56 protein-coding genes (2 of these 56 only partly in view) are annotated in these 56107 nt (G+C 69.6%); 26 read left to right on the forward strand and 30 right to left on the reverse strand.

Features of this window, described 5'->3' with window-relative positions:
* Window positions 1–263, forward strand: the final stretch of a protein-coding gene (locus ACRWNM_RS22015) for a serine-threonine protein kinase (RefSeq protein ID WP_431969943.1). Its footprint begins 1075 nt before the window's first position; only the last 263 of its 1338 coding nucleotides appear in the window; the start codon falls outside the window, past its left edge; it ends in the stop codon at window positions 261–263.
* A 7-nt stretch (window positions 264–270) separates the two neighbouring features.
* Here ACRWNM_RS22015 and ACRWNM_RS22020 read toward each other — a convergent pair whose 3' ends face one another.
* Window positions 271–1092 carry an SDR family NAD(P)-dependent oxidoreductase gene (locus tag ACRWNM_RS22020; protein WP_431969944.1) on the reverse strand — a complete coding sequence of 274 codons (822 nt, stop codon included), beginning with the start codon at window positions 1090–1092 and terminating at the stop codon, window positions 271–273.
* A gap of 116 nt (window positions 1093–1208) precedes the next feature.
* On the opposite strand from ACRWNM_RS22020, the gene ACRWNM_RS22025 reads away from it, so the two are divergent.
* The gene (locus ACRWNM_RS22025; RefSeq protein ID WP_431969945.1) at window positions 1209–1808 is read left to right on the forward strand and encodes a TetR/AcrR family transcriptional regulator; all 600 of its coding nucleotides are present in this window, start codon (window positions 1209–1211) and stop codon (window positions 1806–1808) included.
* Between the two features lie 9 nt (window positions 1809–1817).
* Here ACRWNM_RS22025 and ACRWNM_RS22030 read toward each other — a convergent pair whose 3' ends face one another.
* Window positions 1818–2456: a TetR/AcrR family transcriptional regulator gene (locus ACRWNM_RS22030; protein ID WP_431969946.1), complete on the reverse strand. Its 639-nt coding sequence runs from the start codon at window positions 2454–2456 to the stop codon at window positions 1818–1820.
* A 204-nt stretch (window positions 2457–2660) separates the two neighbouring features.
* Here ACRWNM_RS22030 and ACRWNM_RS22035 point away from each other — a divergent pair, with 204 nt between their 5' ends.
* Genes ACRWNM_RS22035 through ACRWNM_RS22065 form a run of 7 tightly spaced genes read left to right on the forward strand, consistent with a single transcriptional unit; the run spans window position 2661 to window position 10181 of the window.
* On the forward strand, window positions 2661–3530 hold the full coding sequence (locus ACRWNM_RS22035) for an alpha/beta fold hydrolase (RefSeq protein ID WP_431969947.1): 870 nt from the start codon (window positions 2661–2663) through the stop codon (window positions 3528–3530).
* Window positions 3527–4555, forward strand: a complete 1029-nt coding sequence (locus ACRWNM_RS22040) for a VOC family protein (RefSeq protein ID WP_431969948.1) — start codon at window positions 3527–3529, stop codon at window positions 4553–4555. The genes ACRWNM_RS22035 and ACRWNM_RS22040 overlap by 4 nt, the downstream gene beginning before the upstream one ends.
* Window positions 4552–6303 carry a bifunctional 3-(3-hydroxy-phenyl)propionate/3-hydroxycinnamic acid hydroxylase gene (locus ACRWNM_RS22045; protein WP_431969949.1) on the forward strand — a complete coding sequence of 584 codons (1752 nt, stop codon included), beginning with the start codon at window positions 4552–4554 and terminating at the stop codon, window positions 6301–6303. Before ACRWNM_RS22040 ends, ACRWNM_RS22045 begins: the two co-directional genes overlap by 4 nt.
* Window positions 6300–7115, forward strand: coding sequence for a 2-keto-4-pentenoate hydratase (locus ACRWNM_RS22050; RefSeq protein WP_431969950.1), 816 nt, complete (start codon window positions 6300–6302; stop codon window positions 7113–7115). The genes ACRWNM_RS22045 and ACRWNM_RS22050 overlap by 4 nt, the downstream gene beginning before the upstream one ends.
* On the forward strand, window positions 7112–8053 hold the full coding sequence (locus ACRWNM_RS22055; RefSeq protein ID WP_431969951.1) for an acetaldehyde dehydrogenase (acetylating): 942 nt from the start codon (window positions 7112–7114) through the stop codon (window positions 8051–8053). Before ACRWNM_RS22050 ends, ACRWNM_RS22055 begins: the two co-directional genes overlap by 4 nt.
* Window positions 8050–9054: a 4-hydroxy-2-oxovalerate aldolase gene (dmpG, locus tag ACRWNM_RS22060; protein WP_431969952.1), complete on the forward strand. Its 1005-nt coding sequence runs from the start codon at window positions 8050–8052 to the stop codon at window positions 9052–9054. The genes ACRWNM_RS22055 and dmpG overlap by 4 nt, the downstream gene beginning before the upstream one ends.
* A 5-nt stretch (window positions 9055–9059) precedes the next feature.
* Window positions 9060–10181 carry an amidohydrolase family protein gene (locus tag ACRWNM_RS22065; protein ID WP_431969953.1) on the forward strand — a complete coding sequence of 374 codons (1122 nt, stop codon included), beginning with the start codon at window positions 9060–9062 and terminating at the stop codon, window positions 10179–10181.
* 78 nt (window positions 10182–10259) lie between these two features.
* Here the strand turns inward: ACRWNM_RS22065 and ACRWNM_RS22070 are convergent, their stop codons facing one another.
* Window positions 10260–11807, reverse strand: a complete 1548-nt coding sequence (locus ACRWNM_RS22070; protein WP_431969954.1) for a bifunctional phosphatase PAP2/diacylglycerol kinase family protein — start codon at window positions 11805–11807, stop codon at window positions 10260–10262.
* 198 nt (window positions 11808–12005) lie between these two features.
* Between ACRWNM_RS22070 and ACRWNM_RS22075 the strand changes: the two genes are divergently transcribed.
* Window positions 12006–12428 (forward strand): YciI family protein, encoded by a 423-nt coding sequence (locus ACRWNM_RS22075; protein WP_431969955.1) that lies wholly within the window; start codon window positions 12006–12008, stop codon window positions 12426–12428.
* A 3-nt stretch (window positions 12429–12431) separates the two neighbouring features.
* Window positions 12432–13724, forward strand: a complete 1293-nt coding sequence (locus ACRWNM_RS22080) for an RNA polymerase sigma factor (protein WP_431969956.1) — start codon at window positions 12432–12434, stop codon at window positions 13722–13724.
* Window positions 13725–13806: 82 nt separating this feature from the next.
* Here the strand turns inward: ACRWNM_RS22080 and ACRWNM_RS22085 are convergent, their stop codons facing one another.
* Entirely contained in the window at window positions 13807–14199 is a 393-nt protein-coding gene (locus ACRWNM_RS22085) for a hypothetical protein (protein ID WP_431969957.1), read from the reverse strand.
* A gap of 26 nt (window positions 14200–14225) precedes the next feature.
* On the reverse strand, window positions 14226–14903 hold the full coding sequence (locus tag ACRWNM_RS22090) for a phosphodiesterase (RefSeq protein WP_431969958.1): 678 nt from the start codon (window positions 14901–14903) through the stop codon (window positions 14226–14228).
* A gap of 269 nt (window positions 14904–15172) precedes the next feature.
* Between ACRWNM_RS22090 and ACRWNM_RS22095 the strand changes: the two genes are divergently transcribed.
* On the forward strand, window positions 15173–15520 hold the full coding sequence (locus tag ACRWNM_RS22095) for a hypothetical protein (RefSeq protein ID WP_431969959.1): 348 nt from the start codon (window positions 15173–15175) through the stop codon (window positions 15518–15520).
* A gap of 28 nt (window positions 15521–15548) precedes the next feature.
* On the opposite strand, the gene ACRWNM_RS22100 is transcribed toward ACRWNM_RS22095, so the two are convergent.
* Both ACRWNM_RS22100 and ACRWNM_RS22105 read right to left on the reverse strand, forming a co-directional pair.
* Complete coding sequence (locus ACRWNM_RS22100; RefSeq protein ID WP_431969960.1) at window positions 15549–16196, reverse strand: response regulator; 648 nt, start codon at window positions 16194–16196, stop codon at window positions 15549–15551.
* A 5-nt stretch (window positions 16197–16201) separates the two neighbouring features.
* On the reverse strand, window positions 16202–17365 hold the full coding sequence (locus ACRWNM_RS22105) for a sensor histidine kinase (RefSeq protein ID WP_431969961.1): 1164 nt from the start codon (window positions 17363–17365) through the stop codon (window positions 16202–16204).
* 108 nt (window positions 17366–17473) lie between these two features.
* On the opposite strand from ACRWNM_RS22105, the gene ACRWNM_RS22110 reads away from it, so the two are divergent.
* A complete protein-coding gene (locus ACRWNM_RS22110; protein WP_431969962.1) occupies window positions 17474–18400 on the forward strand; it encodes an ABC transporter ATP-binding protein in 927 nt (308 codons plus the stop codon).
* Entirely contained in the window at window positions 18397–19146 is a 750-nt protein-coding gene (locus ACRWNM_RS22115; RefSeq protein ID WP_431969963.1) for a hypothetical protein, read from the forward strand. Before ACRWNM_RS22110 ends, ACRWNM_RS22115 begins: the two co-directional genes overlap by 4 nt.
* A 73-nt stretch (window positions 19147–19219) precedes the next feature.
* Here ACRWNM_RS22115 and ACRWNM_RS22120 read toward each other — a convergent pair whose 3' ends face one another.
* Window positions 19220–21127 carry a cutinase family protein gene (locus ACRWNM_RS22120; RefSeq protein ID WP_431969964.1) on the reverse strand — a complete coding sequence of 636 codons (1908 nt, stop codon included), beginning with the start codon at window positions 21125–21127 and terminating at the stop codon, window positions 19220–19222.
* Between the two features lie 209 nt (window positions 21128–21336).
* Between ACRWNM_RS22120 and ACRWNM_RS22125 the strand changes: the two genes are divergently transcribed.
* Window positions 21337–21894: an RskA family anti-sigma factor gene (locus tag ACRWNM_RS22125; protein ID WP_431969965.1), complete on the forward strand. Its 558-nt coding sequence runs from the start codon at window positions 21337–21339 to the stop codon at window positions 21892–21894.
* Between the two features lie 12 nt (window positions 21895–21906).
* Here ACRWNM_RS22125 and ACRWNM_RS22130 read toward each other — a convergent pair whose 3' ends face one another.
* Window positions 21907–22347 (reverse strand): hypothetical protein, encoded by a 441-nt coding sequence (locus tag ACRWNM_RS22130; protein ID WP_431969966.1) that lies wholly within the window; start codon window positions 22345–22347, stop codon window positions 21907–21909.
* 128 nt (window positions 22348–22475) lie between these two features.
* Entirely contained in the window at window positions 22476–23702 is a 1227-nt protein-coding gene (locus ACRWNM_RS22135) for a lipase family protein (protein WP_431969967.1), read from the reverse strand.
* Between the two features lie 311 nt (window positions 23703–24013).
* Here ACRWNM_RS22135 and ACRWNM_RS22140 point away from each other — a divergent pair, with 311 nt between their 5' ends.
* Complete coding sequence (locus tag ACRWNM_RS22140) at window positions 24014–24175, forward strand: hypothetical protein (protein ID WP_431969968.1); 162 nt, start codon at window positions 24014–24016, stop codon at window positions 24173–24175.
* Between the two features lie 42 nt (window positions 24176–24217).
* On the opposite strand, the gene ACRWNM_RS22145 is transcribed toward ACRWNM_RS22140, so the two are convergent.
* A complete protein-coding gene (locus tag ACRWNM_RS22145; RefSeq protein ID WP_431969969.1) occupies window positions 24218–24937 on the reverse strand; it encodes a hypothetical protein in 720 nt (239 codons plus the stop codon).
* A gap of 459 nt (window positions 24938–25396) precedes the next feature.
* Between ACRWNM_RS22145 and ACRWNM_RS22150 the strand changes: the two genes are divergently transcribed.
* Window positions 25397–26263 carry an aminoglycoside 6-adenylyltransferase gene (locus ACRWNM_RS22150; protein WP_431969970.1) on the forward strand — a complete coding sequence of 289 codons (867 nt, stop codon included), beginning with the start codon at window positions 25397–25399 and terminating at the stop codon, window positions 26261–26263.
* 22 nt (window positions 26264–26285) lie between these two features.
* Here ACRWNM_RS22150 and ACRWNM_RS22155 read toward each other — a convergent pair whose 3' ends face one another.
* Window positions 26286–27296, reverse strand: a complete 1011-nt coding sequence (locus ACRWNM_RS22155) for a polysaccharide deacetylase family protein (protein ID WP_431969971.1) — start codon at window positions 27294–27296, stop codon at window positions 26286–26288.
* A 115-nt stretch (window positions 27297–27411) separates the two neighbouring features.
* On the opposite strand from ACRWNM_RS22155, the gene ACRWNM_RS22160 reads away from it, so the two are divergent.
* The 6 genes from ACRWNM_RS22160 (at window position 27412) to ACRWNM_RS22185 (ending at window position 34554) form a co-directional block, all read left to right on the forward strand.
* Window positions 27412–28992 (forward strand): putative glycoside hydrolase, encoded by a 1581-nt coding sequence (locus ACRWNM_RS22160; protein WP_431969972.1) that lies wholly within the window; start codon window positions 27412–27414, stop codon window positions 28990–28992.
* Window positions 28993–29318: 326 nt separating this feature from the next.
* Window positions 29319–30401 (forward strand): ABC transporter substrate-binding protein, encoded by a 1083-nt coding sequence (locus ACRWNM_RS22165; RefSeq protein WP_431969973.1) that lies wholly within the window; start codon window positions 29319–29321, stop codon window positions 30399–30401.
* Window positions 30398–31243 (forward strand): ABC transporter ATP-binding protein, encoded by an 846-nt coding sequence (locus tag ACRWNM_RS22170; RefSeq protein ID WP_431969974.1) that lies wholly within the window; start codon window positions 30398–30400, stop codon window positions 31241–31243. The genes ACRWNM_RS22165 and ACRWNM_RS22170 overlap by 4 nt, the downstream gene beginning before the upstream one ends.
* Complete coding sequence (locus ACRWNM_RS22175; RefSeq protein ID WP_431969975.1) at window positions 31236–32117, forward strand: ABC transporter permease; 882 nt, start codon at window positions 31236–31238, stop codon at window positions 32115–32117. Before ACRWNM_RS22170 ends, ACRWNM_RS22175 begins: the two co-directional genes overlap by 8 nt.
* A gap of 33 nt (window positions 32118–32150) precedes the next feature.
* The gene (locus ACRWNM_RS22180; protein ID WP_431969976.1) at window positions 32151–33497 is read left to right on the forward strand and encodes an LLM class flavin-dependent oxidoreductase; all 1347 of its coding nucleotides are present in this window, start codon (window positions 32151–32153) and stop codon (window positions 33495–33497) included.
* 127 nt (window positions 33498–33624) lie between these two features.
* Window positions 33625–34554 carry a TauD/TfdA dioxygenase family protein gene (locus ACRWNM_RS22185; protein WP_431969977.1) on the forward strand — a complete coding sequence of 310 codons (930 nt, stop codon included), beginning with the start codon at window positions 33625–33627 and terminating at the stop codon, window positions 34552–34554.
* A gap of 64 nt (window positions 34555–34618) precedes the next feature.
* On the opposite strand, the gene car is transcribed toward ACRWNM_RS22185, so the two are convergent.
* The 5 genes from car to ACRWNM_RS22210 form a co-directional block, all read right to left on the reverse strand.
* Window positions 34619–38107, reverse strand: coding sequence for a carboxylic acid reductase (gene car, locus ACRWNM_RS22190; RefSeq protein ID WP_431969978.1), 3489 nt, complete (start codon window positions 38105–38107; stop codon window positions 34619–34621).
* A 106-nt stretch (window positions 38108–38213) separates the two neighbouring features.
* Complete coding sequence (locus ACRWNM_RS22195; RefSeq protein ID WP_431969979.1) at window positions 38214–38972, reverse strand: acyl-[acyl-carrier-protein] thioesterase; 759 nt, start codon at window positions 38970–38972, stop codon at window positions 38214–38216.
* Between the two features lie 147 nt (window positions 38973–39119).
* A complete protein-coding gene (locus tag ACRWNM_RS22200) occupies window positions 39120–39665 on the reverse strand; it encodes a carboxymuconolactone decarboxylase family protein (RefSeq protein WP_431969980.1) in 546 nt (181 codons plus the stop codon).
* 87 nt (window positions 39666–39752) lie between these two features.
* Window positions 39753–40118, reverse strand: coding sequence for a DUF3703 domain-containing protein (locus tag ACRWNM_RS22205; protein WP_431969981.1), 366 nt, complete (start codon window positions 40116–40118; stop codon window positions 39753–39755).
* Window positions 40119–40227: 109 nt separating this feature from the next.
* Entirely contained in the window at window positions 40228–41154 is a 927-nt protein-coding gene (locus ACRWNM_RS22210) for a MerR family transcriptional regulator (RefSeq protein ID WP_431969982.1), read from the reverse strand.
* 135 nt (window positions 41155–41289) lie between these two features.
* On the opposite strand from ACRWNM_RS22210, the gene acpM reads away from it, so the two are divergent.
* Window positions 41290–41595: a meromycolate extension acyl carrier protein AcpM gene (gene acpM / locus ACRWNM_RS22215; protein WP_431969983.1), complete on the forward strand. Its 306-nt coding sequence runs from the start codon at window positions 41290–41292 to the stop codon at window positions 41593–41595.
* Window positions 41596–41638: 43 nt separating this feature from the next.
* Window positions 41639–42082: an SRPBCC family protein gene (locus ACRWNM_RS22220; RefSeq protein ID WP_431969984.1), complete on the forward strand. Its 444-nt coding sequence runs from the start codon at window positions 41639–41641 to the stop codon at window positions 42080–42082.
* Between the two features lie 103 nt (window positions 42083–42185).
* Here the strand turns inward: ACRWNM_RS22220 and ACRWNM_RS22225 are convergent, their stop codons facing one another.
* The 3 genes from ACRWNM_RS22225 to ACRWNM_RS22235 form a co-directional block, all read right to left on the reverse strand.
* Complete coding sequence (locus ACRWNM_RS22225; protein ID WP_431969985.1) at window positions 42186–42644, reverse strand: hypothetical protein; 459 nt, start codon at window positions 42642–42644, stop codon at window positions 42186–42188.
* Window positions 42645–42990: 346 nt separating this feature from the next.
* Window positions 42991–43797: a phosphotransferase family protein gene (locus tag ACRWNM_RS22230; protein ID WP_431969986.1), complete on the reverse strand. Its 807-nt coding sequence runs from the start codon at window positions 43795–43797 to the stop codon at window positions 42991–42993.
* Between the two features lie 100 nt (window positions 43798–43897).
* Window positions 43898–44794, reverse strand: coding sequence for a helix-turn-helix transcriptional regulator (locus ACRWNM_RS22235; RefSeq protein ID WP_431969987.1), 897 nt, complete (start codon window positions 44792–44794; stop codon window positions 43898–43900).
* Between the two features lie 149 nt (window positions 44795–44943).
* Here ACRWNM_RS22235 and ACRWNM_RS22240 point away from each other — a divergent pair, with 149 nt between their 5' ends.
* The gene (locus tag ACRWNM_RS22240; RefSeq protein WP_431969988.1) at window positions 44944–45366 is read left to right on the forward strand and encodes an SRPBCC family protein; all 423 of its coding nucleotides are present in this window, start codon (window positions 44944–44946) and stop codon (window positions 45364–45366) included.
* Between the two features lie 97 nt (window positions 45367–45463).
* Here ACRWNM_RS22240 and der read toward each other — a convergent pair whose 3' ends face one another.
* The 10 genes from der to ACRWNM_RS22290 form a co-directional block, all read right to left on the reverse strand.
* On the reverse strand, window positions 45464–46879 hold the full coding sequence (gene der, locus ACRWNM_RS22245; RefSeq protein ID WP_431969989.1) for a ribosome biogenesis GTPase Der: 1416 nt from the start codon (window positions 46877–46879) through the stop codon (window positions 45464–45466).
* On the reverse strand, window positions 46876–47547 hold the full coding sequence (gene cmk, locus ACRWNM_RS22250) for a (d)CMP kinase (protein WP_431970019.1): 672 nt from the start codon (window positions 47545–47547) through the stop codon (window positions 46876–46878). Before cmk ends, der begins: the two co-directional genes overlap by 4 nt.
* A gap of 65 nt (window positions 47548–47612) precedes the next feature.
* On the reverse strand, window positions 47613–48851 hold the full coding sequence (locus ACRWNM_RS22255) for a pseudouridine synthase (RefSeq protein ID WP_431969990.1): 1239 nt from the start codon (window positions 48849–48851) through the stop codon (window positions 47613–47615).
* An 8-nt stretch (window positions 48852–48859) separates the two neighbouring features.
* Window positions 48860–49543 carry an SMC-Scp complex subunit ScpB gene (gene scpB / locus ACRWNM_RS22260; RefSeq protein WP_431970020.1) on the reverse strand — a complete coding sequence of 228 codons (684 nt, stop codon included), beginning with the start codon at window positions 49541–49543 and terminating at the stop codon, window positions 48860–48862.
* 56 nt (window positions 49544–49599) lie between these two features.
* Complete coding sequence (locus ACRWNM_RS22265) at window positions 49600–50460, reverse strand: segregation and condensation protein A (protein ID WP_431970021.1); 861 nt, start codon at window positions 50458–50460, stop codon at window positions 49600–49602.
* A gap of 116 nt (window positions 50461–50576) precedes the next feature.
* The gene (locus tag ACRWNM_RS22270; RefSeq protein ID WP_431969991.1) at window positions 50577–51551 is read right to left on the reverse strand and encodes a ParA family protein; all 975 of its coding nucleotides are present in this window, start codon (window positions 51549–51551) and stop codon (window positions 50577–50579) included.
* 281 nt (window positions 51552–51832) lie between these two features.
* On the reverse strand, window positions 51833–52777 hold the full coding sequence (gene xerD / locus ACRWNM_RS22275) for a site-specific tyrosine recombinase XerD (protein WP_431969992.1): 945 nt from the start codon (window positions 52775–52777) through the stop codon (window positions 51833–51835).
* 12 nt (window positions 52778–52789) lie between these two features.
* Complete coding sequence (locus ACRWNM_RS22280; protein WP_431969993.1) at window positions 52790–53449, reverse strand: NUDIX domain-containing protein; 660 nt, start codon at window positions 53447–53449, stop codon at window positions 52790–52792.
* Complete coding sequence (locus ACRWNM_RS22285; protein ID WP_431969994.1) at window positions 53449–55170, reverse strand: CTP synthase; 1722 nt, start codon at window positions 55168–55170, stop codon at window positions 53449–53451. The genes ACRWNM_RS22280 and ACRWNM_RS22285 overlap by 1 nt, the downstream gene beginning before the upstream one ends.
* Window positions 55171–55338: 168 nt before the next feature.
* Window positions 55339–56107, reverse strand: partial view of a copper transporter gene (locus tag ACRWNM_RS22290; protein WP_431969995.1) — the 3' portion only. Its footprint extends 176 nt past the window's final position; only the last 769 of its 945 coding nucleotides appear in the window; the start codon falls outside the window, past its right edge; the stop codon is at window positions 55339–55341.

Consider the following 56107-nt stretch of genomic DNA (forward strand, 5'->3'; position numbering starts at 1 on the left):
CCTCGCTCGCCGCACGTGACGACGCGGCCGAGGCCGAGGACAAGCTCTTCCGGTACCGGGCCATGGGTTCGCACGGCGCCTTCGACTCCGACCGGATGGTGCTCGAGGGCCCGGGCACCGCCTATCCGTTCCAGACGCACCACATCCTGAACCTGGACGCTTCCAATGTGGTCACCGCGGGCGGCCCACCCTCCGGCGCCCACAGCGACATCTTCAAGACCGAACTCGCCTGGGTCGTCGCGGCCGCGGGCGGACTGACGTAGCCGAAACTCAGCCCGCCGCCATCCGGCTGAGCTGCTCCCACTCCCGGTACAGCTCGCCGCGCACCCGGTCGAGGTCTTGGACCATGTCGTAGGACTGGCCGCCGACGATGAGGCGGCGGGGCGGGTCGGGCAGGTCGGCCAGCTCCATGATCACGGGGGCGGCGGTGCTCGGATCGGGACCCGCGTCGTCGCCCCACATCTCGGCGAGTTCGGCCCGCAGTCCCTCGTAGTGCGGAAGGGATTCGGTCGCGGTGATGCCCGCGGTGAACAGCTCCGTGGCGTAGCCGCCCATCTGCACGATGGTCACCTTGATGCCGAATCGCTCGACCTCCCGCGCGAGCGCCTCGCTGACCGAGTCCAGCGCCGCCTTGCCCGCGCCGTAGAGGCCGACGGATGCCATGCCTCCGCTGGTGCCCATCGAGGTGACCTGCAGGATGCGACCGGATCCCTGCGCGCGCAGGTGCGGGAGCACGGCCTGCACCACCCACACCGCGCCGAGGAAATTCACGTCCAGGTGGGCGCGGATCTGCTCCTCGGTGGCCTCCTCGACCATGCCGTACAGCAGCCCGCCCGCGTTGTTGACCACGATGTCGAGCCTGCCGAAGACCGCCATCGCGCGCTCGACCCCGGCGAACACGGCTTTGCGATCGGAAACGTCCAGCGACAGCGGGAACAGCTCGTCCGGATAGTCGGCGGCCAGCGCGGCGAGCGGCTCGATATTGCGGGCGGCGGCCACCACGTGGTCTCCGGCGGCGAGCGCCGCCTCGGTGAACGCCTTGCCCAGGCCCCGCGAAGCGCCGGTGATGAACCACACTCTTGCGGTCGTCATGGAAAGTCACCCTTCTCTCTGCGAGACGAACCGTCTCGTTTCGCTAAAGAGTGCACCGGCGACGGCCGATTGTCAATACGAACCGTTCCGTCTCGTTGTCCTGCTAGTCTCGGGTCATGTCCAACGCGGAGAAGCCGGATCGCTCACGGCGCAGCGAACGTTCACGGCAGGCGATCCTCGCGGCGACCCGTGCGCTGATCTCCGAAGTCGGGTACGCCAAGGTCTCGATCGAGGCCATCGCGGCGCGGGCGGGCGTCGGCAAACAGACGATCTACCGGTGGTGGCCGTCGAAGGGCGCGGTCATCTTCGACTCGTTCCTCGCGCTCGGCGAGGACGCCGACGGGCAAGGCATGGCCCTACCCGACACCGGCGATATCGCGGCCGATCTCAAGCTCGTCCTGCGCGCGACGGTCGCCGAGTTCGCCGACCCCGACTTCGAGCGGCCGATCCGCGCGCTGAACACCGAGATCGCCAACGATCCCGAGCTCGCCGCCCAGTATCGCGAGAAGCTGGCGGGCCCCATGGACGACGTCAAGAAGGCCCGTTTACGCAGCGCCCAGCAGGCCGGCCAGCTCGCCGCGGACGCCGATCTCGACTTGGTGCTGGAGGTGCTCTACGGCCCGCTCTTCCAGCGCTGGCTGCACCGTTCGGGCCCGCTCACCCCCGAGTACGCCGACTCGCTCGTCGACCTCACCCTCCGAGCCTTCCGGCCCTGACCGCGCCCCTCAGATCTGCGGCAGCGGAGGCAACTCGGTCGAGGTGAGCTTCTGCGCCGCTCGCTTGTTCATGCCGAACATGCGCAGCACATGGAAGGCCATGTCGTCCGAGAGTGCGTCGCCGTCGGCGTCCGGCTGGGCGTCCAGCAGTTGCAGCAGGCCGAGCAACGACCCACCCGCGGCCATCACGGCCAGGTCGGGGTCCATCGGCTCGAAGCGGCCCGCCTCCTGAGCCGCGATGATGTCGCGGCGGGCGCGCGGCGCGAGACCCTCGTCCCGCAACATGATCGACATGCCGGAGTTCAGCACGACCCGGACGATCTCGGGGACCTGCCGCTGCAACCGCCCGGTCATCCGGAAGCTGACGGCGAACACCTCGGCCGGATCGTCGTACAGCGCCACGATCGCGTCGCGCATCTCGCTGTAGACCTGGAGCGCCGAGCGCACCGCCTCGTCGAACAGCTGCTCCTTGGACTCGAAATGGTTGTAGAAGGAACCGAATCCGACGTCGGCGGCGTCGGTGATCTCCTGGATGCTGACCGCGGAACGACCCTCCGCGAGGAACTTCTGCGCCGCGCCGAGCAGAGCGTTGCGGGTGCGCTCACGGCGCCGGTCGATGCGGTTGCGCGCTACGGGTTCGGCGGTCATCGGTCCTTCTCCCACTCGGAATCGACCTGAGAATCGTATCTGACGAAACAATCAGAGACGATCCGGTATCGCACCGCCGCCGTGCCGCAGCGTGTCCAACCTCCCATTGAGGTCATCATCTTTTCTGATGTTCTCATCATTTTCTCTTGACAAAACATTTCCTCGTAACTGATGATTTCATCATATGAACTGCTGGAGGTAGCTGTGACAAGCATCGACAAGGGGGTCGGCGCCGAGCGGACGGTTCGGGTCGGCGGCCGCGACATCTTCTTCACCGAGTTCGGGGCGGGCCCCGCCGTCGTGCTGCTGCACGGCGGCGGCCCCGGCGCGTCCGGACTCTCGAACTACTCGCGCAACATCGAGACGCTGGCGCGTCGTTTCCGGGTCGTCGTCCCCGACATGCCCGGGTACGGACGGTCGAGCAAGCGGCTCGACCAGTCCGATCCGTTCGGCGATCTCGCGTCCGCGCTCGGCGGATTGCTCGACACGCTCGACCTGCCGAGCGCGCACCTGGTCGGCAACTCCTACGGCGGCGCCGCCGCGCTGCGGCTGGCGATGGACCGGCCGGAGAAGGTCGGCAAGCTGATCCTGATGGGCCCCGGCGGCGTCGGCACCACGCGGGCGCTGCCGACGAAGGGCTTGCAGTCGCTGCTCGCCTACTACGGCGGCGACGGCCCGAGCCGGGAGAAGCTGGCCACCTTCGTGCGCGAGCACCTGGTCTACGACGCCAGCGCGATCACCGAGGAGCTGATCGACCAGCGGTACCGGGACAGCCTGGATCCCGAGGTCGTCGCGAATCCGCCGCTGCGCAGGCCGTCCGGCCCCACCGCGCTGCGGACGCTGTGGCGGATGGATTTCACCCGGGACGCCCGGCTCGGCGGCGTGACCAACCCGACGCTGGTGATCTGGGGCGCCGAAGACCAGGTCAACCGGCCCGAGGGCGGGCGCATGCTGGCCGATCGCATGCCCAACTGCGATCTGTTCCTGGCCGCGCGGACCGGCCACTGGGTGCAGTGGGAGCGCGCCGACCTGTTCAACGGGCTGGCGACCGCGTTTCTGGAGGCGACGCCGTGACCGGCTTCCCGCGGCCGAACACCGACGGTTCGGTCTTCGGCGCGGTGCACCTGGGCTACATCGTGGTCCAGTCGCAGCGCCTCACCGACTGGGATCGCTTCGGCGCCTTGGCGATCGGGATGCACGTCGACCGACTGGACACCGATTCGCTGCGCTTCCGGCTCGACGACCGGTCCTGTCGCTTTCTCATCGAGCGCGGCCCTGCCGAGGACGTGACGGCGCTGGGCTGGCAGGTCGACGATCACGAGACGTTCGACCGGATCGTCGCCCGGATCGCCGACCGCGGCGTCCCGATCGAGGAGGGCACGCCCGAGCAGGCGGCTCTGCGCGGCGTCGAGCGGCTCTGGCGCTTCCCCGGGCCGAAAGGCATTGTCACCGAGATCTTCACCACCGCGGTGACCACGCCGGAGCCGCTGCGCATGCTGAGTTCCGGGTGGATCACCGGCGAGGCGGGCATGGGGCACGTCGCGATCGTCTCCAGGGAGCCGGAGGCGATGCGCGGCTACTACCACACCGTCTTCGATTCGCGCCTGTCCGATTACATCGACGAGAACATCTCCGGACTGACGATGAAGATCCGCTTCCTGCGGGTCAACGAGCGCCACCATTCGATCGCGATCGCCAACATTCGCGGCGTGAAGATCGATCCGATCCGAACGCGAGTGCAGCACATCAACATTCAGTCCGCGACCTTGGACGACATGCTCGCCTCCTTCCAGCGCGTCACCGATCTCGGGTTCCGCATGGCGTGGTCGGTCGGCCAGCATACCAACGACCGTGAGCTGTCCTACTACTCGGTGACACCGTCCGGTTTCGAACTCGAGGTCGGCTGGAATCCGATCGTCATCACGCCCGAACTCGAGTCGACCTGGGAACCGAGCACCTATCAGGGCATCAGCCTCTGGGGCCACAGCACGGTCGGGCAGACAGTGGTGGACAAGCTCGCCCAGTTCCGCTGCGCCGTCGAGACGGTGCGCACGCCGGAGATCACCGTGCCGCAACTCTCGGAAGGACTGCCGCGATGAACGAATTCGACTACGACGTCGTGGTCGTCGGACTCGGGCCGACCGGACTGACCCTGGCCAACCTGCTCGGCCGCCGCGGCGTGCGCGTGCTGGTGCTGGAGCGGGAACCGGAGTACTACGGCCTCGCCCGCGCGGTCTACACCGACGACGAGGGCATGCGCATCTTCCAGACCGCCGGTGCGGCAGACGAATTGGCCGCCGACATGAACCTCGATTCCACGGTCCAATGGGTGCGCTCCGATGGGAAGCTGCTCGCGCAGTTCAACCAGGTCGAGCGGCCCCTCGGCTGGCCGGTGGTGAACTTCCTCTACCAGCCTTACCTGGAGAACAGCCTCGAACGCGCGCTCGCGCGCTACCCGCACGTCACCGTGCGACGCGGCCGCGAGGTCGTCGACTTCGACCAGGACGCCTCGGGTGTCGGCGTCGAGCACGCCGCCAGCGCGGGCACCGGCTACGGCAAAAAGCAGACCGAGCCCGACCCCACGACTTCCGAGCAGGTGCGTGCGCGGTACCTCGTCGGCTGCGACGGCGGCCGCAGCGTGGTGCGCACACGCTTGGGCATCGAGATGACCGGCACCAGCTTCCCGGAGCGCTGGCTGGTGGTGGATCTGAAAGCCAAGGACGGTGTGGACGCGTTCCGGCACCTGCCGTACTTCAACTTCGTCTGCGAGCCCGAACTGCCGATCGTGTCCTGTCCGCAGCCCGGCGGGCACCACCGTTTCGAGTTCATGCTCCGCGAGACCCAGACCAAGGAGGAGATGGAGGACCCCGGCAACGTCCGGGCGCACATCTCGCGTTTCGTGAACCCCGATGAGGTCGAGGTCCTGCGCAAACTCGTGTACACCTTCAACGCGGTCGTCGCGGACCGCTGGCGCGACGGACGCATCCTGCTGGCCGGCGACGCCGCGCACATGACGCCCCAATTCATCGGTCAGGGCATGAATTCCGGTGTGCGCGACGCGGACAACCTGTCCTGGAAGCTGACCGCGATCCTGCGCCACGGCGCCGACCCGGCGATCCTGGACAGCTACGAATCCGAGCGCCGCCCGCATGCCACAGCGATGATCACCATGTCGGTGTGGATGAAGAACCTCGTCTCCGTGAACAATCCGGTGGCGGCCCGCGTCCGTGACATCGCGCTCACCGCCGCGTTGCGGGTGCCGGGGCTCGGCGGCTGGATCCGCGGGGCGAAGATGAAGCCGGAACCCCGGTTCCGCCGCGACGCCTATCTGGGTCTGCCTCGGCGCGGTCTTCGCGGGGTCGAAGGCACCCTCGCTCCGCAACCGGAGGTGCGCACCTACGACGGCAGGCACCGCCGCCTCGACGACGTCCTCGGACTCGGCTTCGCGGTGCTCGGCCACGGCGTCGACCCCCGTGCGGCGTGCACCGCCGACGACCTGGTCGTGCTCGACGGTCTCGACAGCCATTTCGTCACCGTCTATCCCCTCGGCGGCCGTCCCCAGGGCAGCCCCGGTGACGGGCGGGGCGACAACGACCAGGTGGCCGATATCGAAGACCACACCGGCGAACTGTCGCGCTGGTTCGGGAAGGCCGGTGTCCGCCACGGCGACGTGCTGGTACTGCGGCCCGACCGCTTCGTCTTCGGAACCGCCCGGCGCGGCCACACCACCGCGCTGGTCGCGGAACTGGTGCGCAGGCTGGACCTGCGCACCGGCCCAGGCCGGACGCCCGAACCCGAGCTCACCGTGGAGCACGTGACCACCCCCGACTACGAGGAGTCCCGATGACCTCGACCGTGACCGAGAGCCCCGCGGTCCTGGCCGCCGCCGAACGGCTCGCCGAGGCCGCGCGCACCGGAGCGCCCGCCGCGCCCGTGCGCGACCTCATCGGCAGCGACGACATCGACGCGGCGTACGCGGTCCAGCGGCTCGGCGTCCGCCGGCGCGTCGAATCCGGCGCGCGCGTGGTGGGCCGCAAGATCGGTCTCACCGCGCCCGCCGTGCAGCGGCAGCTGGGCGTCGATCAGCCGGACTTCGGAGTGTTGTTCGCCGACATGGACGTTCGCACTCCGGCGGCCGACCGCCCGCGCCTGCTGCAACCCAAGATCGAGGCGGAACTGGCCTTCGTGCTGGCCGCCGATCTCGACGCCGACGACCTCGACGCCGTCAGCGTGCGCGACGCGGTGGACTACGCCGTCGCCGCGCTGGAGATCGTCGACAGCCGAATCGCGCGGTGGGACATCACCTTCGGCGATACCGTCGCCGACAACGCGTCCAGCGGATGGTTCGTGCTCGGCGAGCGACAGCTCTCCGTTGCCGATTTCGAGCCGTGGGAAGTCGACATGAGCATGCGTGTAGACGGTGAGATCGTCTCCACCGGAACCGGTTCCGCGTGTCTGGGCGACCCGCTGAACGCGTTGGCGTGGCTGGCCCAGACCGCGCGCGCCCTGGGGGATCCGCTGCGCGCGGGCGAGATCGTGCTCTCCGGCGCGCTCGGACCGATGGCGCCCTTACGTCCCGGCGCGCACGTCCACTCCGAAATCAGCTGCGGCACCAGAACCCTCGGCACCGTCGACTTCATCAGAGAGGAAACCGCATGACCCGCACCAAGGTAGCCGTCATCGGCTCGGGCAATATCGGCACCGATCTGATGATCAAGGTGCTGCGCCTCTCGGACACCCTGGAGATGGCCGCGATGGTCGGCATCGATCCCGCCTCCGACGGTCTGGCTCGGGCGGCGCGTCTCGGGGTGCCCACCACCGCCGACGGTGTGCATGGCCTCATCGCCATGCCCGATTTCGCCGAGATCGACATCGTCTTCGACGCCACCTCGGCGCGCGCGCATCTCGCCAACGCCGAAGCCCTCGCCCCGCACGGCAAACGGCTGATCGACCTCACCCCCGCCGCGATCGGGCCGTTCGTCGTCCCCGCCGTCAATCTCGACGCCCACCTCGACGCGGGCAACGTCAACATGGTCACCTGCGGTGGGCAGGCCACCATTCCGATCGTCGCCGCCATCTCCCGCGTCACGCCGGTCCCCTACGCCGAGATCGTCGCGTCCATCGCCTCGAAGTCGGCGGGGCCGGGAACCCGCGCGAACATCGACGAATTCACCGAGACCACCAGCGCGGCGATCGCCGCGGTCGGCGGCGCCGAACGGGGCAGGGCCATCATCGTGCTCAACCCGGCCGAACCGCCGCTGATCATGCGCGACACGGTGCTCGCGCTCATCGACGATCCGGACCGGAACGCCGAAGACGCGGTGCGGCAATCGATCCGGGACATGGTCGCGTCCGTCGCGGCGTACGTCCCCGGCTACCGGCTGAAGCAGGACATCCAGATCACGCCGCTGCCGCCGGACGCGCCCGTGCGCACGCTGGTCGGCGACCGTCCGGTGACGCACCAGGTGTCGGTGTTCCTCGAAGTCGAGGGCGCCGCCCACTATCTGCCCGCCTATGCCGGGAATCTCGACATCATGACCTCCGCGGCGCTGCGCGTCGCCGAACAGATCGCCCGAGTCAGGGAGGCAGTGCGATGACCCAGGTTTTCCTCCAGGACGTCACGCTGCGGGACGGCATGCACGCGCTGCGCCACCGCATCACCCCGCGAACGGTCGCCACCGTCGCCGCCGCCCTCGACGCGGCGGGCGTCGACGCGATCGAGGTCGCGCACGGCGACGGCCTGTCCGGCGGCAGCCTCACTTACGGACCGGGCAGCAACACCGACTGGGAATGGCTCGCCGCCGCGGCCGAAGCGCTCACCACCGCCCGGCTGACCACCCTGTTGCTGCCCGGCATCGGCACCATCGAGGATCTGCGCCGCGCCTACGAGCTCGGCGTGCGGTCGGTGCGGGTGGCGACCCATTGCACCGAGGCCGACATCGCCGCGCAGCACATCGCCTACGCCCGCGAGCTCGGCATGGACGTCTCCGGCTTCCTGATGATGAGCCACCTGAACAGCCCGGCCGGGCTGGCCCAGCAGGCGCGGCTGATGGAGTCCTACGGCGCGCACTGCGTCTACGTCACCGATTCCGGTGGGCGGCTCACCATGAGCGGTGTGCGCCAGCGGGTGCGCGCCTACCGCGCCGTGCTCGATCCGGACACCGAGATCGGCATTCACGCGCACCAGAATCTTTCGCTGGCCGTCGCCAACAGCGTCATCGCCGTCGAGGAGGGCGTCACCCGGGTCGACGCCTCGCTGGCCGGGCTCGGCGCGGGTGCGGGCAATACGCCGCTGGAGGCCTTCGTCGCGGTCGCCGACCTCACCGGTTGGAAGCACGGCGCGGATCTCGACGCGCTCACCGACGCCGCCGACGACCTCGTCCGCCCGCTCATGGACCGGCCCGTGCAGGTCGACAGGGAGACGCTCGCCCTCGGTTATGCCGGGGTGTACTCCAGCTTCCTGCGGCACGCCGAAAACGCCTCGGCCACTTACGGTGTCGATGTCCGCACGCTGCTCACCGAGGCGGGACGGCGGGGCCTGGTCGGCGGCCAGGAAGACATGATCGTCGACATCGCGCTCGAACTCACGAGGAAGTGAGGCCCGTGGTAGTGCCATCCTTCTCCCGTCGGCGCGCTCTCGGTAGCGCAGCGGCCGGCGTCGCCGCGCTCGCCGCCGCGCCGGGCTTCTCGCCCGCGCGCGCCGAAGCCGTACCCGCGCGCAGGCAGCCCGCGCCGAGCGGTACCTATCGCATCGATCTGCACGCGCATGTCCTGCCGCCGGACTATCGGGCGGCGCTGCTCGCCCACGGCCACTTCACCATCGGCGGCTACCCGACGCCCACGTGGTCGCCCGACGAGGCCATCGCTTTCATGGACTACTACGGGATCCAGGCGCAGGCGCTGTCGGTCTCCGATCCCGGCGTCTCGTTCCTGCGCGGCGCGGAGGCCAACGACCTGGCCCGCTACTGCAACGACTACGCAGCCCAGCTGATCAGGACCCACCCCTCCCGCTTCGGCGCCTTCGCCGTGCTGCCGATGCCGGACATCGCGGCCTCGATCGACGAGGCGATCCACGCCCTCGACACCCTGCGCCTCGACGGCGTGGTGCTGCTCTCGGCCTACGACGGTGTCTATCTCGGCGATCCCCGGTTCGAACCGTTGATGATCGCGCTGAACCAGCGCCGCGCCTTCGTCTTCGTGCACCCGGCCGCCATCCCCGCCGACGCGAAACCCGAACTCCCCCTTCCGGATTTCATGGAGGAGTTCACCTTCGACACCACCCGCGCGGCGACCATGATGATGGTCACCGGCACGACCCAGCGCTACCCGGACATCCGGTTCCAGCTCTCCCACGCGGGCGGCACCGTGCCGTTCCTGTCGCACCGCATCAGCGTCGCCTCGCAGACGGTGCTCGGCGAGCTGTGGCCGCAGGACCTGCCCAAGCCCTCCATTCTCGATATCCAGCACCAGATCTCGCGTTTCTACTTCGACACCGCGCTGAGCGGCTTCCCCGCCGCGATGGCCAGCGTGCTCGCCGTGACGAGCCGCGACCACATCGTCTTCGGCTCGGACTGGCCGTTCAGCGCGGCCACCCTCCCGCAGACCGGCGACCACGACCCCGCCCCCGGGCTCAGCGAGATCTTCGATGCCGATCAGCGCATGGAAGTGGAACGGCACAACCCGCTGCGGCAGCTACCGCGTCTGGCCGAAGCCGTGAACGCCTGACGGGCAACGGAAACGGCGACCGGCTCGGCAGTCTGGAGCGCACAGTGCCGACCCCGCGGCGATTGTCGCCGGTGCGAATCACGCTCCCCAGCGGAACGGTCTGCGGTGATGTGGCCGCGGGCGCTCCGCCCACCGGGGGTTGTCCTCGTCGCGGCGGTAGGCGGCGACCTGGCCCGCCACCGAGAAGCGCAGCCTGCGCGCCTCGCCGAGCACTTCGCCGTCGGCCGCCACCGCTTCCGGATCGCGCACCTGCACGATCAGCTCGGGCACCTGTAGTTCGTTGTAGACCTTGCTGCGCCCGATCGCGGCCAGCAGCAGGGCGAGCACCGCCCTGGTACGAGAGAACCGCAGATCGGCGCGCAGCCAGCGCACGTCGAGCAGGCCGTCGTCGAGTCGAGCGCGGAACGCGGGCACCGCACCGCGCGGATGGTAGGCGCCGTTGCCGATGAACAGGAACCACACGTCGTGCCAGGTCTCGTTCAGCCGGATCCGGACCGGCTGCGCGCGGCGCAGCACGACCACGAGGGCGGCGGCGAACGCGGGCCATTTACCCCACCGCGGTTGCCATTTCTCGCGCAGCCGCACCAGGTCCGGGTAGGCGCCGAGGCTGGCGGTGTTGATCAGATAGTGGGTGCGCGCGCCGTCTTCCGTCTCCAGTTCCACGCTCGCGATGTCGACCGAGACCGCTTCGCCCGCGCCGGTCGCGTCGACCACCTCGCGCAGGTCGTAGACCCCGAGGTCACGGGCGAAATGGTTCAGGGTGCCGGTGGGGACGACGACCAGCGGCAGGTCGTACCGCAGCGCGACGGCCGCCGCCGCGGCGATCGTTCCGTCACCGCCCGCGGCGCCCACCGCCGACGCCCGCTCGGTGCGCGCGGCCAGGATCTCCTCGAACTGCTCGACGCAGTCGCGGCCCGGCTCGGTGCGCAGCACCGTCGCCGCGGGCAGCGCCGCGGCGATGTCGTCGGTCGGATCGTAGTAGGGATCGCCCGAGACCGGATTCACCAGCACGACAAGCCCTTTGCCCTCGACTAGCATCGGCACCTCGCGCACCGCGGTGGCCGCCGCCTCGTCGGACTCGCGCACCGGCCACCAGCGGCGCGAAGCCATCGCCACCCCGGCGCCGACGGCCGCGCCGACGACCACATCCGAGCCCCAGTGCACACCGGTGTGGATACGGGAGTAGGCGACCGTGGCGGCCAGCGGCGCCACCACCACCGCGGTGCGCGGGCTCTCCAGCGCGACGGCCGTGGCGAACGCGACGGCGCTCGCGCTGTGCCCGGACGGGAACGACGAGGAGGTCGGCACCCGGACAAGTCGCCGGTGCGGCGGCAGCAACTGGGCGGCGGGCCTGCGGCGGGCGATCAGCGACTTGAGCACCACGTTGACGGTCACGCTGGTCGCGGCCACGGACACCAAGCCGCGCAGCGCGGCCCGGCGCGTCGCGCCCTGGCGGGTGGCGAGCGCCGCCGCGACGACCGTCCACAGCAGACCGCGATCCGCCGCCCGGGTCAACCGCACCATGCCCCGGTCCACCGCCGACATCGGAATCCGTGCCACCGCACCGGTCACCGCGTGATCCACCTGCTGCACCCGGCGAAAAGTCCGGCCCAACAACGCACTCATTCCGTCGAAAGTACAGCGCCCGCAACATGGCTGCCCGGCACGTTCGACCGAGGCGGGCGCCGCACGCGGGAAAGACGATGCGCCGGGCCCGCCGAGAATCCGCGGAAAAGAATTCGCGGAGGGTGTCGATCCGGCATCTTCTCGTTCGACGTCATCGATGGGAGGGTCGAAGTACGGCCCCGACGGAAGGAGTGATTCGTGAAGTACATGCTGATCATGCGCTCGACGGACGAGGCGCTGGAGGCGGCCGAGAAAGTGCCGTTCGAGGAGATCATCGAGTCCATGGGCAAGTACAACGAGGCCCTGATGAAGGCGGGCGTCGTGGTGGGCGGCGAGGGACTCGCCGAACCCGAACAGGGCTTCGTCGTCGACTACGACGAGGATCCGCCGATGGTCACCGATGGACCGTACGGCGAGACGAAGGAACTGTTCGGCGGATTCTGGATCCTCGACGTGTCCTCCAAGGAGGAAGCGATCGAATGGGCCAAGCGAGCGCCGCTCGGCCCCGGCTCGAAGATGGAAGTCCGCCGCGTCCACGAAATGGAGGACTTCCCCGCGGACAACGAGTGGATTCGCAAAGAGGCCGTGTGGCGCGAAGAGCTCGAGCAGCGCAAGGGCTGACGAATGACCGAGACCGGGCCGGAGCGCCGCGCGAATTCCGATGTGGAGTCGGTGCGGCGCTCGGTCGCGGCGGTCTGGCGGATCGAGGCCGGGCGGATCATCGCGACGCTGACGCGCGCGGTCGGGGATTTCGGCGCCGCCGAGGACCTCGCCCAGGAAGCGCTCGCCGACGCGCTCGCCCGGTGGCCGCACAGCGGGGTGCCGAAGAATCCGGCGGCGTGGCTCACCACGGTCGCGAAACGTCGCGCCGTCGACGGCTGGCGCAGGCAACAGCGGTACGACGAGCGGCTGGCGGCGATCGCGCGCGAACTCGCGACCGAGGGCGCCGAGGGACACGAGCCCGAATTGCCTTGGGACCCCGACGCCATCGACGACGACCTGCTGCGGCTGGTGTTCATCGCGTGTCACCCGGTGCTGTCCAAGCCCGCGCAGGTCGCGCTGACGTTGCGGGTGATCGGCGGGCTGTCGAGCGCGGAGGTCGCCCGGGCCTGTCTGCTTCCGGTGGCCACGGTGCAGCAGCGGATCGTGCGCGCCAAGAAGACCCTCGCCGCGGCCAAGGCGCCCTTCGAGTTGCCGCCGCGGACACAGTTCGAACAGCGGCTCGGCGCCGTGCTCGCGGTGCTGTATCTGATGTTCAACGAAGGGCACACCGCCGCAACGGGATCAGAGTGGATGCGTCCGGAGCTGAGCCGGGAAGCGTTGCGGCTCGGCCGTATTCTCGCGGGGCTCGTGCCACGCGAGCCAGAGGTGCACGGCCTGCTCGCGCTGATGGAGCTGACCGCCGCCCGCTTCCCCGCGCGGCTGGACGCGCACGGCGATCCGGTGCTGTTGGCCGATCAGGACCGGCGGCGCTGGGATCGCGGCGGTATCGTCCGCGGGCGAGCCGCTTTGGCGCGCTGCGACGACCTGGGGCGCGGTCGCGGCCCCTACGCGCTGCAAGCCGGGATCGCCGAATGCCACGCGGTGGCCGCTTCGGTCGCCGACACCGACTGGGAGCACATCGTGCTGCTCTACGACGCGCTCGGCAGGCTGCACCCCTCCCCCGTGGTGACACTCAACCGCGCCGTCGCGCTGTCCATGACCCGCGGACCAGCCGCCGCACTGTCCATCGTGGACGGCTTGATCGCCGACGGCCGCCTCGCCGACTACCACTTGCTGCACGCTACCCACGGCGAACTGCTCGCCCGGCTCGGTCGTCGTGAGCAGGCGCGCACGGCATTTCAGACGGCCGCCCGGCTGACGGAGAACGAACGGGAGCGAATGCTCTTGCTGCGCAAGGCTTCCGCGCGGAACTGAGGGTCGGGTGACGGCTGGCTCGGGCACGACGCCTTCGCCCGCGCGGGCGCGCTGGCCGATATCGATCGACGCTCGACTCTCGTCAATGGACGGGTTCGGAGCCCAGTGGCTCCCGCACGCTGAGCCATCCGTCCATCAGCCCGTGGTATCTGCAGAAGAACGGGTGCGAGCCGACGTCGACCGGCGCGCGGAAGGTGACTGTCTGACCGGGAGCGATGTCGTAATCGAACAGCCCGGGCCGTTTGCTGGTGATGCTGTGCATCACCAGATCGTTATTCACCACCGTGATCTGCGCGCCGGGCGTGATCGGCGGCGTGCCCGGATAGGTGAGGTTCTCGATCGTCATGGTGACGGCGGGGATCGGCGGCGGGCCGGGCGGCACGACCGGCTCCTCCACGACATCGTTGCCGCACGCGGCCGCCATCGCGACCAGCGACAGCAGCGCGGTCAGCCGGAGCGGCGCGGCCACCCGCAACGACCCGCAGGCCGGTCGCGCCGCGTTCACGGCTGTTCGCCACGGCCGCTGCGGCTGCCCACATAGGCGAGTTCACGCACCCTCCCGATCACCTCGGGCAGAATGCGCACCTCGTCGGGATGGTCGGTCATCGGGTCGAAGAAGTCCGTCCGGTAGTCGCCGGGGTCGGCCGGGTGCAGCACCACCTCGGCGAGCTTGCGCTCCGGGCTGCCGATCGCGCTCGCCCAGAGCACGAACGTGGCGGGCTCGTCACGCAGGTGGTCGGCCAGCTGGTCGAGGGACGGCGTCTCGGGCTGGCGGTCGTCGGGCTCGGCGAAGATCCAGGTCGGCGCGGAGTCGCCGAGGCGATAGGGCATCAGGCAGCCGTACCTGGCCGTGCGCCAGCTGCGCGCGGGGGTGATCACGAAGCGGCCGAGCGCGCTGCGGCCGGTGGTCGCCAGCACGAAGTCCCACGGATGCTCGTCGCGGTCGAGCACCCGCAGCGCGAGTCCGAGCACGTCCGGCAGCCCGGCCGGGGTGCCGATGCCCTTGGACAATCGCGCCAGCACGGCGCGCTCCCCCGTCCCGAACAACCACTCGTACTCGGGTTCGGCGTGCAACCGCCCGGACAGTCGCAACCCGTTCGGATACAAGACCCGAGCGTGGCGCAATCTCGCCACCCGGGAGAAAACACCACGTACGGCATCCGCTGCGAGATCGGTCATCGCGACTCCTTCGATCGGGACGGTCGACACTCACCGTCTGCCCCGCCGCGCGGGCACTAAACGGGCCGACCGGGCGGGTCGCACAGACGATGCAGGGGCAGCCTGGGCAAGCGGAGTGTGGCAGGAGCCTTCGCGTGGGTACTCCGTCATCGATGACAAGTACATCCCAGTTTCCCGAGGCGGTGAGCACGATGACATCGACGCAGGCGCTTCGACCGACCACAGAGACGGTCAGTGTGCGAGTACCAGCGGGGCGCATCGGAGTGACGATGCTGCGCACGACCGTGGAATCGACCGCACTGGTCGCCGACGCCGACGCCGAGGACGCGGCCGAGCTCGGACTGATCGTCGAGGAGGTCGCGCGCGGACTCGTCGACGCCGCCACCGACGGCTCGATGCTCGACTGCACCCTGTCGTGCACCGGCCACGCGGCGCAAGTGCGGCTGTCCGCGACCATCCGCTCCGAACTGCACAAGGATCGCCACGCGGTCGGCTGGCAGATCGTGGACGCGCTGACCAGAGACACCAGGGTGCTCAGATCGAGCTTCGATCAGGCCAAACACGGCTATCCGACCGAAGTCGATTTCGATTGGCAGCCGGGGGCTTCCGCCGCCTGAAAGGACAGCGGCCGACGACAGCGCCGGATCAGGGTGTGACGAAACCTGATTCGTAAGCGACGATCACCGCTTGGGTGCGGTCACGCACCCCGAGCTTCCCCAATACCGCGCTCACATGAGACTTCACGGTCTCGGCGCCGATGAACATCTCCGCGGCGATCTCCGCGTTCGACAGACCCTTGGTCATCGAACGCAACACCGCCGCCTCCCGCTCGGTGAGTCCGGCGCGGTCGAGAAGTTCGCGCGCGCGGGCATTGTCGCGTCCGACCGCGAGCGCGCGCAGGGCCGCGGGGTACAGCAGCGAGTCACCTCCGGCGACCGTGCGCACGGCATTGGCGATCTCGGCGGGACGAGATCGCTTGAGCAGGAAGCCGTCCGCGCCCGCTCGAAGGGCACGATAGACGTAGTCGTCGTTCTCGAAAGTCGTGACGATCAGGATTTTCGGCGGTGCGGGCACAGCGCGCAGCACCGCGCGGGTGGCCTCGATGCCGTCCAGCAACGGCATGCGGACGTCCATGGCGATCACGTCCGGCCGCAGCTTCCCGAGGAGCGGGACGACGGCCGCCCCGTCGCCCGCCTCCCCCACGACCTCGATATCGGGCTGGGCGTCGAGAATGACCCGCAGACCCGCACGGGCCAGTGGCTCGTCGTCGACGAGTAGCACTGTGATCGGCACGCGGCTCACCTCGGCTCGCCCAGCGGCAGCTCGACGCGAACCTGCCAGACACCGTCGGCGGGGCCGGTGAACGCGTAGCCGCCGAGAAGTTCCGCGCGTTCGCGAATGCCACGTAATCCGCCTCCGCCGCCGCTCGGCGACGGGAGTTCGGGCAGCGCGTTGGTGACGTCGAGCTCGAGCCGCTCGGCGCCGACGGCGACCCGGACCAGGGTGGGCGACGGCCCGGCGTGGCGCAAGACGTTGGTCAACGCCTCCTGGAGAATCCGGTAGCCCTCGCGCGAGATCGGTCCGGGGACACGGTCCACCGGGCCGGTGGTGCGGTCCTCGATTCGCGCTCCCGCCGATCTCGCGGACTCGAACAGGCGCGGCGCGTCGGCCAGGGTTGGACGCGGACCGCCGGGCGCCTCGGAGTCGCGCAGCACCCGCAGGACGCGATCGAGATCGTCGAGCGCTGCTCGGCCGGTTTCCTCGATGGCGGTCAGCGCTCGCGCGGTGAATTGCGGATCGCCCGCGGTGCGCGCCGCCGCGGCCTGGAGCACGGCGGCGGTGAGCGCGTGACCGATCGAGTCGTGCAGTTCGCGGGCGAGACGATTGTGTTCGAGCAGCTGTTCGGTGCGCTGCTCCAACGCCTTCGTCCGCTCCGCCGCCGAAGGACCGAGCAGCAAACCTGCCAGCGCCGTGACCAGTTCGCCGAGACCGACGAGGGTAGCGAGAACGACGATCACCGGCAGCGGCACGAGAACCACATACCACCAGTGTGGTTGCTCGATCCGTACGAGCGCGTCGAGGGTACCGCCGCCCGCTGCGGCAACGAGGTCCGCGCACAGCAGGATCATCGGCACGCTCACAGCGAGCATCACCGTGCTCAGCGCCAGCCGCGCCTCCAGCCACAGCACCGTGCGCCAGCGGTCCGACCACGACGCAGACGGGGCCGCGGCGATGGTCGCCCGGTCCCGATCGTGGGGCAGCAGGAACAGTCGGGCCTGCATGCCTTCGGCCAGCCGCATCGCCGGTATCAATCCGACCGGAACGGCGAACAGGGCGATCACATAGGGCCGTTCGGCGTCGATGAACAACCACACCGCGACAAATGCCAGGGGCAGGCACAGGTGCAGCCCGCGGGAGTAGGTCACCGGGCGGGCCGGCATCGCGGCGAAGGCACGGAGCATGACCTCATCGTGCCAGCCGCCCGCACCCGATCCGCTCCCCCGAGCGGGGGATATCGAACCCACGCGCAGGGGGAGATTCGCGTCCGCTCCGCGACCAGGCTGGAGGCCGTGACCAGCATCGACGTGCATGAGCTGAGCAAGAACTACGGGCGGATCAGGGCGGTCGACGATGTCACGTTCACCGTGCGGCCCGGCGTCGTCACCGGCTTCCTCGGCCCCAACGGGGCGGGCAAGTCGACGACGATGCGCCTGATCCTCGGGCTCGATCGGCCGACCTCCGGCACCGCCTCGCTCGGCGGGCAGTCGTTCGTCGACTCCGGGCAACCGCTCGCGCTGGTGGGCGCGCTCCTCGATCCTTTCGCCGCCCACCCCGCCCGGACCGCGCGCGACCATCTGCTCGCGCTGGCGGTGAGCAACCGCCTCGCACCGCGCCGCGCCGAGCGCGTGCTCGAGGAAGTCGGCCTCGCCGAGGCCGCGCGCAGGCGGATCAGGACCTTCTCGCTCGGGATGCGCCAGCGGCTCGGCATCGCGGCCGCCCTGCTCGGCGATCCACCGGTGTTGATGCTGGACGAGCCATCGAACGGCCTCGATCCCGAAGGGATCATCTGGATCAGGGAAACGCTGCGCAGACTCGCGGGCGAGGGCCGCACGGTGCTGGTCTCCAGCCATCTGATGGGCGAGACGGCGTCGTTCGCCGACCACCTGCTCGTCCTCGGCCGCGGCAGGGTGCTGGCCGACACGACGCTGGACGATTTCATCGCCACCCACGCGCAGCGCCGCGTCCGGGTGCGCACCGCCACCGGGACACGCGTGCGCGAGGTGCTCACGCGCTCCGGCCTCGATCCTGTCGAGGACGACGACGATCGCTGGCTGGTGCCCGGCGTCCGGGCCGAGGAACTCGGGGCTTTGCTTGCCCGCGAAGGCATTCCGGTGCTCGAACTCGCCGACGAACACGCCTCGCTCGAAAACGCCTACCTCGCCCTCACCTCGGGCGAAGCCGAGTACGCCACCCGACCCACCACCACGGAGGTATGACCGTGTCGTTCGCGCCCGTACTCCATTCCGAATGGATCAAGACCCGTTCGCTGCCGTCGCTCGGCGGCGTGCTCGCGCTGCTGTATCTGGTCACCGCCGGCTTCTCGCTGGTCGGCAGCGCCACCCTCGGTCGCGAGAAGGCCGCCGATCCGGACTTCGACCCGCTGCTGACGTCCTTCTACGGCGTCAACTTCGGGCAGGTCGTGGCGATCTGCTTCGGCGCGCTCTGTGCCGCGGCGCAGCTCGAGAACAACGGGACGCGGGTTTGGTTGCTCGCCGTGCCTCGGCGCGGCCTGCTGTATACGGCCAACCTGGCCGTCATCGCTGGGGCGACCTTCCTCGTCGGCCTGGCGACCGGGCTCACCTGCGTCTTCGCCGGGCAACCACTGCTCGACGAGAGTCGCCTCACCTTCGACGATCCGGCGGGCCTGCGCGCGGTCGTCGGGTGCTCCCTGTATCTCACGCTGATGGCTCTGCTCGGGGCCGGAATCGCCACTCTCCTGCGGAGCCGCGCCGCAGCCATCGGCGTTCTCATCCCAACCGTGCTGTTGCTGTCGTTCGTCCTCGGCGATGTCGGTGCCGACAGCGGCGTCGTCGCCTTCCTCCCGGACCGCGCCGGTCGCCAGGTCCTCGTGCTCGACCCCGTCGGCCCGCTCGATCCGTGGACCGGGCTGCTCGTCACCGCCGCTTGGTCGGCCACGGCGATCTGGGCGGGGTGGCAGCGGCTGCGGCGACACGACGCCTGAGGTGATGGGCGCGTGCCCGAACCCGCCGCGCCGCATCTCACGGCGCCTTCCGTACCGGACCGCGGCCGGTCCCTCACCCAGCGCCGGCGCGATCGAGGAACCACCGCGCCAGCCAGTCGACTGCGGTGCGGCCGTCGGCATCGATCACATAGCGTCCGTAGCTCTGGTGTGCGCCCGAGGCGACGAAGGCGGTGGCGCTCAACGCTTCCGAGATCAATCGGAGCAGGGCATCGGGTCCCTGCCCGCCGACCGCGCCGAGCACGTTGCGCGTGAGCCGGTGCAGTTCCGCGCCCGCGGGGCCGGTGAGGTCGTCCACGGCCAGTGTCACGAAGCCGAACAATGTCGGGATCACGGCGTTCATTCGTGCCGCGATGTCCAGCGGCGCCGCGCCCGCGCCGACGGCCTGGACCACGCCCCACAGATCGTCTTGCAGCAGACTCACCTGACCGACCAGCGCGGGGGTATCGATCTCGGCGAGCGCCCGCACCAGTTGCGCGGCGAGGTGGACCGCGCCGCTGTCGTCCGGGATCAGGCCGAGCAGCCGCGACACCTCACGCAGGTCGTCGCGCACCGTCCACACCAGCGGGGCGAACGCCGAATTGAGTCGCGCGACAAGGTCGTACAGTTCGCGCACGACGGCCGAGAAGTCCACGCCCGCGCCGATCATGGTGGCGAGGCGCACCAGCGCTTCGCCCATCGCGGGCAGCCGCGCGGCGAACTGGACGCTGTCGGCGGCCACCGCCGCGATCCGCCCGATCAGCACCGAGGGCCACCGCTCGGCGAGCACCCGCCACGCCGCGCGCAACGCCTCCTCGGATTCGGTGCGCACCAGCTCGAGCAGCGGCCCGGTCGCGTCGACGACCACAGCGACGACATCGCCTGGCGCAGGGAAAGATTCGGGACCTGGCTCCGCGATCACGTCGAGCGCGTCCAACGCGGCGCCGATATCGGATCGTGCGACGCCGTCCAGCACCGCCGCGGCGAGGCGCTCCGGCGAGCCCGCCGCGCCCGCCGCGAGATCGACTCGCGCCGCGGGATGTTCGTTCATCCAGCGATCCAGCTCACGCAGCGGGCGCAGCGTCGCGCTCAGCTCGCCCGCCGCGGCCGCGAGCCGGGCGGCGGCGTTCGTCCCCACCGCGCCGTATCCACCGAGGCGGTCGATCGCGGCGGGCAGCTCCGCCAGTCGCACGTCGCCGAAATCGGAGGCGAGCAGGGTGTTCAGCGCGGCGGTCGACGAGTCGTTCGCGGTCGCCGGGTCGGCGTCGCTCGGTTGGGCGAGCAACCGTCCGAGGGACGCGAGCAGCGGGTGGGCAGCCACGTCGGTCGAGCAGTACCGGTCTTTGGTCGCGCAGATCTGGGCCGTCACGGCCGACACCGCGCAGAAGCCGCTCGGACGCGGGCCCGCGATGCCCTGGCCGGGGACGGGCGGGCCGATCAGGGTCGCGCCTCCGGTGCCCTGGCGCGGGTCGGCGATCAGGCCCACCGCGAGCACACGGTCCGCGGCGATCGGCGCGCCGGTGCAGCCGATCTCCGCGGCCAGGTCACCCATCGCGTCGGCGCCCTGGCTGTATCCGGCGAGGACGAATCTCGTTGCGGGGCAGTCACGCCCGAAGTCGGTGACAGCGCGCGAGGCCGCCGCGACGCCGGTCGCCTTGCTGTCGCCGTAGGGCATTCGATCGAACGCCGCGGCCTCGTAGGCCGGGAACCGGAAGGCGAACGAGTCGCCGAGACCGGCCGACAACCCGGTGGCCAGCGGCGCCAGCATGCCCACCGGCGCGGTCTCGTCCGCCCACGGATTCGTCTCCCAGGTTCCGGGCAGGAAGACCCCGGCGACCGCAGGGCAGCCCGGGTCCGCCTCGGCGCGCCCGCCGACCGCACCGGGTACGACGGCGGTGACCACCGCGACCACCGCCGCGATCAGCAGCAGCGGCGCCGCACGCATCCCGTTCGAGACCGCGCCGGTAGGTCCGGATCGATTCACCTGAGCACCTCCTGCCGCTCGGGCCCAGGCCGAGTCCCGAAAATCGCCAACCTATTTCATCAATGAAGGCCGCCCACCCGAGGTGAAACGAGAGAATTTCACACAATTCGTCGCCGAAACCCCATCCGCGCGCCGGAGGGCACCGAAGTCCATACCGTCCAATCAGCGAGGGCCACGCTCGGCTCGTACGACGGAAGCACCAAGCAGCGATGACAATGAAGAACCCGCTGGAACACTCCGAGGCGGACCTGCTCGAGCTGGCCTACCCGTACGCGTTGCATGCCGTGACCGAGGTCGAGCGCCGGCTCATCGAAGAACGACGTGCGGCCGCCGACCGGGTGAGCGCCGCGGAGTTCGACGAGACGGTCGACCAGGTGCGAGAAACGTTGGCGGCGTTGAGCGTTCTCGACGCGCGGACCCCGCCCGCCGGTCTGGAGCACCGATTGATGCGGGCGCTCGACTGCGCCGTCGGTCCGGCGTCCGCTCGCCGGAACCGCGGCCGATCGCGCCGGAACCGGTTCGCCGCCGTGCTGGCGCTGTTGATCGCCCTCGGCGCGGGCGTCGCCGCGGTCACCCATCGCCGATCGCGCCTACCAGGTGTGACCGGCGCAGTGCAGTGGGAGCCCGGACCATCGGCGGCCCGCCGCGCCGGACGAGTCGCCCGGCGCGCCGCTCGCGATCCGGGCCCTGAGCGACCGGCACCGCCGCGATCGCTGCCTAGCCCGTCGGCTCCGAGCAGCCGACGGCGACGCCCGCCTCGGGCCTGACTCGAGAAACGATCAGCCGGCCGAACCGGTCGACTGCCGCCGCGGAGTGTTGTCGATCTCGGCGCTGCGGTGCTCGATCAGCACCGGGTAGGTGATCACGACCTCGGGCGGCCCGATGGTGGGCGGCGGGTAGTCGTAGCCACGGCCGTCCGGGTTCATGACCGGCGGGTGATGCTCCAGTTTGCCGGGAACGGTGACGTGCGGGCACCCGGCGAGGACCGGGGTCGTCGCCTGCGGCCGCGCGTACGTCACGACCGAAACCTGGCCCGCCCCATCCGAACACGTCACGACGGACCGCACCCGGTAGGTGTCGTCGGTGTCGTTGCGACAGCTGAATTGCTTGCACGAGACGCCGGGCGCCAGCTCCTGCGCGACCGCCTGCGGCGCCAGCACCCCGGCCGCCGCCATGACGAAGGACGCGAGGCCGAGGCCGAACGTCAACCTTTGACGCATCAGTGAATCACTCCTATCGAAGGGCCCCGACCCGACGGCCAATATACCGACGATCGCCGTGTGCGCACCGTGCCCGCCTTTCACCAGCGGCGTTGCCCGGCAGGAGATTTGGAATTCCGCGCGGGGCGTCACACGGCCGGAGCCAGCTCGCCGAACCACGCGAGGATCTGGGGCAGCGCGAGGCGAACGGTCGCCGAGTGGTCGACGGGCCCGAGATCGACCACGCTCGCCCGGTCGCCGCCGAGTGTCGCGAGGCACAGTTCGGCGTTCGCCGCGGGCACGGCGCGGTCGGCCGAGGAAACGTAGAGCCGCACCGGCGCGCGGGGCGTCCAGTCGCAGGCACGGTCGCTGTCGGTCATCGCGCGCAGCGCCGCGCCGGTCGGGTCGAGCGCGAGGGCCTGGAAGCGCGGGGTCAGCAGTTCGCGCGGGGTGGCGGGCAGTGCGGTGGAGACCGTGAGAACGTCGTGACGACCGTCGAAGAGCTGTTCCACACGCTCGGCGTAGGGCTGCTGGAACGCCTCGCCCGGTTCGTCGTAGAGGTGGTAGATCCGATTCATCGCGGTGAGCCAGTAGGCGATGTACAGCACCGCGGCGCGCGAGGTCATGCGGCCGTCCAGCGCGGCGGGCGCCTGCACCTCGCGGACGGCGTACGGACCGCTCACGGCGGCGACTCCCGCCAGCGTGAAACCGAGGTCCGGCGCGGCGGCCACCCGCTCGGCCAGGGCCATCGCGGCCTGGCCGCCCTGGGAGAACCCGGTGACCAGCAGCGTGTCGTCGAGCTCGCGCCCCTCCCGCTCGGCCACCGTCCGCGCGGCGCGCAGCAGATCCACCGACGCGCTGGCCTCGGTCGGCGCGTGCGCGTACGGGTGCACGCCAGGCCCCTCGCCGAGGCCGAGATAGTCCGGGGCGACCGCTGCGTACCCGGCGGCCGCGAACAGGGCGGTGCGTGCCCGGTCCGTCTCGGCGTCGGCGGAGGGCGCTTCGTCCTTGCGCACGATCGTGCCGTGCGCATAGCTGACGACCGGCAGCCTGCGCGCCTCGGTGCGCGGCAGGACCACGAGGCCGCTCGCGGTGGTGTCGGCGCCGTCGGGCGCCGAGGTGCGATAGACGACCCGGTAGGCGTCGACGCCGTTGCGGACCGGGGTCTCGATCGCCCATTCGTCCAGGTACGCGGCCGTCTGCTCGGTCGTCGTGCCGAGCACCGGCGTCACCGAGACGACCTCGCCGGGCGACCCCGCGACGCCGCCGCGCTGCGCACCGCACGCCACCAGCCCGGCCAGCAGCAGGACCAGCGCCGACACGAGCGCCACCGAGGACCGAAGCGCCCGCCTCGGCGCAGCCGCCTTCGTAGCCATCAGCCCACACTCCCACCACGAGCGGGTAATGCGCCACCGACCGGCGGAATCAGGAGTGCCACCTCTCTCGGCGTTCGCAAACCAGGCGCCGTACGGGACGTGCCTCCGAAAAGTTTCCCTCCCGAAATGCTGACGTCCGCTAAAATTGTGGCTACCTGGAATCAGAAGTGGGTCGACGTCCTGACCGCGTGATCTCGTTCGGGGGCAGGAAGTCCAAGGGGTTCTCCCGTCGGTCCTGTGCAATGGAGCACGCCGCGATGGCTCGCGGCCCGACCACGTATGCGCCCGGCCCACCTGCCGAGGAGGCACGCATGGTCGACAACGCCGCAACCGAGCAGTCCGAACCCGATCCCGCCGTCGTCATCTGGCCCGAACCCAGTCGGCTCGACGCCTGGTGGCAGCGCGTCATGTTCGGATCGAGCGCTCGGCCGGCCACCCCGCGCGAGTCACGGTACGGCACCACGCGGCAGTAGCCTTTTCCACGCATTTCGACCGCTCCGCGCCCGGAGCGTCGCTCAGCTCGGCTCAGAGACGTCGACGAGCGGTTCTTCGGGGTACGTCGCGTCCGTCATCGAGTCGTCGAGCACCATCCAGCTCGCCCGAGCGGGACCGAATGCGTTGCGCGCGTTGGAGATCACCGTCTCGGCCAGCACCCGGTTGCCGGTCGCGCCGACGATCGCGCCGATGCCCGCCGGGATCACCCGCCCGAACGCGAGCACACTGCGTTTGGCGATGGCCGGCACGACGATTCGCTCGAGCACGTCCTCGTTCAGGCTCGACACACCGGGAATCCGGTTCGCGAGCTCGGTGGCCCAGTTCTTGGCCGCGTTCGCGGTGTTCTTGCCGACGAACTGGACGCCGCCGGGTCCGAACACGATGCCGGACACCAGCGCGGTCTCGCGCGCGATCTCATCGGGTTCGACACCGTGGATCGCGGCGGCGGTGAGCGCGTAGAGCAGCGACGCCTCGACGAAGAAGACCGTCTCCACACCCATCGCCGCCAGGCCGGTGACCACGCCGATCCCCGGCACGGCAGCGCAGACGCCCACCGCGGCGCCGCTCGCGGTCACCGCGAGGAGATAGTGCCGCCGCACGCGTTCGAGAACCTGCTCCGGCGTCTCGTCTGGATACGCGCCGCGCAGCCAGTCTTCGTACCGTTCGACCAGCGGCGTCTGCGCTCTCGCGCTCTTGTCGATCGCCGACAGCACGATCTTGTCCACCCGTTCCCGGATCATCGACCACGACCTTCCTGCGTCCGCCCGCGGGCGGAGCGACGAAATACGACTGGTGAGGGATACCTCGAATCCGCGATTACTCACGGCGAAGTGTGCCTTGTCATAGCCGATCGATCCATCTCTTGCCCGTCGTGGCGTCGAACGCGTCGGCTCGTGGCACGACCGTGACCGCTTCGCGCGCACCGCGCAACACAGCGTGACCTCGGCGGAATTACGACCTGCAACACCTTCTGTCTGCGTAAATTCGGTAACGACACGATGTCTTTCACCCGAAACGGGCTGGTGCAGCAAATTATTGGCTTACGCTGGAACAGCCTTGGTAGCCCCGAGGTTGCAGGGTGGGTCGCAATGCCCCCAAAGCGCCCACCATCGCCGTGCAGGTCAGCTGGGACCAGGGTCCCGGCTTCAGCCCGAATCCCATCTGGCCCGCCGGAATTCCGCTCTTGATACGGTCGTCCGATGGAGGATGCCGAGGAACTCCTCGCCGCCGTCGTCACCTGGGCACGGCAGGACGACCGGATCACCGCACTCGTGCAGACCGGATCGCGCGGCCGCGGCGACCGAATCGACCGATACTCCGATCTCGATCTGGAGATCATCACTCCGCACTGGCCGGAATTCTTCGCCGACCGGAGCTGGCTGCACCGCTTCGGCGACGTCCTGCTGGCCGTGTCCTTCGAGGACGAGAACGAGGACGAGGCGATGGACCACCCGTGGCCCGCTCCCCTGGTTGTCGTCTACGCGGGTGGTCGCAAGATGGATGTCACGATCGCGGGCGAGGAACGCCTCACCGGCATGATCGAGCACGGACTCGACGAGTTGTACCAGCGCGGCTTCCGCGTCCATCTGGACCGCGCGGGCCTCGCCGCGCGGCTGCCTGCGCCCACCGGGGAAACCCCGAAGCCCGCGCTGCCCGATCTCGCCGAATTCACCGCGGTCACCGACGAATTCCTCTTCGAGGCCACGCAGGTGCCGATCTACCTGAACCGTGGCGAGCTGTGGGTGGCGAAGTTCCGGGACAACACCATGAAGGAGTGCCTGCTCCTCATGCTCGAGTGGTACGGGGCGAGCGACCCGGACCGTCCGCGCTACACCTGGTACATCGGCCACCACATGGACGAGTGGCTGCCCGCCGACCTGTGGCGGCGGGTGCACGAGACCTTCGGCCGCTTCGACGCCGACGACGCGCGGCGGGCGCTGGATGCCACGGTCGACCTGTTCGCGGAGGTCGCCGCCGAAGTCGCCGCCCGGCTCGGTTTCCCCTGGCACGGCGAACCCGTCGACGGCGTGCGACGACTGCTCGCCGAGTACCGGACGCACCGCTGAGCGGCCTTGGCCGGTGGGGCATTCAGTAGGCGCGCGCCCGATCCGCCCACGCCGCAGCGATTTCCGGCGCGAGACCGCGCGGGAACGAGACACGGCCGGGATCACCGTCGGACGTATAGCGCAGGCTCGGGTCCCGGGCGAGCCGGTCCAGCCAGTGCGCCGAATCGAACGGAACCTCTCCGCGCCCTGACCTGATCCGCGGAACACCGGCGGGATCGATCGCACCGTAGGGCGAGGGCGCGGGTTCGGCGCCCACCAGCATGACGGCCGCGAAGGAGTAGGGCGTGCCGTCCCATTCGCCCGCGGCGGCGAGCCGCCGGTCGGCGGGAAAGATGCCCAGCGGCAAGGCCATGGTGCGTACCGGGGCACCCGGTGCGGCCGCGGCGACGGCGCGCAGGTTCTGCACCAATTCGCGCTGCACTCCGGCCGCGTCCAAGCGGGACAGGTTGGCGTGCGATGCGGTGTGCGCGCCGAGGTCGTAGCCGTGTCCGGCGAGCCAGGCCAGCGCGCGGCGGTCGTCGCCGAATGCCTCGTTGTTCACGTAGAACGTCGCGGTCGGGCGGAAATCCGGGTGCGCGGCACCGAATTCCTCGAGTATGCCGATGGCGCTGTCCGGCGCGGGGCGTCCATCGCCGGTCAGGGTGAGCTGACTGACCGGCGAATCGTCGAAGGTGAGCACCACCGGGTGCGTGCCCGCCGGGATGTCGATGGCGCCGGAGACGTAGTCCGCGGCGGTGACCGGGCGGTAGCCCTCGCGGTACAGCCGCTCGAGTTCCGCGCGGAATTCCTCGGGCGTCTGGTCGTATTCGCCGGCGGGGTGCGCAGTCACCTGGTGGTACATCAGCACCGGGACGAGCCCGAGCTCGTTCGCGCCGACGGCGGCCGGGTCCACCGGCGGGGGCGTGGGTGCGGCGGGGGCCGGGCTGGAAACCACGGCGGGCGTGGTGGATTCGGCCGCGCCGCACCCGAGCAGCAGCGCGAACGTCAGCACCGACAGTGCGCATCGATACGCCAACGCGCCAAAGCTCGCCATCGGCTCACCGTACGCGGGCAATGTGCCGAATCAGCGACTTATGGGCGAAATGCCCGACATCGGGCCGCGCCGCCGTGGATAGTAGGGCAACTCGAGTCGAAAGTTGGTGCGCGCGTTGCTCAGACGTGTTCCGGATACCCGCGCTCGGCGGCTCGCTGCGATCGCGGTGGCCGTCGTCGGGTCGATGCTCGCCGCCGCGGTCCTTGTCGCGGCGTTCCGGCCTGCCGCCGAACGGTTCACCGTGACGGGGCTGCCCGCCGGCGTCGTCGGCGCCGCGGCCGCGCCGGAGCTGGCGCTGCGCGTCGACGTGGCGGGCCACGACCCGAACGCGGTCCGTCTCGAGCTCGACGGCACACCGGTCGAGGGCGTGGTCGAGGGCGACGACGTGGTCTACCGCCCGGGTGTATTGCCGGACGGCCCACACGAATTCACCGCGAAGATCCCCGTGGGCGGCCCGCTCGGCTTCCTGCGCTCCGATCCCGGCGCCACCGAGTCGTTCACGGTGGATTCGACGCCGCCCACGGTACAGCTGGACCGGACCGAGCCCGTGCGCTCCTACCGCGAGCCGGTCACGCTGCGCGGCAAGGCGATCGGCGCGCAGCGGGTCTCGGTCGGCGACGTCTCGGCGCCGACCGGTGACGACGGCGCCTTCGAGATCACCCTGCCGCGCGCGCCGAGCGGCGCCGAGCTCGTCGCGGTCGACGCCGCGGGCAACACGACGCGAACGCCCCTCACGGCGATCGTCGAGCTGCCGAGGATCAGGGCGGTGCACGTCACCGCGCACGCGTGGTCGCACGAAGGGCTGCGCGAGGGCGTGCTCGACCTGGCCCGCGCCGGACGCATCGATACTGTCCAGCTCGACATCAAGGACGAGGACGGCGTCGTCGGCTACGACTCCCAGGTGCCGCTGGCCAGGGAATCCGGCGCCGCCACGGCGATATACGACGCGCGCGCCGCGCTGACCCGGTTGCACGAGATGGGCCTGCGGGTGATCGGCCGGATCGTGGCGTTCCGCGACCCGACACTGGCCGAATGGGCCTGGCACGCGGGACGGACGGATTGGGTCGTGCAGAATCCCGGGGGCCAGCCGTATTCCAGCAAGTACGGGGCGATCGCCTTCACCAATTTCGCGCACCCGGAGGTGCGCAAGTACAACATCGATCTCGCGGCCGAAGCGGCGGCGCTCGGGTTCGACGAGATCATGTACGACTACATCCGGCGTCCGGACGGCAGCCTGTCGAGCATGGCGTTTCCCGGCGCGACGGTCGACCCGATCGTCTCGATCGCGGAGTTCCTGCGCGAGAGCCGGGATCCGGTGCACGACGCGGGCGCTTTCCAGAGCGCCGCGGTGTTCGGCATCGCCGCCACCCGGCCGGATCAGATCGCCCAGGACATTCCGATGATGGCCGCGCACCTCGACTACGTGGCGCCGATGGTCTATCCCTCGCACTGGAACTCGGGCGAGTACGGGGTCGCGAACCCGAATGGGCAGCCGTACGACATCGTGCTGCGCTCGCTGGAGGATTTCCGCCGGATCACCGAGGGCACCGGCGCGAAGGTCGTGCCGTGGCTACAGGACTTCAGCCTGGGCGTCACCTACGGTCCCGCCGAGGTCCAGGCCCAGATCGACGCGACCGCGGCCGCCGGGATCGACAGCTTCGTGCTGTGGAGTCCCGTCGTGCGGTACCACCTCTGAGCGCACCCCAAGGATTAGGCGCGACCTGCGCGGAATCATTGTCGCGCCGCGTCGGCCACGCGATAGTGCTTGCACGTCCGATTTGCCGCCGACACACGGGAGGTTCCCCATGGGTGAGCCCTATTCGTCGCGGGCAATGATCGTCTCCCTGCCGCTGACGCGTCGCCGCACGGTGGATCTCATGCGCGTCCCGCACGGAGTCTGTCGCCGCTGAACGGTGGCGCTTCGCCGCGCCACGCCCCTCGATCAGGTAGCCCTTCCCACGCTCACCTGCCGTACCGGCATGCCCTCGTCCGGTGGTGAGCGCATTCAGAAAGAACCGAAAGATGTTGTCCCTGAATCGACGACCGCGGGTGATCCGCGCGCTCGCCGCCGTCTTCGCGATCCCCACCGCCGTGGCGGTCCTGGCCGGGTGCGGCTCGTCCGAACCCGCCACCACCGCCGACGGCAAAACCGTGCTCCGCTACCAGGGGTCCACCGGCCAGGTCTCGGCCTTCGAATTGGCGGCCGATCTCGGCTACTTCTCGGAAATCGAGCTGCACTGGGAAGGCGACACCACCAGCGGGCCCGCCAACATCCAGGCCGCGGCCACCAAGCAGATCGAATTCGGCAGCGCCTTCAACGGCGCCGTCGTGAAGCTGGTGTCAGGCGGCGCGCCGGTCACCTCCGTGCTGAGTTCCTATGGCGCCGACGAACTCTCCTACACCGGCTACTTCGTGCGCGACGATTCCGGCATCACCTCTGCCCGGGATCTGATCGGCAAGAAGGTCGGAATCAACACCCTCGGCGCGCACCACGAGTTCGTCACGCGCGAATGGCTGCATCGCGAGGGGCTGAGCGATCAGGAGATCAAGCAGGTCGAGCTCGTGGTGGTGCCACCGGTGAACACCGAGGAAGCGCTGCGCAACAAGCAGATCGACGTGGCCGCGCTCGGCGGCGTGTTCCGGGAGACCGCGGTCGAGCGCGGCGGCATCCACCCGCTCTTCGCCGACAAGGCGATCTTCGGCGAGTTCGACTACGGCACCTACGTTTTCCGCAACGACTACATCCAGCAGCACCCGGCGGCGGTGCGCGACTTCGTGCAGGGCACGGCCCGCGCCACCCGCTGGCTCCAGGTGACGCCGCGCGACCAGGTACTCGCCCGCTTCGAATCCATCATCACCAAGCGCGGGCGCAACGAGAACACCGCACTGCTGAAGTACTGGCGCAGCCCCGGCATTCCGGTGCCCGGCGCGGTGATCGCGGAGAAGGAGCTGCAGATCTGGATCGACTGGCTGGTCCGCAACGGCGACCTGGCCCAGGGCAAGCTCTCGGCGAAGGACCTGTTCACCAACAAGGACAACCCGTACGCGAACGGCACCTACGGACCGACCACGGGCCCGACCGGAGAGGTGGTGGCAGCGAAATGACCGGCACCGCAGTCAAACTCCGCCTCAGCGGGGTGAGCAAGCAGTTCGCGATCCGCGGCTCGCAGGAACAGTTCACCGCGCTGGAGGACATCTCGCTCGACCTGCGCGAGGGCGAGTTCCTCGTGCTCGTCGGCCCCAGCGGGTCGGGCAAGTCGACGCTGCTGGATCTGCTCGGCGGGTTGAGCAAGCCCACTTCGGGACAGCTGCTGCTGGACGGCAAGCCGATCACCAAACCCGGCCTCGACCGCGGCATCGTGTTCCAGCAGTACGCGCTGCTGCCGTGGCGCACCGCGCGGACGAACATCGAGTTCGGGCTCGAGGCCAAGGGACTGCGCCGGGCGCAGCGCCGGGAACTGGCCGAGCACTACCTGGAACTGGTCGGACTGGCCGGGTTCGGCGACCGCTACCCGCACGAGCTGTCCGGCGGCATGAAACAGCGCGTGGCCATCGCGCGCAGCCTCGCCTTCGACCCCGAGGTGCTGCTGATGGACGAGCCGTTCGCCGCGTTGGACGCGCAGACCCGGGAATCGTTGCAGGACGAGCTGTTACGCATCTGGAAGGCGACCGGGAAGACGATCTTGTTCATCACCCACGGCATCGACGAGGCGGTCTACCTCGGACAGCGGGTCGCGGTGCTGACCTCGCGGCCGGGGCGGGTCAAGTCGATCCTCGAGATCGACATCGACCGCGAATCCGGAGCCGACATCCGTTCCGGCGAGCGTTTCCGCGAATACCGGCACGCGATCTGGGAGCTGTTGCAGACCGAAGTGAGTCGCGCGCAGGGAATCGAACGCGCGGAGATCGGCTCCGCGGGCAACGAGAGGAGGCACGCCCATGTCTAGCGCAGTGCCGGTCTTGGAGAAGACCGCAGGCCACAGGGCCGAACCGAAGACATCCACGCCCGCCCGACCGGCGCGCGTGCGTCCCGCACAAGCGTCCCGGTTGCTCGCCGCCGCCGTGCGGCTCGGCTGGCGCCTGCTGAAACCGACGATCGTCATCGCGCTGTTCCTCGCGCTGTGGGAGAGCGCGCCGCGGGTCGGGCTCGTCGACGAGGTCTTCCTGCCGCCCTTCTCGGTCGTGGTGCAGGCGTTCGCCGATCTGGTGGCCAGCGGCGAGATGTGGGAGCACGTCTCCACCAGCCTGACCCGCTCGCTCAGCGGTTTCACCTTGGCGCTGCTGGTCGCCATCCCGGTCGGCATCGGCATCGCCTGGTACCGGCCGGTAGCCGAGTTCCTGAATCCGATCCTCGAACTGTTCCGCAATACCGCTGCGCTGGCCCTGCTTCCGGTCTTCGTGCTGATCCTCGGCATCGGCGAGACGTCGAAGGTCGCGCTGGTGCTCTACGCGAGCTTCTTCCCGATCCTGCTGAACACCATCACCGGCGTGCGCACCGTCGACCCGCTGCTGATCAAGTCGGCGGTCTCGCTCGGCTTCGGACCGCTGCGGCTGTTCCAGAAGGTGGTGCTGCCCGCTGCGGTGCCGTCGATCTTCACCGGTGTCCGGATGGCCGCGGCGTCCTCGATCCTGGTGCTCATCGCCGCCGAAATGGTCGGCGCGCGCGCGGGACTCGGCTATCTCATCACCGCCGCGCAGCAGAACTTCCAGATCCCGAACATGTACGCGGGCATCCTCGCCATCTCGCTGCTCGGCCTGACCTTCAACTGGATCCTCGTCGCACTCGAGCGCCGCTTCTCCCGCTGGCGCAACCACTCCTGATCGTGCTCTTCCGAAAGAACGCAGAACCCCACCATGTCCGAACCTCGTAAGACCTTTCACCTCAATGCCTTCCTGATGGGCGTCGGCCATCACGAAGCCGCGTGGCGGCACCCGCGCACCGACGCGCGCCGGGTGCTCGACGTCGCGCACTTCCAGGAGCTCGGGCGCATCGCCGAGCGCGGCAAGCTCGATTCCGTATTCTTCGCCGACGGACTCGCGGTCGGTCCGCAGATCAAGCGCAACACGCTGGCCGTTTTCGAGCCGGTGACCCTGCTGTCGGCGATCGCCACGGCGACCGAGCGGATCGGGCTCATCGCGACCGCGTCGACGACCTACAACGAGCCGTTCAACCTGGCCCGCGTCTTCGCCTCGCTGGATCACCTTAGCGGCGGCCGCGCCGGCTGGAACATCGTCACCTCGGGTAACGAGCAGGAGGCCTTCAACTTCGGGTACGACGGCATCCCCGAGCACGCGCGCCGCTACGAACGCGCCCAGGAGTTCGTCGACGTCGCCGTTCAGCTGTGGGACAGCTGGGAATCGGGCGCGATCGTGCTCGACGAGGAAACCGGGTTGTTCGCCGACCCGGACCGGGTGCACACCATCGATTACGCGGGCGAGCGGTTCCGCGTCCGCGGCCCGCTCAACTCGCCGCGCAGCCCGCAAGGGCGTCCGCTGCTGGTGCAGGCCGGTTCGTCGGAGAGCGGCAAGGAGTTCGCCGCCCGGTACGCCGAGGCGGTGTTCACCGCACAGCGCACGCTCGAGGAAGGACAGCGGTTCTATCGCGACCTGAAGTCGCGGCTGCCCAAGTACGGGCGCTCCGCCGACGAGTTGAAGGTGCTGCCCGGTCTGGTGCCGTTCATCGCCGACACCCCCGAGCGGGCGCGCGCACTCGAGCAGGAATTCACCGAGCTCATCTCCCCCGACTACGCGCTGCGCCAGCTGTCCAGCCTGCTCGGCGTCGACCTGACCGCGCACGCGCTGGACGCGCCGCTGCCCCCGCTGCCCGAGGAGAGCGAGATCGAGGGCGGCAAGAGCCGATTCACGCTCGTCAAGGAACTCGCCGAGCAGGAGGACCTCACGGTGCGCCAGCTCATCGGCAAGCTCGGCGGTGGGCGCGGGCACCGCACGTTCGCCGGGACCCCGGAGCAGATCGCCGACGAGCTGCAGACCTGGTTCGAGAACGGCGCCGCCGACGGGTTCAACATCATGCCCCCGTACCTGCCCGGCGGACTCACCGACTTCGTCGACCGGGTGGTGCCGATCCTCCAGGAACGCGGGCTGTTCCGCACGGAGTACACGGCGACCACGCTGCGCGGGCACTACGGGCTGGAGCCGGTGGAAAGCCAATTCGCGCGGGAAACCGCGCGGGCGACCGCCTGAGCTCGCAGCGAATCACCGATGCCATGCCGCTGATCCGACGACTCGAGGTCGACTACATGCGCATGGGCAGCAGCAACTGTCGCCCTGACCGCCGCCCATCGCCGATCACCTCCCGAAAGACACGATCATGACCACCGTCAGCGAAGCCCCGACCACCGTCCACATCGCCCCTGTCGCCGGGCACATCGGCGCCGAGGTCACCGGCGTCGATCTGCGCGCCGATCTCACCGACCAGCAGGTCGCCGACCTCACCGCCGCGCTGCACGCGCACAAGGTGCTGTTCTTCCGCGACCAGCACATCGGCCACGCCGAACAGATCGCGTTCTCCCGGCGCTTCGGCTCCGTGACGCCCTCGCACCCCTACGACGACGACGCGCCCACCGAGTTCCCGGAGATCCTCGCCGTGGACAGCCGCCTGTACGAAAAGCGGTTCGGCGTGCGCAAATTCAGTTACACCAACCACTGGCACACCGATGTCTCGCCGCTGATCAACCCGCCCGCCGCCTCGCTGCTGCGTGCGGAGATCGCACCCGAGCGCGGCGGTGACACCAGCTGGACCAATCTGGCCGCCGCCTACGCGGGCCTACCCGAGTCGCTCCGTACCTTCGTCGACGGCCTGCGCGCCGAGCACCGGTTCGGCGGCAAGCAGCCCGCCTGGCAGGAGGACAGCGACTACGCGAAGAAGGTGGCCAAGGCGCCGCTGGTGACCGAACACCCTGTGGTGCGGGTGCATCCGGTGACCGGCGAACGCATCCTGTTCGTCAATCCCGGCTTCACCACCCGGATCGTCGGACTCAGCCCGCGCCAGAGCGACGCGCTGCTGAAGCTGCTGTTCGACGAGCTGTCCGATCCCGCCTACACCGTCCGATTCCGTTGGGAGAAGGGCAGTCTGGCGTTCTGGGACAACCGGGCCACCGCCCACCTCGCCCCGGGCGACCTCGCGCACCTCGACGTCACGCGGGTGCTCTACCGCACCACGCTCGAAGGCGACATCCCGGTCGGTATCGACGGCGCGCCGTCGACCTCGATCGCGGGCGACAAGTTCGTCGGGGCCTGATCCCGAGCCGCGAGGCCCCGCGCACCGGACCTCCGATGCGCGGGGCCTCGGGCTTTCGCCGCCATCAGAGCAGCCCGCGCCGCCGCAGATCGCCGACGTACTTCTCGATCAGCGCCGGCGACTGGTGCGGGATGTCCTCGGCGCCGGGAAGTTCGAGCGATCGAACCGCGGCGCGGAAGTTCTCGGCGGGCAGGGCCGCGCCGCGCAGGGGCGGCGCAGGCCGCCGGTACGCGTGCAGCAGCGGCAGCAGGGTGTGGGTGCGCTGACGCTCGGGAAGGGCGCGCAAGGCGGACTCGAAACGGGTGAGCCAGTCGTCGTAGTCGGCGATGCGGTGGATCGGGTGCCCCGCCTCGATCAGCCAGTCGACGAAGGTGTCCAGGGAGATCCCGTCGTCGTGCGGGTTGAGCACGTCGTAGCTGTGGAAGCCGTCGGTGGCCGCGGCGCCGAGCCCGGCGATGGTGGCGGCGGTGAAATCCGCGGGCAAGCCGTCGTAGTGGGCGCGCGGGCGCTTCCCGTCGGTGTCGGTCCGGTAGAAGGATCGGGGGGCGATGCCGGTGGCGAGCAGGCTGAGCAGCAGCCGGGTGAACATGTCGGGCACGTTGAGCTGACCTGCGTACCGGCTGTGCGCCAGGATCATGTCCGAGCGGAAGACCGCGACCGGCAGCCCGAACCGGGAATTGGCTTCGCGCAGTAGCACTTCGCCCGCCCATTTGCTGGTGCCGTACCCGTTGGCGTAGCTCTCGTCGATCACCCGGACCGGGCTCATCTCGCGAATGTCGCCGTCCTCGGCGAACTTCGACGGATCGATCTGCGCGGCGACCGCCACCGTGGAGAGGTAGTTGACCGGCTTGCGGCGCGTGGTCAGCGCCAGCCGGATCAGTTCGGCCGTGCCGACCACGTTGGGGCCGAACAGCTGCCGGTAGGGCAGGACGTGATTGACCAGCGCGGCGGGATGCACGACGAGGTCGACTTCCGCGGCGAGCCGCCGCCAAGTCGCCTCGTCCACACCGAGATTCGGTTCGCCGATATCGCCCGCGAGCACCTCGAGGCCGCGTTCGGCCAGCTCGTGGAAGCGATCGAGCAGTTCGGCGTCGCCGGTGTCGAAGACCTCGTCGAGCCGTTTGCGCGCGGCGTACCCGTCGGCGCCGCGCACCAGGCAGATCAGTTTGCCGCCAACGGCATTCAGCCGTTCCAGCCATTCCAGACAGAGGAAGCGGCCGAGGTAGCCGTTGGCTCCGGTGAGCAGCACCGTCCTGGCCGGACCGGTGGCGAGGGGCAGGTCCCCCGCGGTGGACAGCGTCGCCGGATCGAGGAACGCTTCCAGCGTGAGTTGCGCGGCGGTGACCCGGCCGGTGTCACCGTGCACGTCGACGAAGCTCGGCCGCTGCGCGGCGCCGGATCGGGCGGTGTCGATGTATTCGGCAAGTCCGCGCAGATCGTTCGCCGGGCTGGTGACCACGCCGACCGGCACCTCGACGCCGAAAACCTCGCCGAGCAGGTTCGACAGCGACAGGGCCGACAGCGAATCGCCGCCGAGATCGGTGAAGTGCGCGTCCGGGCGGATGTCCGCGCCCGCGCAGCCGAGCAGGGCGCGGGTCGCCCGGCCGACGATCTCCAGCACCGGTCGCGTCGCGGCCTCGTGGCGCAGCATGAGCAGTTCCTCGTTCTGGGCGGCGGCGAGATCGGCGTAGAGCTGTTCCAGGCGTTCGCCGTATCGCTGCTTCAGCTTGGGGCGCAACAGCTTTCCGATACCGGAGAGCAGCCCGTTCGCGGTGCTGAACGGTTCGGTCTCGATGAGGAAATCGCGCGGGATCTCATAGGAGTTCAGTTCCGCGTCCTTGGCGACCTGCTGCAACGATTCACTCAGCGCCGCCGCGAGTTCCGCGCCCTCCCAGCGGGCCAGCGCGTCAGCGGTCGGCACGATCACCGCGAGCAGATAGGCGCGCTCGCTGCTGCCGTGCACGAAGATCTGCCGCACCAGCGGGCTGCCCGCGAACACCGCCTCCAGCTTGGCGACCGTCACGAATTCGCCCTGGGACAGCTTCAGCACATTGTTGCGGCGATCGACGTAGATTAGGCGATCCGGACCGAGCTCGGCGACGATGTCGCCGGTGCGGTAGAAGCCGTCGTCGTCGAAGATCTCGGCATCGAGCTCGGGGCGCCGGTAGTACCCGGCGATCATCGCGGTCGTCTTCAGCAGCAGCTCGCCGCGCGGATGCGGCGAATCGGTATGGAAATAGCCGAGTTCCGGCACGTCGACGAGCTTGTAGTCGAGCACGGGGGGCCTGCGCACGATCGTGTCGATGACCAGTCCGCCGCCCGCCTCGGTCGAGCCGTAGCCGTCGTGCAGTTCCATGTCGAGCACGGACTCCACGAAAGTCTTCATCTCGGCGGCCAGCGGCGCACTGCCGCACATCGCGGTCATGTAGCGACCGCCGAAGAAGTCTTCCCGGAGTTCGGTTCTCACCGCTTCCTCGAGGTCGGCGGACGGGATGTCTCCATCCGCCCTGCGGTCGAGCTCGCTCTGATAGCGCTGAAAGACCATGTCGCACACGCGCGGCACGAAGAACAGCTCGGTGGGCCGCACCAGGGCGATGTCCTCGAACAACGTCGACATATCGCTCGCCGCGGTGAAATACGCCGTGCCGCCGCGGGCGAGCACCCCGTACAGGCTCATCCGGCCCGCCACGTGACTCATCGGCATGTAGTTGAGGTTGATCGACGCGACCAGCGGCTGGGCCAGCCACATCGCGGTCACCAAGGCTCCCGTGTACATCGCGCCCTTGGGCGTTCCGGTGCTGCCCGAAGTGTAGATGAGCAGGGCGAGCTCGTCGTCGTCGGGATCGTGCAGCGGCGCGGGCGGGAGTCCGCGGCCACGCGCGACGATGTCGTCCAGGGTGTCGATCACGATCGAGGAGGCGGACAGGCGGCGGCGGGCCGATTCCAGCGCCTCCCGGTGATCGTCGTCGCCAGGGTGGTAGTCGAACACGATCAGGCGCTCGGGCGGGTGACCTTCGAGCACACCGGTCACGGCGTGGTCGAGCAGGTCGAGGCTGGTGGCGAGCACCCGAGGTGCTGTCTCGGCGAGGATGGGCCGCAACTGCGCGACGGAGGCACCGGATTGCAGCGGCACCGCGACGGCGCCGAGATGCACGCAGGCGAGATCCAGGACGGTGTACTCGGCGCTGGTGAAGCCGAGGATGGCGACGAAATCGCCCGCGCGCACCGAGATCTCGTGATGCCAGTGGGCGGCGACCGCGCCCACCCGCGCCCACACCTCGCCGTAGGTCACGGTGTCGAAGGTCGGCAGCAGCCGCGTCGTCCGGCGGCCGGTCCGCGGGTCGGTGCTCAGCTCCACCGCTCGCTGCCCGAGCGCGGGGCGCTCGGCGTAGCCGGTCATGACGGTCTCCACGATCCGCGGCAGCCGCGTTCCCGGCTGCCGGATCAGTGCACTGATCTCCCGGGTCGGCGCCGCGTCCCGGATCTGCCGATGCTCGGCATACAACCGCGCGATCCGCTCGGTTTGTCGCGCGACCTGTGCTTCGTCCGCCATTGGTCCGCCTCCACGATGAGCCATCCCCACCCGACACGTTAGCTCAACTAAGGATCTCGGTCACGGGTTCCTCGAAGCCCGAGACCGCATCGTCACTCCCGCTCGGTCAGAGCGGGGTGATGCGGGCGACCGCGCGCGCTTCGTCGCCGACGGCGAGCCAGGCGTCCAGGGTGTCGCCGGCGCGACGGCCGACCACCCGGACCTGCTCGCCGGATTCGAGCGGCTTGGCGTACTCGATGATCACCCGGTACGGGGCCGCGAGCAGGTCGGCGTGCCCGGCCAGCAGTTCCTCGAGCGCACCGAGGTATACCGCGTTGTTGACGTGGTCGAGCACGTCGATGTCGGCCACCCGCAGCGGGAACGGCAGCACCTCGACGTCGGCCGACGCCGCGTCGGGCATGGATTCGGTGAGGGCGGCCCGCCAACGCAGGCGATGCTCGCTGGTACCGGCCAGCATCGGCGCCATGAAGCGGTCGCTCATCCTGGTCGGCACGCCGCTCTCGATACCGAAGTGGATCACGAAGGCCTCGGTCTCGATGTGGCCGCCTTCGCTGCCCAAGATCTGCACCCGCATGGTGCACCAGCGGTTCGACAGGGCCGAGCACCAGCGGTGCAGGGTGACCCGCTCGCCCCACACCACGGGCTCGAGCACGTCGATCACCGTGCGGCGCACCACCCAGCCCCGATGCGTGTCGCCATCCTCCACCGCCTCGAGATGTTCGAAGGCGATGTCCTGCAGGTAGCGGGCGATCGCGTCGAGGCGGAGCCGGTGTTCCCTGTCGATGTCGGCGAGGCGGACCGGCCACCCCGTCTGAAAAAGGGTTCCTGCGGGCGGACGCTCCGGCAATACGCTGGGAATGACCATGGTCGGATGATGCCAGGACGTCCGCCGGTCAGCTTGTCCGGGACGGCGCTGCGTTCAGTCGAGCGTCCCGCCGAGCCGATTCGAGCGTCGCTGATTCGAACGTCTCGTTGCCGATTCGAGCGTCCCTTTCAGCCGATTCGAGACCGCTCAGCCGATCCGAGACTCCGGAAGCGCGCACGCCATGCCCTCGGCCATGCCGGTGGGTCGCACGCCGAGCGCCTGGTTGAGCCGGGCGCGCTGGTTCTCCCAGGAGATCGCGGCGGCGAGCTCGGCGAGCTGCGCCTTGGTGAGATGGACCAGCAGTCGATCGCGCAGGTCGTCCAGTTCGACCGCGGGCGTCGCCGTGACGGCCTCGGCGTAGGCGATGACCAGTTTCTCCAGCTCGGTATAGGCATCGCTGGTCCGATAGCGCGGCAGCTCGGTGATCTGCCGCTCGGTGACCCCGGCGGACTGGGCGATGGCCGAGCCGATATCGAGGCAGAATTCGCAGTTCACCAGGCCCGCGGTCTTCAGCTCGGCCAAGTCTTTGAGATGCGGGTCGAGGCGGTTGGCGAAGATCGACATCGTCTCGTAGACCGCCGTGCTCACCAGCAGCTGCGGCCTGCGCCCCAGCCACCCGACGAGATCGGTGCGGTTCCGGCGGGCCCGCCGGAACGCCCCAACATGGCTCCGAATACGTTGAACAGTTCGCATTCTCCGGACTCCCCTTCGCTCGTCGCGAGTATTTCCGGTCGACGCCATCCTACGCTCGAAACGACGGCCTGTAGTAGAGATTCGGGGCTAGGTGCGGGCGGTCTCGCCGCGCCCTGCTTCGAGGATCGCGGCCAGGTCGGCGGGAATCGGCATGGGCGTCATGATGCCCACGGCGGTGCGGCCGGTGTTGCCGATCGGTACCCGGCCCAGCGACGAACCGAGACCCGCGCCCGACAGCCGAACCACTTGGCCCAACGCCTCCTTCCGGTCGCGGCACCGCAGCGCCAGCCGCAGCATGTGCCAGTGCGAGCGAGTGTGCGGCCACGGCCACGGCTGCGACAGGATGTGTGCGCGCTCCAACGCGCGCCACATGTCGCCGAGATCGGTGGCGGCACTCGCGGCACGCAGTTCCTCTTCGAAGGCGCTGCGAACGGTGGGCGGCATGGGGGCCATGGTTACTCCTGGACTCGTCGAATGTCTTCGCCCTCGACCCTCGCCGATCGGCCCGCTCGAAGTCTTGAACAAACCTGCTGCGCCTCGCCCCCGAACACTGGTCGGGCACCTATGCATCGGCGAGGTCGGTGGAGTGAGCCAGCGCATTGTAGACCCAGTCGTGGGCTCGTCCGACAGTGACACGAGGTCCGAAGAACCGTTCTGTCAGCGCCCAGTAACGGTGAATCCGGTGGTCGGAATCGGTGGCGTCGATCAGCAACTGTTCGCGGAAACGCGGGGAATCACGCTTCCCGCGCGCGTGAGCATGGGCGTCGACGAACCGATCGAGTTCGCTTCCGGCCTGCGGTCGCACGCCTTCCGCTACGAGTGGCACAACGTCCACCATCACGTCACCCACGTCGGCGTACAGCGCTCGCGGGTCGCGGATCAGCTCCGGCTGATTCCGCCAGTATTGCTGCCGCACAGCACCATTCATCTGGGGGTCGGCGACAAGAGCGGCCAATTCGGCATACGCGACAACCTCGTCGACGGACGGATCAGCAGGCGGCTCCGGGACATTCCAGCACACCCACGGATCGCTGTCGCACCGCGGTAGCGGTGCGAGAATGTGCCGCCAGAACCGTACGAGGTACTCGTGCACCGCACCACCATCCTGCGCGGCAGCCAGCAACGCGAGTCGCTCGCCCCGCTCCGCCGGAGCAACCGTCTCGATAGCCCGCAGTGACGCCCGCCGCCACGCCAGCGACCTCAATTCGATATCGAGCCGCTCACTTTCGGCAGCGATGGCCTCTGTCATCGACCGCTCTTCCTGCAGCACGTCGGTGATCGAGTCCAGCCCGAGACCGAGAGCGCGCAACCGCCGCACCAACAGCAGTCGTTCGGTGGCGCTGCCAGCGTCGAACTTCCGATGCCCGCCTGCGCTGCGCTGGGACTCCAGAATGCCTTCGTCGCAGTAGAACCGGATCGTTCGCACTGCGAGCCCGGTCCTGCGCGCCAACTCCCCGATGCTCACCAGCGATCGTGTGTTGTCCGTCACAACCTGTTGAACCTCCACCCCACTGGAGCTCATAGCGTACTGGCACCGCCGTCCGCCACCGACAGCGGAAACCGAAGCGGTGGCGGAGGACGGTGGAGACCTACGTATATGTCGTCACACCGAGGAGGGTGTTTCGTGGCTACCACGCAACAAGAAATCGTCGCAGGCATCGCGGAGATCGTCGAGGAGGTAACGGGTATCGACGCCGCAGAGGTGGTGATCGAGAAGTCCTTCGTCGATGATCTGGACATCGACTCGTTGTCACTGGTGGAGATCGCCGTGCAGCTCGAGGACAAGTACAGCGTGAAGGTCCCCGACGAGGACCTTGCGAGCCTGCGAACCGTCGGCGACGCGGTGGCGTACGTCCAGAAGATGGAGGCCGAGAAGCCTCAGCTCGCCGCGGAGATGGAAGCGAAATACAAGGAAGGCCAGGAGAATTGAGCGGCCCCGGGCAGTCCGGCCCCGCGGTGGAGGTGGTGAGCCGGTGATCGCTGATCCGCAGTTGAATCCCGCCGCAGTCGAGCTCGGCAGCTTCTTCCGGCAGCCACCGTACGCGGTATGGTGCGCGTTGACGGAGCCGGATCTGCTGCAGCGGTGGTTGCTTCGACCGACCGGGTTCGCCGCCTCGGCCGGAACCCACTTCCGATTCACCATCCCGGACGCATCGATCAACGAGATCATCTGCGAGGTGCTGACGGCCCGGCCGTACGAGCAGCTGACCTACCGCTGGATATATCCGCAGGCCGAGTATCCCGCTCGGTGGATTGTCGACTGGACGCTGCATCCGCAGGGTCGTGGCACACGACTTCTGCTGACGCAGACGGGTTTCGACATCGAAGATCGTCGACAGAAGATGGTGCGCAACGCCGTGGAGCGCAGTTGGAAACGACGGGTCCTACCGCGGCTCGGTGAGGTGATCCACCACTGATCCGCGTGTAGGACGGAGATCGTGCCGACGCACCTGCGGTGGAGTTGTTCTAGAAGAGCATCGCGTGCGAGCCCCGTTCCGGCGTCTCCAGGGTGTGGCGGTGTCAGGGCTTGGCGGGCAAGGCCAGCGCCGCGTCGATGGTGGCATCGAGGAAGGCGAGAGTGTCGCGGCGGCGGGCCAGTGGGTTGCGGTAGCTGCGGTGGCCCTCGGCGCCGTTGGTCCGCAGGTGCAGGCTTTCGGCGATGATGCGCTGCCAGCACGGATCGAACATCCTCTGGGCGTAGCGGCCGGCGCCGGATTTGGAAGTCATCGATCCGGTGGCGAGAAGGTGGTGCAGTCGGCTCACGCCGAGAACGGCCCAGACCGGGAACCACGGACTGACCCCCACGATGAGAGGCATCGGGCGCCGCTGTCGATGCTGTTGCCACCACGGCCGCCAGTAGGCGCGGAGGTTGTCGACGGTGAACTCGCGCAAGGCTTTCTGGTCCGCCCACAGGTCGAGGTCGGTCGGCTGTGGCCCGCGCACGGCAATCCCGTGCCAGGCCAGCTCGCAAAACGTCACCGGGTTGATGCCGGACCGTCCAGCCGGTGTGAACCGGCTCTCCTGGGCGCAGGGGACTTCGGGGCAACCGCTGGGCCCAGCTGCGAGGTCGGCCCATGTGAGAACCACCCCGTCGAAGTTCGGCCGTGGGAAGGCGGCCACGGTTCGGGCGTGTGCCTCGGCCAACGCCACCATCGCCGGAGACTCTCTCTCGAGGCGATGGTCGGTCACGACGACGAAGTCGATATCGCTGGCCGTGTGGAGTCGACCGCCCCCGGCGCCGCGTGGTCGAAAGTCGCCCAAGGCTACCGATCCCACCAGGTAAAAGGGGTTCGGCATACGGAAATGAACTCGGCGCGTTGGTCTTTCACCATCGCGCGCTACCGCCGGGAACGCGGCACGACTGGATGTCTCGTTGTTGTCGGTCCCGCGCCTGGGCTCTCAGCACGTCGACCTCGCAGCCCGGCGAGGCCGGGTCGAAGCCGTGCTCGACCAGCCAGCGGACCCCCAGCAGGCTGCGCAACGACCACCACGCGCGGATCACGTCGGGGTCGACGTCGGTGCCGTAGCCGGCGAGGACGTCGTCGAGGCGCTCCGGGTGCCCGAGCGTCAAGGTGGCGAGGTCGTACAAGGCATCGCCCCGGGCCGCCTCGGACCAGTCGAGCACGCCGGTGATCTCGTCACCGTCGACGAACACGTGGGTGACCTGCAGGTCGCCGTGGGTGAACACCGGTGTCCACGGCCGCAGCGCCGCCTCGGCAATCCGGCGGTTGCGCGTGACCACGTCGGCGGGAAGGACACTGTTGTCGACGAGCCACTCGCATTCGCCGTCGAGCTGCGAGGCGATCTCGTCGAGGCTGCGACCGGGCCATGGCGGCAGCGGCGCGTCGTGCAGTATCCGTGCGGCGGCACCCGCCGCGGCCCACGCCGCCGCCGACGCTGTCGACGGTTCGCCGAGGCGGCCGAGTGCCGTGCCGGGCAGGGCGTCGAGCGCGAGCACGGGCGGCTTGCGCCACAAGACCTCCGGAGTCGGGATCGGCGCCATGGCCATCGCCTCGACCTCGACGTCGGTGCGCGTCTGATCAGCGTCGATCTTCAGGAACACCTCGCCAACGCGCACGGTCGCGCGCTCGTGATGGGCGACGACGACCTCGACTTGTTCCACCTCGGCCATTATCGCGGGGATGATCACCCACGTCGCCGGGTTTATCGCGGGCAAGTGACCGGTCGAGCTTCGCGGCGGGTGGAAGCTGTGTGGCGACGCCGCGCCGCTGTCACGGGTGCGCGGGCCGGGGGTGGAGGGTGCCGCGCCAGGCGAGATTGTTGAATTCCGAAGGCGGAGCGCCGAACATGCTGCGGCAGACGCGGGTCAGGTGGGCGCTGTCGGCGAAGCCTGCCTCGTGCGCCACCTCGGTGAGCGAGAGGCCCGCCGCGAGCAGTTCCGCGGCGCGCTGCATCCGTAGCCAGCGCAGATACGGCCGGAACGGCAGCCCGAGTTCGGCCGAGAAGACGTGGGCCAGACGGCTTTCCGAGAGATGTACGGCACGGGCCAGTTCGGCGAGCCGGACGGGACCGGTGGACATTCGCTCCGGCAGCAACCGCAGCACCTCGGCGACCGCTGGATGGCGCACCGTCTCCCCCGCCGCACCGACCCGCACCCACTCCGCCTCCGCCTCCGATTCCGAGGCGAGCGCCGAGCACACCCAGTCGACGAAGGCGGCCGCCTCGGCAGTGAGGGCGTACGACGGTGCACCGGTGGATAGTTCGTCGGGTGACGGATCGCTCACGCGCTGCCCGGCGCGTAGCCATTCGCCGAGCGCGTCGAGCCGCAATTCCGCTGCGGCGCAGGCCCATCCGTGGGCGGAGTCGCGCGGACGCGCCAGCGTTGCCCATCGCCTGCCCGGCGCCGACTCAGGATCCAAATGCACCAGTGCACCATGTGAAGCACCGCGCACGACCGCGTGCGCCACGTCCGGCGGAACGACGGCCGCGCGGCAGACCACCCGCTCCCCCGATTGGTCCGACAGCACCATGTCCTCGTCGGCGACGATGATCTGCACCGTGTGATGGGCGTGCAACGCGGCGGTCCCGATCTGCCCGAGGATCACCAGCCGCCCCGGCCGCAGCGCGGCCACACCCCGCCACCGTCTCGTGTCGCCACCGTCCACCATGTTCTCAGTGTCACCTGGACTCCGCGATCGACCGCATCGGGTCGACGCAGGCGCGCGGTGTCGGTAAGCGCTGAGCGCCGGATTTCTCGAACACCTCGACCTCCTGGTCCTCGTGGCTCGACCGGTGCATCGGTGATACAACAACGGTCATGTGGAAGTACGAGCACAGCGCCGAGACGGCCGTGAGCCCGGAGGCGCTGTGGCGCAGCTGGTCCGATCCGAACCGCTGGCCGGAGTGGAATCCGGGCATCGAAACCTTCGAGCTGGATGGTCCTTTCGCGCCGGGCACCAGCTTCCGCATGACGTCCCCGGACGGGGATACGGTCGAACTCCGCTTCGTGGAGATCGTGCCGGGCGAACTGTGGAGCGACGTCTTCACCGGTGACGGTTTCGACATCCTCACCGTGCACCGTCTGGAGTCGTTGCCGTCGGGGCTGACTCGGGTGATCTACCGGACCGAGATCACCGGCCCCGCGGCGGATACCGCAGGCCCCGAGATCGGCCCGCAGATCACCGCCGACTTCCCCGAGGTCGTGGCGGGGCTCATCGAGCACGCCGAGCAGTCGGCCTGACCGATTCCGCTCTGATCCGGGGGCAGACCGAGTAGGCCAGGGAGGTTCGCGGGCCCCGGGTGGACGATGTCCTCCCGGGGCCCGCGTCAGCTCCGAACTACTTCTTCCGATCCCGCTTCTCGCGCACCCGCACCGAGATGCGCACCGGCGACCCGTCGAATCCGAATTCCTCGCGCAGGCGGCGTTCCAGGAAGCGGCGGTAGCCGGCCTCCAGGAATCCGGTGGTGAACAGCACGAAGGTGGGCGGACGGGTGGAGGCCTGCGTCGCGAAGAGGATGCGGGGCAGGCGGCCGCCGCGCATCGGCGGCGGCGTGGCCGCGACCACTTCCTTGAGCCAGGTGTTGAGACGGCCCGTGGCAATGCGCTTGTCCCAGGATTCCAGCGCGGTCTCCATGGCGGGCACCAGCTTCTGCACGGCGCGGCCGGTGTGGGCGGAGATGTTGACCCGCTGGGCCCACGGCACCCGGACCAGTTCGCGGTCGACCTCCTTCTCCAGCTGGAGGCGGCGGTCCTCGTCGACCAGGTCCCACTTGTTGAAGGCCAGCACCAGCGCCCGGCCGGAGTCGGCGACCAGGCTGATCACCCGCAGGTCCTGCTCGGTGATCGGCTGCGAGGCGTCGATCAGCATGATCGCCACCTCGGAGGCCTCCAGCGCCGACTTGGTGCGCAGCGAGGCGTAGAACTCGGTGCCGCTGGCGGTGGAGACCTTGCGACGCAGGCCCGCGGTGTCGACGAATTTCCAGATCTTGCCGCCCAAGTCGACGAGCGAGTCGACCGGATCGACGGTGGTGCCCGCGACATCGTGCACCACCGAGCGCTCGTCGCCGGCCAGCTTGTTGAGCAGGCTTGACTTGCCGACGTTCGGCTTGCCGACCAGAGAGACACGGCGCGGCCCGACGCCGCCGGTGCCCTCGCGCGGGGTCTCGGGCAGCACCTCGAGCACGTCGTCGAGCAGGTCGCCGGTGCCGCGGCCGTGCGAGGCGGAGACCATGCGCGGCTCGCCGAGCCCGAGCGACCACAGCGACGCCGCCTCGGCCTCGAGGCGCTGGTCGTCGACCTTGTTGGCGACCAGGATGACCGGGATCTTCGACCGGCGCAGCTTCTTGACCGCGGCCTCGTCGGTGGCGGTCCCCCCGACGGTCGCGTCGACCACGAGCAGGATCGCGTCGGCGGTCGCCATGGCCACCTCGGCCTGACGGGCCACGTGCTGCTGCAAGCCCTTGGCGTCGGGCTCCCACCCGCCGGTGTCCTGCACCATGAATCGCCTGCCCGCCCAGCTCGCCTCGTAGGAGATGCGGTCGCGGGTGACGCCGGGGATGTCCTCGACGACGGCCTCGCGGCGGCCGAGGATCCGGTTCACCAGGGTGGACTTGCCGACGTTCGGGCGGCCGACCACCGCGAGGGTGGGCATGGCGAGATGTTCCTCGCCCTCCTGTTCACCTTCGAGATCGGCAATCTCCCAGTCGGTTTCGTCGCTCCATACGCCGTCGCCGGCTAGGACGTCTTCGGTCACCGGTCCCCTCCGATAGTCGAAATCTGCTGCGCGACGACGCGATACAGCTCGTCGATGACCTCGTCCATGTTCAGCTCGCTGGTGTCGACGAGCATCGCGTCCTCGGCGGGACGCAGCGGGGACACCTTGCGGGTGGAGTCGAGGTTGTCGCGACGCTGCACGTCGGCGAGCACGGCCGCGTAGTCGTCGCCGCGGCCTTCCCGGATGTTCTGCTGGTTGCGCCGTTCGGCGCGCGCCTCCGCGGAGGCGGTCAGGTAGATCTTGGCGTCCGCGGCGGGCAGCACCACGGTGCCGATGTCACGGCCCTCGACGACGATGCGCCGGGCCGACGCGGTGAGCTCGCGCTGCATCGCGACGAGCAGCTCACGCACCTCGGCCACCGCCGACACGGCCGAGACCGCTTTCGTGACCGCGTCGCCGCGGATCTCGGCGGACACGTCCTCGCCGTCGAGCTCGATCACCTCGTGGCTGGGATCGGTGCCGATCGTCAGCGGCAGCTCCTTGACAGCGGCGCCGATGGCCGCGCTGTCGGTGAGCTCGATGCCCGTCCGCAGCACCCGCAGCGTGGCGACGCGGTACATGGCGCCGGTGTCGAGATAGCGGGCGCCGAGCCGGGTGGCGAGGCGCCGGGAGACGCTGGACTTACCGGTGCCCGAAGGCCCGTCCATGGCGACCACCAGCGAAGCCTGGCCCGCCACCGGGCCGGGAACCTCGACCGGAATCTCCACACCGTTCACAACGACACCGCCTCGTAGAGTTTGCCGATTTCATCGCGACCGAGCACACGCAGGGTGCCGGGCCGTTGATCGCCCAGCGCCACCGGGCCGATATGGGTGCGCACCAGCCGGGTCACCGGATGGCCGACCGCGTCGAGCAGGCGGCGCACGATGTGCTTGCGCCCCTCGTGCAACACCACTTTCACCAGCGAGCGTCCCTCGCCGAGCTCGAGCACCTGGAAGCGGTCCACCTTGGCGGGGCCGTCCTCCAGCTCGACGCCGTCGCGCAGCCGCTTGCCGATGATCTTGTTGTTGACCTCTCCCTGCACGGTGGCCAGGTAGGTCTTGGACACCTCGAACGACGGGTGCATCAGCCGGTGCGCGAGATCGCCGTCGTTGGTGAGCAGCAGCAGCCCCTCGGTGTCGGCGTCCAGCCGACCGACGTGGAACAGCCGCTGCCCGGCCGCGATGCGCTCGGCGACGATGTCACCGACGCAGGGCCTGCCCAGGTCGTCGGACATGGTGGACTGCCAGCCCTTGGGCTTGTTGAGCGCGACGTGCACCAGCTCGTCGCGGACCACGACGCGCGTTCCGTCGACGCGGACCACGGCCGTCTGCGGGTCGATGCGCAGACCCTGCTCGCGCACGATCGCACCGTCGACCTCGACTCGGCCCTGATCGATCATCTCCTCGGCCGCGCGCCGCGAGGCGACACCGGCCTTCGCGAGCACCTTCTGCAACCGCTCGCCCTCGCCCCACGGCAGCTTGGCCGGACCCTCGGTCTGCGCGGGCTCGACGTTCTGGCGGCGTGCCGGTTTGGCATTGCTCAGCAGCGGCTGCGCGGGGATCTGGCGCTGCGGCTTGGGGTTCTTCGACTTGCGCGCGGCCGGAGCCTTGGCCGGGCCCTGGCCCCACGAGGACCGCTGCGCCGGAGCGCCCTGGCCGGAGCCGCCGCGGCCGGAGCCGCGCTGGGCAGAACCGCCCTGGCTCGATCCGTGCTGGTCCGATCCACGCTGGCCGGAACCGCGCTGGCCCGCGCCGCGCTGGGCGGAACCGCCCTGGCCCGCACCCCCCGCGCCGCGCCGTGCGCCGCCCCTGTCGTCCGACCCCCACGGTGCGGCGCCGCGCGCTGTTCCGCCGCGCTGGGCTGCTCTGGCGCCGCGGGCGCCGACGGCGCGACCCGTGCCGCCTCTGGCGGGCTGGGCGCTGTTCTTCTTACGATCCGGTGTGCCATCTCGGCGAGCGGGCGTATTCATCTGTCCTGTCAATCCTCGGTGCCGAGATCCAAATCGGCCTCGGCGGGTTTCCTCAACCTGGTGTAACGGGGATCCGTTTCCAGGCTCTCGTTGATCTCGTCGATCAGGTCGACGCCCGGGAGCAAGGGCGCCAGCGGTGGCAGATCGGACAGCGAGGCAAGTCCGATCCGTTCCAGGAACAGTTCGGTCGTGCAGTACTGCGTGCCGTTCGTCTCCGGGTCGACCCCGGCCTCGGCGATCAGCCCGCGGGCGAGCAGTGTGCGCATCACACCGTCGACGTTCACGCCGCGGACCGCGCTCACCCTGGTCCTGGTCACCGGTTGGCGGTAGGCCACCACCGCCAATGTCTCCAACGCCGCCCTCGTCAATTTGGTCCGAGCGCCGTCGAGCAGTACGCGCTCCACATACGGTGCGTACTCGCTGCGAGTATAGAAGCGCCACCCGTCGCCGACGAAACGCAGATCGATGCCGCTGCCGCGCGCGGTCAGCTCGGCCGACATCGCGCGCAGCGCCGCCTCCACCCGTTCGGTGGTGTCGTCCAGGGCCGCGGCCAGCTGTTCTACCGGGGCGGGAGCGTCCACGACGAGCAGCATCGCCTCCAGCGCGGAGCGAAATTCGGCGTCGTCCAGCGGCTCGGGAGTGAAGCCCGCCACTGTGTCGCGGCGGCTGGGCGCCGTGGTGTTCTCCGCCACGTTCGCCGCGGCGGTTGCCACCGCGTCCTCGGCCGCGGTGTCGGTGGTCGCGTCCGTCACCCGTAGTCCTCCTCGATCGTCACGGTCGGCGCAGGCGTTCCGTCCTCGGGGTCGCCGATCCAGCTGATCGCGAGCGGGCCCAACGGATCGGGCTGGTCGAACTCGATGGTCTTGCCCCGGTACAGCTCGAGCAGCGCGAGGAAGCGCGCCACGATCTGTACCGGCACCTCGCAGTCGGCGACCAGCTCGGCGAACGTCGTCCACCCGCCCGCACCGCGCGCCTTCAGCCGTTCCAGCACCAGCGCGGCCTGCTCGGCGACCGAGATGGCGTGCGCGTGCAGGTGGTCGAGCCCGACCTTCGGCGTCGGGCGCGGACGGAACGCCGCGGCGGCGATCTCGGCGAATCCGGCCGCGTCGACTCCCAGAGTAACCTCGGGCAGCAGACCGGCGAATCGCTCCTCGAGGCCGACCGAGCGCGGATAGCGCCGCAGCGCGACCGCTTCGAGTTCCCCGAGCAGCGCGGCGACCTGCTTGAACGCGCGGTACTGGAGCAGGCGGGCGAACAACAGGTCGCGCGCCTCGAGCAGCTCGAGATCCTCGGCGTCGGTGACCTCGCCCGAGGGCAGCAGCCGCGCGGCCTTCAGATCCAGCAAGGTCGCGGCGACGACCAGGAATTCGGTGGTCTGATCCAGGATCTTGTCCGCGCGCAGCCCGCTCTGTTCGTTCATGCTCGCGGTCATGGCCTTGGTGTAGGCGATGAACTCGTCGGTGACCTGATGCAGCGCGACCTCGGTGACGTCCAGCTTGCGCGAGCTGATCAGGGTGAGCAGCAGGTCGAACGGACCCTCGAAATTGCTGAGCTTGAGCCGGAATACGGATCCGCCCTGCTCGTTCGGCTCGGTATCGCCGGGCGCCACACCATCGCCCGGCGTCGTGGAGTTGCCCGGTGTCACGGAGTTGCCCGGCGGCGGTACAACGTGCGGGCCGGTCTGCTCCTCGGTTGTCGTCTCTCGCGCGGGGTTCGGCGCCCCGATCACCGGCCGGACCGGTGGATGACTTCCCGCGCCATCGACCGATACGCTTCGGCGCCACCGGATTTCGGCGCCCAGGTGGTGATGGGTTCACCGGCGACACTGGCGTCGGGGAAACGAACGGTGCGCGCGATGGCGGTGTCGTAGACCAGTTCGCCGAACACCTCGACGACGCGCGCCATCACCTGGCGCGAATGTAGTAGGCGGGCATCGAACATGGTGACCACGATGCCGTACAGGCTCAGCCGCGGGTTCAGCCGGTCGCGCACCTTCTCCACGGTGTCGTTGAGCAGCGCGAGCCCGCGCAGCGAGAAGTATTCGCACTCCATCGGAATGATGACGCCGTCGGAGCAGGCCAGCGCGTTGACGGTGAGCAGGCCGAGCGACGGCTGGCAGTCGATGAGGATGTAGTCGTAGCGGTCGCGCACGGGTTCCAGTGCGCGGCCGAGGGTCTGCTCCCTGCCGACCTCGTTGACCAGCTGGATCTCCGCGGCCGAGAGGTCGATGTTGCTCGGCAGCAGGTCCATGTTCTCGACCTTGGTCCGCATCAGCACGTCATCGATGGAGGTGCGGCTACCGACCAGCAGGTTGTGCACCGTGAGATCGAGATCGTGGTGAGCGACGCCGAGTCCAGCCGACAGCGCACCCTGCGGATCCAGATCGACCAGCAGCACGCGGCGTCCGTATTCGGCCAGTGCCGCGCCGAGATTGATGGTCGAGGTCGTCTTGCCGACCCCGCCCTTCTGGTTGCACATGGCCACGATGAGCGCCTCGCCGTGCCTGGCCACCGGCGGCGGGTCGGGCACCAGGCGTAGCGGGCGTCCCGTGGGTCCCAGTTCCGCCCCCTCGGGAACGGGCTCGGCCCCGTCGCCCCACAGCGTCTCCGCTGTGTTATCCGAGTAACCATCCGACCGGGGCCCCGTAAGCGGCTGCGCCCCAGCACCCATCGGCGGCTCCGCCGCTCCGGCTGTCGTCACGATCCGCTGCTCCTTAGAAGTTCCTGCCCGTTGCCTCGCCGAGCCTAGCGAGGCCGATCGGGCCCGACCTCGCTTTCGTACGGTCCAGCTCTCGGTAGACGCTACCGCTTGACCGCGCGAGACCCGCGCTCGGACACGCGACACCCGCATTGCTGTCGCGGTGCTTTCCCACCCCCGACTCGCCGCGGGTGTCACGAGCGAGCTGCCGGAAGCACTTCGATGTCGGACGATACCCGCTGTCCGGGTCGGCGACGAGCAATCGTTGCCGACGCGCGCGAGACTCAGCGGGCGCGCGGGTGGGCGGTCGCCCACACTTCGCGCAGGGTGTTCACGGTGACCAGCGTGTAGATCTGGGTGGTCGTCACCGAGGCGTGGCCGAGAAGTTCTTGCACGACACGAACATCGGCGCCGCCGTCGAGCAGGTGTGTCGCGAAGGAGTGCCGCAGCGTGTGCGGCGAGACGGCGGCGCCGATACCAGCGCGCTCGGCCGCGTCCTGCAAGACCTGCCAGGCACTCTGCCGCGACAGCCGCCCGCCGCGCGCGTTCAGGAACAGCGCGCCCGCCGCGTTCTTGCCCGCGGCGGCCAGGGCCGGTCGCCCGCGCACCAGGTAGGCGTCCACCGCGGCCAGCGCGGGCCGGCCGATCGGCACCATGCGTTGTTTGCCACCCTTGCCACGCAGCACGACGGCGCGGTCGTCGGCGTCGAGATCGTCGACGTCGAGGCCGACCATTTCGGAGATACGTGCGCCCGTGGAGTAGAGCAGTTCCAGCAGTGCGCGATCGCGGAGTCCGCGCGGGCCGCCGTCAACCGCGTCCTGTTCCTCGCCGGTGCCGCCGCCCGCTGCCTCCAGCAGGCGCAGCACTTTGTCGTAGGGCAGCGCTTTGGGCAGCCGCCTGCCCGGCGCGGGCGGCTTCACGGCATGCGCGACATCGGTTCTGGTGAGTCCCTCGGCCGCCGCGAAGCGGTGCAGTCCGCGCACCGCGATCAACGCACGCGCCACCGAGCTCGCGGCCAGCGGCGGATGCTGCTCGCCACCCGCGCGCAGCGCGACGGTGAACTCGGCGACGTCGGATTCGGCGACCCGGTCCAATTCGGCGACGCCGCGGCCGATCAGGAAATCACGGTAGCGATCCAGATCGCGGCGATAGGCGCCGAGGGTGTTGCGCGCGGCCCCACGCTCGACCGCGAGATGGTCGAGGTAGGAGTCGATCTCGCGCGCAAGCACCCTCGCATCCTGTCAGGTTTCCTGTGGCGTCGCGGCTTTACGCCGCAGCAGTGCGGTGGGTTGCCCAGGCCACGGCGCATCGGCGGGTCGTAGCGGCGTGTCGCCTGCCCGTGCCGCGACGACGGCCAGCACGCCCGCCACCGCGGTGGCGTTGGTGATCTCGCCGGCCAGCGCGGCGCGCACCGCCTCGGTGACCGGCATGCGGACCAGCTCCAGGTCGGCCTCTTCGAATTCCGGATCCGGCCGCTCGGTCTCGTAGAGCCCACTGGCCAGGTAGACCCGCAGCGCCTCGTCGGTGAAACCCGGTGAGAGCGCCACGTCGACGAGCACCGCCCATTCCCGCGCCGCCAGCCCGGTCTCCTCGGCGAGCTCCCGTTTGGCCGCGGCGAGCGGGTCCTCGCCGGGAATGTCGAGCAGGCCCGCGGGCAGCTCGAGCAGACGGGTGCCGAGCGGATGCCGGTACTGCCGGATCAGCACGACATTGTCGTCGTCATCGATCGCGGCCACCGCGACGGCGGCGTGGTGCTCGACGACCTCGCGTTCGACCACCTTGCCGCCCGGCATCGCGACCTGATCCTGGCGCAGCGCCAGGATCGCGCCGGTGTACAGCGTCTTGCTCGCGACGGTCTCGAATTCGTGACGGCCCGGCGCGTCTCCCCCTGCGTGACTCATTACGCTCCCTGGTCCGCGCTCGCCAGTTCTTCGCCGGGGATGTCCACCGGTAGCCGTTCGGCCAGCTTGTATTTCAGCGCCGCCGCGATGAGCGCCGCGAACAGCGGATGCGGGCGGGTCGGGCGGCTCTTGAGCTCGGGGTGCGCCTGGGTCGCGACGAAGAACGGGTGCACGTCGGCGGGCAGCTCGACGAATTCGACCAAGTGCCCGTCGGGCGAGACGCCGCTGAACCGCAGACCGCTGGCGGCGATCTTGTCGCGGTAGGCGTTGTTCACCTCGTAGCGGTGCCGGTGCCGCTCGGACACCTGCTCGGCGCCGTAGGCGTGCGCGACGACCGAGCCCTTCTGCAGCGTGGCCGGGTACGCGCCGAGGCGCATGGTGCCGCCGAGATCGGCCTCGCCCGCCACGGCCTGTTCCTGGTCGGCCATGGTGGAGATCACCGGGTGCGGGGTGTCGGGTTCGAACTCGGCCGAGTTGGCCTCGGCCAGGCCGACCGAGCGGGCCGCCTCGATCACCACGCACTGCAGCCCGAGGCACAGGCCGAGCAGCGGGATCTTCCTGCTCTTGGCGAAGCGGATGGCGCCGACCTTGCCCTCGATGCCGCGGATGCCGAAGCCGCCGGGGATCAGCACCGCGTCCACGTCGCGCAGCGCGGCCGCAGCGCCGGATTCGGTCTCGCACTCGTCGGAGGGCACCCAGCGGATCTTCACCTTGGCGCGCGAGGCGAACCCGCCGGCGCGCAGCGCCTCGGTGACCGACAGGTACGCGTCGGGCAGGTCGACGTACTTGCCGACCAGCGCGACCTCGACCTCCTCGCGCGGCTGGTGCACGCGGTCGAGCAGATCGCCCCACACGGTCCAGTCCACGTCGCGGAACGGCAGGCCGAGCCTGCGCACCACGTAGGCGTCCAGGCCCTCGCGGTGCAGCACCTTCGGGATGTCGTAGATGGAGGGCGCATCGGGGGTGGAGATGCAGGCGTCCACATCGACGTCGCACATGAGCGCGATCTTGCTCTTGAGCGCCTGCGGCACCTCGCGGTCGCAGCGCAGGATCAGCGCGTCGGGCTGGATACCGATATTGCGCAGCGCGGCCACCGAGTGCTGGGTCGGCTTGGTCTTCAGCTCACCCGAGGGCGCCAGGTACGGCACCAGCGAGACGTGCAGGAAGAAGACGTTGTCGCGGCCGACGTCGTGGCGGATCTGCCGGGCGGCCTCCAGGAACGGCTGCGACTCGATGTCGCCGACGGTGCCGCCGATCTCGGTGATCACCACGTCGGGGGTCTGACCCTGCAGATCGGGGCCGCTCATCGCGAGGATGCGGCTCTTGATCTCGTCGGTGATGTGCGGGATCACCTGCACCGTGTCGCCGAGGTACTCGCCGCGGCGCTCCTTGGCGATCACCGACGAATAGATTTGCCCCGTGGTCACATTCGCGTCCCTGGACAGGTCCCGGTCGAGGAACCGCTCGTAGTGACCGACGTCGAGATCGGTCTCGGCGCCGTCCTCCGTCACGAACACCTCTCCGTGCTGGAACGGATTCATGGTGCCCGGATCGACGTTGAGATAAGGGTCGAGTTTCTGCATGGTGACGCGCAGACCGCGCGCCGTCAGCAGCTGACCGAGGCTGGAAGCGGTAAGGCCTTTACCCAATGAGGAGGCGACACCACCGCTGACGAAGATGTGTTTGGTAGCGGTTCGCGCCTGAATCCGTGTTTGACCCACGGGTCTTCACGGTAACACGTCGGCACCCGGTAAAACGAACGCCACGCACGTTTGCTGATCGATCGCCGGGAGCCGGTCAGAGCGCCGGGCCGCGGACTGTGAGCCGTATCGCTCGGCAGCGGCCGCAGGTGCGAGCGGATCGCCGCGCCGAGCGGGCAGCCTCCACGCTCAGCCCGGCAGCGCGGCCATGGTGAGCGAGGTCGCCTTGTCGCCGGTGCCGTATCGGCCCGCGCCGCCGTTGAGCTGTTCGGTGAGGCCGAGCACGGCGGTGACCCTGCCGATCTCCCGATCGACGTTGTCGACGGTGGTAACCGTGGTGGCCAGGGCCGCGTCGGAGCGGACGGACGCGATCGGTCCCGCGCCTTCGGCCGCGCCGGAACGGCCCGCGAGCACGATGCCCGCGCCGCGGCCGCGCAGTCCGCCCGCGAATCGGGCCAGGTTCGAACCCTGGCCGTGCTCAGCGGCTTTCGCGCCCTCGCCGGTCACCACCACCGCGAGCTGAGCGGGTTGCACCGGGGTGTCGCCGTAGGCCAGGAAGCCACTGCCGCGCAGGGTCTCCAGCACCAGGCCGAGCTCCTGCGGGGTGCTGCGGGGTTGCGCGTTGGCCGGATCGAGCAGCAGCACCGTGCCGAGCAGGTCGCCCGCCATGCTGCCCTGGTCGACCCCGCCGGTGCGCAACTGCGCGCCCGCGGGGATGACGTTGGTGATCGCGGTGCGCAACCGGTCGCCTTCGGTCGCGTCGGTGAAGGCGTCGGTGAGCGCGATCCGGCCCACCACCGGCGCACCCGCCGTCGCCAGACCCCTCGACACCGCTTCCACGTCGGCCGCGTCCGCGTCCGGCGTGGTGAAGACCACCACCGAACGACCGTCGAGGGCGCCGCCGAGGATGCGGTTCGCCGAGCCCGCGATGAACCGGTCGGCGGCGTCGAACTCGCCG

It is taken from the genome of Nocardia sp. bgisy134, assembly GCF_965341865.1.
In the GTDB taxonomy this organism is placed as follows: Bacteria; Actinomycetota; Actinomycetes; order Mycobacteriales; family Mycobacteriaceae; genus Nocardia.

Excerpts from the sequence above, each read along its gene's own strand:
- ACRWNM_RS22080 (WP_431969956.1), top strand. The coding sequence starts at position 12,432 with ATGACCGAGACCGGGCCGGAGCGCCGCGCGAATTCCGATGTGGAGTCG.
- ACRWNM_RS22200 (WP_431969980.1), bottom strand. The coding sequence starts at position 39,665 with ATGCGAACTGTTCAACGTATTCGGAGCCATGTTGGGGCGTTCCGGCGG.
- ACRWNM_RS22115 (WP_431969963.1), top strand. The coding sequence starts at position 18,397 with ATGACCGTGTCGTTCGCGCCCGTACTCCATTCCGAATGGATCAAGACC.
- ACRWNM_RS22185 (WP_431969977.1), top strand. The coding sequence starts at position 33,625 with ATGACCACCGTCAGCGAAGCCCCGACCACCGTCCACATCGCCCCTGTC.
- ACRWNM_RS22280 (WP_431969993.1), bottom strand. The coding sequence starts at position 53,449 with ATGAGTCACGCAGGGGGAGACGCGCCGGGCCGTCACGAATTCGAGACC.
- ACRWNM_RS22070 (WP_431969954.1), bottom strand. The coding sequence starts at position 11,807 with ATGAGTGCGTTGTTGGGCCGGACTTTTCGCCGGGTGCAGCAGGTGGAT.
- ACRWNM_RS22105 (WP_431969961.1), bottom strand. The coding sequence starts at position 17,365 with ATGCTCCGTGCCTTCGCCGCGATGCCGGCCCGCCCGGTGACCTACTCC.
- ACRWNM_RS22095 (WP_431969959.1), top strand. The coding sequence starts at position 15,173 with ATGCTGCGCACGACCGTGGAATCGACCGCACTGGTCGCCGACGCCGAC.
- ACRWNM_RS22235 (WP_431969987.1), bottom strand. The coding sequence starts at position 44,794 with ATGGTGGACGGTGGCGACACGAGACGGTGGCGGGGTGTGGCCGCGCTG.
- ACRWNM_RS22025 (WP_431969945.1), top strand. The coding sequence starts at position 1,209 with ATGTCCAACGCGGAGAAGCCGGATCGCTCACGGCGCAGCGAACGTTCA.
- ACRWNM_RS22165 (WP_431969973.1), top strand. The coding sequence starts at position 29,319 with ATGTTGTCCCTGAATCGACGACCGCGGGTGATCCGCGCGCTCGCCGCC.
- ACRWNM_RS22230 (WP_431969986.1), bottom strand. The coding sequence starts at position 43,797 with ATGGCCGAGGTGGAACAAGTCGAGGTCGTCGTCGCCCATCACGAGCGC.
- ACRWNM_RS22155 (WP_431969971.1), bottom strand. The coding sequence starts at position 27,296 with ATGGCGAGCTTTGGCGCGTTGGCGTATCGATGCGCACTGTCGGTGCTG.
- ACRWNM_RS22170 (WP_431969974.1), top strand. The coding sequence starts at position 30,398 with ATGACCGGCACCGCAGTCAAACTCCGCCTCAGCGGGGTGAGCAAGCAG.
- dmpG (WP_431969952.1), top strand. The coding sequence starts at position 8,050 with ATGACCCAGGTTTTCCTCCAGGACGTCACGCTGCGGGACGGCATGCAC.
- car (WP_431969978.1), bottom strand. The coding sequence starts at position 38,107 with ATGGCGGACGAAGCACAGGTCGCGCGACAAACCGAGCGGATCGCGCGG.
- ACRWNM_RS22050 (WP_431969950.1), top strand. The coding sequence starts at position 6,300 with ATGACCTCGACCGTGACCGAGAGCCCCGCGGTCCTGGCCGCCGCCGAA.
- ACRWNM_RS22180 (WP_431969976.1), top strand. The coding sequence starts at position 32,151 with ATGTCCGAACCTCGTAAGACCTTTCACCTCAATGCCTTCCTGATGGGC.
- ACRWNM_RS22045 (WP_431969949.1), top strand. The coding sequence starts at position 4,552 with ATGAACGAATTCGACTACGACGTCGTGGTCGTCGGACTCGGGCCGACC.
- ACRWNM_RS22135 (WP_431969967.1), bottom strand. The coding sequence starts at position 23,702 with ATGGCTACGAAGGCGGCTGCGCCGAGGCGGGCGCTTCGGTCCTCGGTG.
- ACRWNM_RS22125 (WP_431969965.1), top strand. The coding sequence starts at position 21,337 with ATGACAATGAAGAACCCGCTGGAACACTCCGAGGCGGACCTGCTCGAG.
- ACRWNM_RS22175 (WP_431969975.1), top strand. The coding sequence starts at position 31,236 with ATGTCTAGCGCAGTGCCGGTCTTGGAGAAGACCGCAGGCCACAGGGCC.
- ACRWNM_RS22130 (WP_431969966.1), bottom strand. The coding sequence starts at position 22,347 with ATGCGTCAAAGGTTGACGTTCGGCCTCGGCCTCGCGTCCTTCGTCATG.
- ACRWNM_RS22030 (WP_431969946.1), bottom strand. The coding sequence starts at position 2,456 with ATGACCGCCGAACCCGTAGCGCGCAACCGCATCGACCGGCGCCGTGAG.
- ACRWNM_RS22090 (WP_431969958.1), bottom strand. The coding sequence starts at position 14,903 with ATGACCGATCTCGCAGCGGATGCCGTACGTGGTGTTTTCTCCCGGGTG.
- ACRWNM_RS22150 (WP_431969970.1), top strand. The coding sequence starts at position 25,397 with ATGGAGGATGCCGAGGAACTCCTCGCCGCCGTCGTCACCTGGGCACGG.
- ACRWNM_RS22140 (WP_431969968.1), top strand. The coding sequence starts at position 24,014 with ATGGTCGACAACGCCGCAACCGAGCAGTCCGAACCCGATCCCGCCGTC.
- ACRWNM_RS22240 (WP_431969988.1), top strand. The coding sequence starts at position 44,944 with ATGTGGAAGTACGAGCACAGCGCCGAGACGGCCGTGAGCCCGGAGGCG.
- ACRWNM_RS22055 (WP_431969951.1), top strand. The coding sequence starts at position 7,112 with ATGACCCGCACCAAGGTAGCCGTCATCGGCTCGGGCAATATCGGCACC.
- ACRWNM_RS22205 (WP_431969981.1), bottom strand. The coding sequence starts at position 40,118 with ATGGCCCCCATGCCGCCCACCGTTCGCAGCGCCTTCGAAGAGGAACTG.
- ACRWNM_RS22255 (WP_431969990.1), bottom strand. The coding sequence starts at position 48,851 with ATGAATACGCCCGCTCGCCGAGATGGCACACCGGATCGTAAGAAGAAC.
- ACRWNM_RS22020 (WP_431969944.1), bottom strand. The coding sequence starts at position 1,092 with ATGACGACCGCAAGAGTGTGGTTCATCACCGGCGCTTCGCGGGGCCTG.
- ACRWNM_RS22145 (WP_431969969.1), bottom strand. The coding sequence starts at position 24,937 with ATGATCCGGGAACGGGTGGACAAGATCGTGCTGTCGGCGATCGACAAG.
- ACRWNM_RS22195 (WP_431969979.1), bottom strand. The coding sequence starts at position 38,972 with ATGGTCATTCCCAGCGTATTGCCGGAGCGTCCGCCCGCAGGAACCCTT.
- cmk (WP_431970019.1), bottom strand. The coding sequence starts at position 47,547 with ATGGACGGGCCTTCGGGCACCGGTAAGTCCAGCGTCTCCCGGCGCCTC.